Genomic DNA, 57,671 nt, shown 5'->3' on the forward strand with positions numbered 1-57,671 from the left:
GACGGTGCTTTATACATTGCTGACTGGTATGATCCAGTTGTGGGTGGTCACCAGATGAAAGATAGCAAAGGCTACGGCCGGATTTACCGGATTACGCCCAAAGGCAAAAAACTCACCGTACCAAAAATCGATTTAAGCACGACCAGAGGCCAGATTGCTGCCCTCCTAAACCCAGCCATAAACGTTAGAATGCTGGGTTTTGAAGCGCTCAAAGAACAAGGCGAGAAAGCGGTTGAACCCGTAATGGCGTTATTAACCGCCCCTAATCCGTACCACCGGGCACGGGCTATTTTTCTGCTGGCGCAGTTGGGTGCCGAAGGTCAGTTTGAAGTAGAACGATTGCTAAAGGCCGTCGATGCGCCGGTACGGGCTACGGCCCTGCGTGCGCTACGTAGCATTACACCCGAAAACTCGAAAGCTAATCCGGCCTTGACGGCTTCTCAAAAAGCGCTGCTTCCCTTATTGGGAAATCTCTCGACCGATCGCAGTCCGGCGGTACGTCGCGAAGTAGCGGTTGCTATCCGCGACGTACCGTACTACGATTGCCGGTGGTTATTACTGAATCTGGTAAAAGGGTATGATGGGCAAGATCCTTATTACCTGAATGCAATTGGTGAAGCCGCCGACGGAAAAGCAGAGTCATTATTGGCCGATTTGCTGCCTACGCTTCCTGAAGATCCTACGAAATGGGACAAGCGCACGGCCAATCTAATCTGGGAACTTCATCCCGCCAACACCGTCACTCAATTGAAGAAACGTATCGAATCGCCGGAGTTGAATGCTGACGATAAACGGCAGGCACTTACTACGTTGGGTTTCATTAGAACGACAGCTGCTGCCAAAATGATGGTCGATTTCACCAAATCGGCCGATAAAAACGTGGCTGAGCAAGCTACGTACTGGACTAATTTCCGGAGGGGAAACGACTGGGCTAAACTACTCAAGTGGGAGGACGTAATGCCTACAAAACTATCGGCCGAAGAACAGAAAATGCTGGCGAACCGACAGGTGTTGATGGATGAATACAAATCGGATTCTGAAAAGCGGAGAACGGCAATGGAAATGGCCAGCAATCCCGAAGGCGGCAAAGTGCTGGTTGGGTTGGCGGCTGATAAAAAGCTCTCCGACAATCTGATGGCTGCCGTTGCGCCGACTATTCTGAAAAACCCAGACCAAAGCGTTCGGACGATGGCCAAAGAGTATTTCAGCGTAAAACAGGAAGCCCCCGTTGCTGCTGAAACAACGGCTCGTGTTGAAATCAAACCATCAACTGCATCAACGGAGTCGGCTCCGGCCAGAGTAACTGAATCAAGTACGACGGTGAGCACCGACCCGGCCATTGCCGAAATTGCAATGTTGTCAGGGAGTCCGCAGACGGGCCGGTCAATTTTTACGAAAAGTTGTTCGAACTGCCACCGTCACGGTAAACAGGGAAATGACATTGGTCCCGAATTGACGGAGATTCACCAGAAATTTGACAAGAATGGCTTACTGGATGCCATTCTGCATCCCAGCGCGGGTATTGCATTCGGCTACGAACCCTGGCTCGTTACAACGAAAAAAGGACAGGCGTTCTACGGTTTTCTGGTGAGCGATGGCGAACAGACCGTAGTTGTGAAGGGAGTAACAGGGGTGAAGCACACTGTTCCTACCGACCAGGTTGTCTCGCGGAAACAATTCAAAAACAGCCTTATGCCCGATCCAAACGCACTGGGCCTCAGTCAGCAGCAACTAGCTGATTTGACAGCGTTCCTGCTGAAACAGTAAGGGAGAATGATTTATCGTGCTGAGGAATGAAGCCTTAAGCTGCTTCGTTCCTCAGCGTGACAAAAAACATAGTCAATACCGCTAATTAAACCCTTCTTCATAAATCAGAGTCATAGTAGCGAACGTTGTGGAATAAAAATCCTTTACGAATCTATCCCAACAGGCACTCATTGCTACGTACTATGCAACTGCATCTAACAATTTTCTTCTTACTACTTGCTATGGCGGCATCGGCGCAAAACCGTAACCAGCCCGATTATAATCGCGACTGGAAACGAGCCGACTCCCTGGCCGCGAAGGGTTTACCAAAATCGGCACTGGAAATCGCCGACCGAATTTATAAGGAAGCAAAAGCTCAGAAAAACTATCCGCAGGTCACGAAAGCCGCTATGCGTCGGTTAACGTATCGCAATTATTCGGACGAGACGGGTTATAAGGACTTGGTACGTTCGTTGCAGGTAGATATTGCCGAAATACCGGAGCCAGCTAAGTCGATTCTGCAATCGGTTTTGGGCGATACGTACTGGCAGTATTTTCAGCAGAATCGCTACAAATTCTACAACCGAACGACGATCAATACGTCGGATAAATCATCGGGTGACTTTACGACCTGGGACCCACAACAAATGGTTGGGGCAATCACCAAGGCGTATCTGGCTTCGGTACGTTCGAAAGAGTTATTGCAAAAAACGCCGATTTCGGCCTACGATGCCCTACTCGAAAAAGGTGACGCGGATGCTCGCCCGTTACGTCCCACGCTTTATGATTTGCTGGCACACCGCGCCATCGACTTTTTCCAGAATACGGAGCCGGATTTGCTAAAACCCGTTTTCCGTTTCGAGCTGGACCGGGCCGATTATTTCGCGGCACCCACTGCGTTTGTTAAACTCCCGATTCAAAGTCGCGATTCATTATCAGGGCGTTATCAGGCGTTAGCGTTATATCAGGACTTATTGACTTTGCATCTTTCCGACGCTAATCCTGATGCGTTGGCCGATGTCGATGCGTTACGGCTGGCGTTTGTGCATCGCTACAGTGTGTTGCCGGATCGGGATTCAGTTTATCAGAAAAGCCTTGAACAGCAGATCGTTCAGCATAAAAATAAGCCAACTGAAGCGGTTTACGCGTATCAACTGGCTGAGTTTCTGAGCAATTACGGTGGGCCAGTACGTCCGCTGGATGCCGATGAAGAGCAGCCGTCAGAAAAGGCTAATTCAACAAAGTGGAACCATAAAAAAGCCGCTGACTTATGCCGGGATTTGGTTAGTCGTTTCCCAAAAACGCTGGCCGGGAAGCAAGCTGCTCAGTTGTTAAATCGCCTGTTACGTTCCAGTTATTCGGTTCAGGTAGAGCGGGTGAACGTACCGCAACAGCCCTTTCGAGCATTGCTCAACTATCAGAATGTTAATAAAATAACGTATCGTATTGTCCGGTCTTCGGTAAAAGAAGCGCAATCTTACAATGATTTCTTGGACGATAATCGCCGGAAAAAGGCACTCAGTACGTGGCTGAAATGGCCGAACGTAGTGGAAAATACTGTTACGTTGCCCGACGATGGTGATTTAAATCCGCACTCGGTTGAAATTCCATTGGCGGGTTTGCCTGTGGGTCAATATCTGCTTCTGGTCACTAATGAGGCTACGTTTGGTGATAAATCCGAATCGATTCAATACGCAGTCTTTACCGTTTCGTCGTTGAGCTACCTGGCCCAAACGAACCGTAACCAGGATGAGGAATTGACATTGCTGGTAATGAATCGTTTGACGGGCGAGCCGGTGAAAAATGCACAAGTGAGTGTTGAAAGTGAAGCGACGCTGAAGCTCACCCAAAACCGTCAAGTTTTCCTAACGGACGCAGAGGGCCGGGCGAAAACCAAGCCCTATAACGGTGAAATTTATTTCCTGATTACGGCAGGTAATGATACGTTGTTATCGGAACGGCAATATAATAATGGCTATTATGGAAATCGGCAGGAACCGGAGGATGAGCCGCAAGCCCGATTGTTTACTGATCGGGCCATCTACCGGCCGGGGCAGCCGATTTATGTAAAAGGGCTGATTTACAACGGAAAAGACAATCAGTTTAGCGTATTACCCAATCGGGACGTAGAAGTTGAATTGCTGGATAATAACGATGACACAGTAACAAAACAAACCCTGAAAACCAATGAGTTTGGTACGTTCAATGGTAACTTCACTGCTCCGGTTGGCCGACTGACGGGCAATATGACGTTAAAAACGCCCTACGGCAGTACGTCAATCCGCGTAGAAGAATATAAACGACCCACCTTTGAGGTTAAGACCAAACCCATAAAGCAGGCGTTTAAACTGGGGCAGACCATTACGTTATCGGCCGAAGCCAAAACCTTTTCCGGGGCCGTTGTCGACCGGGCCGAGGTGCGGTATCGGGTCGTTCGGAAATTGCGCCAGCGTTGGTCGTGGTGGTATACGCCACGTAACACGAACCAAACTGAAATTACCAACGGAACTGCTCAGACGGATGAAAAGGGGAACGTAAAGCTGACATTCGTAGCCTCGCCCGACCGCGATCAGTCTCGCGAAAGTAATCCCGTTTTTGAGTTCGACGTAACGATTGACGTAACGGATCAGGCTGGCGAGACACGTAGTACCACGCAAACGCTACGTATCGGTTACACGGCGTTGCAGGCCGATTTGACCATTCCTGACCAAGTGGAAATTGGTGACCCCAAGCCGTTTTCACTACGTGTTACGAATCAATCGGGCGAGCGGGTTTCGGCAAAAGGTCAATTGACAATTTCTCAGTTGCAATCGCCTACACGCGTACTGCGTACCCGACTGTGGCAGCGCCCCGACCGCCAGTTATTGAGTCGAGCTGAGTTTGAAAAGATGTTTCCGAACGATTTGTTCGCCAATGAAAACGACCCGCGTTCATGGCCCAAAAGCAACGTAGTACAGCAGCAAGCTATCAATTCGGCAGATTCGTTGATCAAACCAGACATAAGCCGCTACGTTCCGGGTGAATACGTAGCGGAAGTAACGCTTACGGATTCGACGGGCGAAACTACCAAAGAGAGAACGTTCTTTTCTGTTGTCGATGATAAGCAGCCAACGGCTTCGGTACGTCCCGATGGCTGGTTGCAGGTGCGTAAAGCCAAGGCGGAACCGGGAGAAGAAGCCGTGTTTTGGGTTGGTAATAATCAACCCGCGTGGGTGCTGATGTCTGTTGAAGAAAATCGAAAAGTGATTCGGGAAGAGTGGATCAAGACAGACGGTAAGCCCCGGCGCGTTACGTTGCCGGTTACTGAAAAGCAACGCGGTGGCTTTGCCGTCCATTTTGCGATGATACAGAATGGGCGACTTTATCAGAAGACGCAGACCATTACAGTGCCATTCACCAATAAACAGCTTACTATCGACACCAAGACGTTCCGAAGCAAGCTCAAACCCGGCGACCGTGAAGAATGGACATTGACGGTTAAAGGCCTGGACAAGGCACCTGCCGAAATGGTAGCGACGATGTATGATGCGTCGCTTGATGCTTTCGGCCGCCTGGACTGGCCGACGTCATTATACAGTCCGTATTCGCCTGTTTTTTACGGCTGGCGTTCAGGCAGTTTCAGCATAAAAATGGGTGAGTTTCTTCGTTATAATTATAAGCCGGAGCCATCTGTTCCGGTGCGTCAATACGACCAGTTAGCTGTCAATGTCAATGGCTCGGCGGTACGAATTCGTGGACGAGGAGCGCCCAGAGCAATAACTGGCGGTGTTGCTAAAATGAGCCGCGCAAAAGAAGGAGTGAATTATGAGGCTCGATCTCTCGCGGCTGCGGCACCGGGGATGGCTGCAGATAATGATGGGCTTGCCGAAGTGGTGGTGACAGGGTATGGTAACACTAAAAAGCCAGCTGATGGGAATAATCCACCGGTAAATCCGCGCCGGAATTTTAACGAAACCGCGTTTTTCTTTCCACAACTTCAGACTGATGCTCAGGGAAATGTGATTCTGAAATTCACCATGCCCGAAGCGCTCACCCGCTGGCGACTGTTGACGTTCGCGCATACGAAGGACCTTAAAACCGGTACGTTGGAGCGCGAAATCATCACGCAAAAAGAACTGATGATTACGGCCAATGCGCCCCGTTTTCTACGCGAAGGCGACACTATTCGCGTAACGGCACGTATCAATAACCTGAGTGACAAAACGTTGCCGGTAACGGCTAGTCTTACGTTGCTTGATGCTTTAACCGGTGAGCCAATCAGCCAGAAATTAGGGTTGTCGGTGTTGCAAACGAACGTAACGGTTGCGGCCGGTCAGGGTCAGGCGGTAGGCTGGACGTTGATTGTCCCGGCGGGGCTGGATGCCGTTACGTGTCGGCTTACGGCGCAATCGGGCAATTTTACCGATGGTGAAGAGTTTTCGGTACCAATTCTGCCCAGCCGGATGCTCGTAACTGATTCCCAGCCGTTTTGGGTAAACGGGAAAGAAAAGAAAGAATTTCGACTGAAGCCGCTGACAAACCTTAATCCAGAGCTCCCGATCAAACACGAACGATTGACGGTTGAGGTGACGAGCAACCCGGCCTGGTATGCGCTGCAATCGCTGCCGTATCTGATGGAATACCGTTATGAATGCGCCGAACAACTTTTCAGCCGACTATATGCCAATAGTTTGGCGGCTCACATTGTCAGCAGTAAACCGGCATTCCGGGAGGTAATTGCCGAGTGGCAGAAATCGCCACCAAAAAGTCCGTTGGAAGCGAATCAGGAATTGAAAGCCGTTACGTTGGAAAACTCCCCCTGGCTGGCCGACGCCCGCTCCGAAAACGAACGTACTGCAAAACTGGGCCAGCTGCTGGATGCCAATCGAATGGAAAGGGAACAATTTGAGGCATTCGAAAAACTGAAACAGTTGCAGACCGAAACAGGGGGTTTCCGTTGGTTTGGGGGTATGCAACCGAATTTGTCGATAACGTTGCACATCCTGAGTGGTCTTGGGCATTTACAAAAACTGAAGGTGAATTTTCCAGATGCGCTGGAATCGAAAGTGGAAGAAATGCGCGTTAAGGCTGTTTTGTATGCTGATAACGAAATGAAGCAATGGGTAGAAGAACAGAAGAAAATGGACCAGCAGAAGAAAACGAAAGCCATTGGTAGTTGGTATTTCTCAGCGGTTCAATTTCTCTACGCTCGCAGTTTTTATCTCGATACGTTCATCGATAAAAGTATGCTGGCCTATCTGAAACAACGCGTAGCCGATGAATGGACGAAGCAAAGTTTGCAGGGACAGGCGCTTTCGGCAATGGCGTTGTATCGATTTGGCGATGTAAAAACGGCGGAAGGCATTCTGCGTTCGCTACGTGAGCGGGCACGGGAATCGGAAGAGTTAGGGATGTACTGGCCCGATAATACGAGTGGTTTGTACTGGTATCAGACGCCCATCGAAACGCAGTCGTACATCATTGAAGCGTTTGAGGAAATCAAACCTGACCACAAGGCGACCGACGATATGAAACGCTGGCTGCTACGTCAGAAACAAACGCAGTCGTGGTCATCAACTAAAGCGACCACTGAGGCCATTTACGCGCTTCTGCTACGTGGCAGCGACTGGCTAAACACGGGCGTTACTACGCAGGTTAGCCTAGGTGGTCAATCCATCGAAAGCCGCGTAACGAAATCGGATGCCATTACAGGCTATCAGAAAGTGACCTACGCGGCCACTGAGATTAAACCCGAAATGGGTGTGATTCAGGTTGAAAAAACGAACGACGGACCAGCCTGGGGGGCGCTATACTGGCAACATTTTGAACCGTTGGATCGGGTGATGCCGGGGAGTGCGGGATTATCCGTCCAGAAAACGCTCTACGTGCAGAAGGATTCACCGAAAGGCCCGGTCATTACGTCGGTTACGCCGAAAACGGCTTTAAAGCCCGGTGATCTGATAAAAGTGCGTTTGGTTCTGAAAACCGACCGTGTAATGGAATACGTGCATTTGAAAGACAGTCGAGCATCGGGTTTTGAGCCTGTAGCGGTGCTGTCGGGCTATAAATATCAGAACGGGTTAGGTTATTATGAATCGCCCCGCGACGCAAGTACTGATTTCTTTATGAGCTACCTGCCCGTTGGTACACACGTATTTGAATACGAGCTGCGCGTAGCGCAAACCGGCGATTTCTCCGCTGGTGTGGCCACCGTGCAATGTTTCTACGCACCCGAATTTTCGGCTCATTCCGCAGGTGAGCGGGTACGGGTAACAACGAAGTAGAGTTTTAACGAGCTATTATCAACGTAGCAATCCCCAAATGTCATTACGTTCAGCAATGGTATTTGGGGATTGCTACGTTGATAATCATTCGCTTACAAAATTTGTTGATGTGCATCACTGCTCTATAATAGCAACGGCTTCTATTTCAATGCCGAAGCCATAATGCAAAGGCGAACAGGGAACAACGGATCGGGCGGGGCGGTGTTCGCCAAAAAACTGCGCGTAAAGTCGGTTCACTTCACCCCAGTGCTCAATATCAGCAATAAATACAGATGTTTTCAGTACATTTTCCCGCTTGCTACCTGAAGCTGTTAGGATAGCGTCGAGATTGGCCAGTATCTGTTCCGTTTGCTCGGCAACGGTAGCTTCGTTCAATTTTCGTCCGTCGGGCGTGATAGGTAAAATACCAGAGATGAAGATAAGTCCATTATGAACGACGGCCTGCGAATAATGACCGCCGGGTTTTGGCGCATCAGGAGTTTCGATAAAAGTCATGGTGAAAGGGGAGGCCCCGACAGGCTCTGGCTGTCGGTTAGAGCTACGTTGTTAGCCGATACCATGACTCCGACAGCCAGAGCCTGTCGGGGCCGTAGAAGCAACAAACGCCATGTCTTACGATATGGCGTTTGAATTATTAGCGTTTACTACGTCAGACAATCGCGTCGATCAGAGCCGTGATTATAGATACCACAATACTGAACAATAGAGCCGCAATAAAGCCTGTTACGTGAAAATTCGGCACTAGATATGAGGTTAGATACACCATCAATACGTTGAGAACCAAGAGGAATAATCCTAACGTAACGATTGTAATCGGGATGGTCAACACAGTCAGTACAGGCTTAATGAACGCATTCAGAAAACCGAGTACAATGGCTACGATCAGATACGTACCAGCACCTCCGGTTACGGAGACACCCGGAATAAAATAAGCCGCGATCCAGACGGCCACGGCGCTGATTAGAATTCGAATGATTAATCCCATGTAGTGAATGATTTAGATAGTTAGCATTTCCAGAAACAAATAGCCATCGGGAGAAAGGCTCACGTTTCTAGAAATGACAAACTTACCAAAGCCCGCTATTGTTTGGCATGACGATGCTCCAATACGGCGATAATGTCATCTAAATCAATATTTTTCTGTTCAAGCAGCACGAGGAAGTGAAAAAGTAAATCAGCGGCTTCACCTTTGAACAAATCGTCGTTCGAATCTTTGGCTTCAATGACTAGCTCAACCGCTTCTTCACCGACCTTCTGCGCAATTTTATTGACGCCCCGATTGAACAACGTAGTGGTATAAGACTTTTCGGACGGATTTACTTTCCGGTCGTGAATAATTCCCTGAAGATAATTCAGAAACTGGCCTTTACCCGTTGTGCGTTGATTAACTTCATCAAAACACGTATCAGCACCCGTATGGCAAACCGGACCGGCGGGGTTGGCCTTGATTAGCAACGTATCACCATCGCAATCGACCCGGATTTCCTGAACGTGCAGAAAATTATTAGAGGTTTCGCCTTTGGTCCAGAGCCGTTGTTTGCTGCGGCTGAAAAAAGTCACTACGTTCTCAGCAACGGTTTTGTCATAAGCTTCCCGGTTCATGTACCCGAGCATCAGCACTTTGCCCGTTTGAGCATCCTGAATTACAGCGGGAATTAGACCATCAGGCGATTTATCGAAATTTAGTTCGGAATTCATGCCGCAAAGGTAATCCACTACGCCCGAATCGACTGCACAAACTCGCGAATGCTATCGGCCGACGTACCGTTTTCCTGTAAATGCCGGATGAAAGCAGTACCTATAAAGGCTCCATTCGAATACTGGCTGGCCGTATCAAACGTCTGGTGGTCTTTAATACCAAAGCCAATCAGGTGCGGGTTGCGCAGATTCATTGCCTGAATACGTTCGAAATAGTCGCGCATGGAATCGCTCACGCCCTTTGTCGAACCGGTAATACTGGCCGAAGAAACCATATAAATAAACCCATCAGACTCGTCATCAATCTTACGAATGCGGTTTTCAGAGGTTTGGGGCGTAATGAGGTTCACATTTATGATGCCATATTCCCGGAACGTAGCGGCATAGTCGGACAGATACAGATCAAGCGGTAAATCAGGGATAATGACTCCATCGATGCCAACTTCCTGACATTTCCGGCAGAAATTTTCAACCCCAAACTGAAGCACTGGATTGATATAGCCCATCAGTAGAACCGGCATTTGAACTGGAACGCCAGACTGTTCGTCGCGAAAGCCCTCCAACTGCGCAAACAACGTTTTCAGCGACATGCCGTTGTCAAGCGCCTTACCATTGCTCTGCTGAATGATTTCCCCATCGGCAACGGGGTCAGAATAAGGCATGCCTATTTCTACAAAATCTACTCCAGCAGCCTGTAAACCACGTAGTATAGGCAACGTATCGGTGAGATTAGGAAATCCAGCCGTGAAAAAAATACTTAATAACCGTTCGCTTTTCTGAGCGAATAAATCGGTAATGCGGTTTTGGGTGAGAGTCATATTGTAACGCGGACATTATATCCGCCATGTAGCTAATGGGACTGTGCGGACGTAATGTCCGCGTTACAAATGTTTCGAATACGTAGCTAAATCTTTATCACCACGTCCTGATAGACAAACCACCACTACGTTTTCTGGCTTGAGGTTCATCTTCGACAAAGCGGCCAGCGCGTGAGCTGATTCCAGCGCGGGAATAATGCCTTCGAGTTTACTTAGCTCAAAACCAGCCTGTAATGCTTCGTCGTCGGTAATGGCGTAAAAATCACCACGACCCGAATCAAACAGGTGTGCGTGAAGAGGGCCAATACCCGGATAATCCAGACCGGCTGAAATAGAGTAGGGCTCTACAACCTGCCCATCTTCGGTCTGCATCAGAATGGTGCGACTCCCATGCAGAACGCCAGGTTTGCCAAGTGCCGTTGTCGCTGCCGAATGACCCGACGTAACGCCCTGACCCGCAGCTTCAGCCGCAACCAGACGTACCGACGGCTCGTGCAGGTAATGGAAAAAAGCACCAGCCGCGTTGCTACCCCCGCCTACACAGGCCACTACGTAGTCAGGATTTTCACGACCCGTTTTGGTAAAAAGCTGTTTTTTGATTTCTTCGGAAATGACGGATTGAAACCGCGCAACCATGTCGGGGTAGGGGTGAGGTCCAACCACCGAACCGATGATGTAATGCGTATCAACGGGGTTATTAATCCAGTGACGCATGGCTTCGTTGGTAGCATCTTTCAGCGTCTGGCTCCCCGACGTAGCGGGCACAACCGTAGCGCCCAGCATCCGCATCCGGTCGACGTTGGGTTTTTGACGCTCCATGTCGATGCTACCCATGTACACAATGCATTCCAGACCCATCAGTGCACACACGGTTGCTGTAGCCACGCCATGCTGACCGGCTCCGGTTTCAGCCACGATGCGTTTCTTGCCGAGCCGCTGCGCCACCAAAATCTGACCAATCGTGTTATTGACCTTATGAGCTCCTGTATGGCACAAATCCTCGCGTTTCAGATAAACCGTCGCGCCAACCTGTTCGGAAAGCCGTTTGGCCAGAAACAAAGGTGTTGGCCGGCCAACGTAATCCTCCAGCAATTGCCAGAATTCAGCCTGAAATCCGGGGTCGGCAATGATATTGAGATAGTTCTGCCGTAGTTCCTCTACGTTCGGATACAGCATTTCGGGAATAAACGCGCCACCGAAATGGCCGTAAAATCCTCTATCAGATACCTCAAAAGAGGTTTGGGGTTCGAGCGTGGTTTGCATAATTGTTAATGCTTCACTAAGCGTAATCCTAGAGCGGAAAGATGATCGAAGTCGTTATCGGTGGTGTGGAGTTCCATATCCAGATACAAGGCCGTCGCAGCTATCCAAATATCATTTTTGCCCATGTTACGGGCTGATGATTTGAGTGGAATTGTTTTGAGTTTCCCCTGACTAAACGCATCGATTTGGGCATAGACTAGTGTTATATCTAGTTCTATATCGGCAGTCGGGTAATCACTGATAATACTGTCTTTGCGCCTTACTTTTTGAATACCCCAGTCCGATTTTAATGCAAGTGCTTCTAATTCACCAACAACTACAATTGGTACAACAAGCCGAGAAGGTACTGGTAAATCCTTACGGATGATGTCAATTAACAGATTGGTATCGTATATCATTTACGGTTTTTCTCTTCTTCTAAAATCTCATCCATCCGTTGATTCTCTTCATCCGAGAATTTAATTCCGAAACGTAATGGCTCTTTCGGAGAAACGGCGTCCAAAAACCGCTCAACTCCCCATCGTTTAATATCGCTGGGCTTGTACACGTTTGAACCCCGCTCTTTAATAGTCGGAATGTGTTCTAACTCTTCTGCTTTCGTCGTTTCCATCAGCGTTGTTGTTTAGTTAGTTAACAAGATTGGAGCGGCAAAAAGTTGATCAAACCGTTTCTTCTTCTTCAATCGGACGCACTCGGTTGATCAGCTCTTTTACTTTCGCTACGTCTTTCACGCCCGGTGCGATTTCGACCTGACTGTTTACGTCGACGCCGTACAGTTTCATGCCTTTCAACGTATCGAGTTGGCTCAGGTTATCCAGTCCGATGCCCCCACTGATGAAAAACGGCTTTTCATTATCGTAGCGACTCAGAATTGTCCAATCGAACGTAACGCCGTTGCCGCCGGGCTGATCGCCTTTAGCGTCGAACAGGAAAAAGTCGCACTGGGCTTTAAAGTTGTTCAGCATCGAAAAGTTGAACGACTCATCCACCCGAAACGCTTTGATGATATTGATACCCCGGTTACGCAGGCTGCGGCAATACTCTGGCGTTTCGTTACCGTGCAACTGAACGTATTGAAAATCGTATTTCTTAACGGTACGTAAGATGTAATCAGGGCTTGCGTTCACAAATACGCCCACCTTCCGAATCGACCGGGGAAGGGCTTTAACAACGGCTTCATCTAACTCTTCGCCAACAAAGCGCGGTGACTGGTCGTAGAAGATAAATCCCACAAAGTCAGGCCCAAGGGCGGCAATCTCTTTCAGGTTGTCAGCATCACGCAGACCGCACACTTTGATTTTCATGGCTTGTACAAGTTAAATTGACAAAGTATTGTTTAGATTAAATTGAGAAACCAAGGTCGCCAACGCCTGTGCGGGATCGTCAGTTTTCATAAAGGCTTCTCCAATCAAAAACCCATCAAAACCGGCACGAAACAAAGTGCGCATGGTTTCGGCATCGTGCAGGCCACTTTCTGTGATTTTGGCAAACGTATCGGGAATGCGCTCGACCAGACGTAACGACGTGTCAATGGACGTAGTAAAGTCCTTCAGGTTACGATTATTCACGCCTACCAGATCAAGATTGGGATTCAGGCTACGTTCCAACTCGTCTTCATCGTGTACCTCTAGCAGCACCTGCAAGCTCAAATCATGCGCCTGCATACTTAACTCGGCCACTTCTTCGGGCGTCAGGCAGGCGGCAATGAGTAGTACTACGTCGGCGCCCCAGGCTTTGGCTTCGAGAAGCTGGTAACGGTCAACTATAAAATCCTTACGTAGTATCGGCGTTTCGGGATTGGCGAGTCGGGCCGCCTGTAAATCAGCGGGTGTACCGCCAAAAAAAGGCTCATCGGTTAGCACTGACAACACAGCCGCGCCCGCCCGGACGTAGCCCTGGGTGGTTTCCGTTACGTCGGCCTTATCGTTTATAATGCCTTTGGATGGGGATTGCCGTTTAAATTCTGCAATGATACCCGTCGAGCGAAAGCTCTGAACGGCATCGCGTGCTGATAAACAATGCCGCATAAAGTGAGGCATCTGCTCCAGTGCAGTTATAGGCGTGGCTTCCCTGCGTTGGGCTACTTCAATTCGTTTCTGGGCAATAATACGGTCAAGAATTGTCATTTCAGTTGAATGAAGAATGTTTGATGTATAATGAATGATAACCTTTTAGGAGATCTTATTTCTAAAAAGTAACTGTCTCAATACACGTTATACATTATTCATTTTGCATTATTCATTATCCAATCAATTTCTTAAAACTTGCCAGTGCCCGGCCGCTTTCCAGCGATTCGCGCGCTACGTCTACGGCTTCTTCCCGCGTAGTTGCTTTCCCTGCCGCCAATAAAGCCATTGCTGAATTAGCAAGAACTGCCTGTTTCTGAGCGGACGTTGCTTCGTCGTTCAATACGTTCATGAATATCTGAGCCGATTCGTCGAGGGTATGGCCACCTGCCAACGCGTCTGCTGCCAAGGTAGTCATGCCTAATTCGCTCGGTTCCAGAATCTGCTCGGTCTGGTTGCTGATAACTTTAAACGGCCCCGTCAGCGAGATCTCGTCGTAGCCATCCAGCGTGTGCAGAATCATAAAACGTTTATCGGTTTGCTGATAAAGGTACGCATATAATCGCGCCAATTCAAGGCTGAACACCCCAACGAGCTGCTTTTGAGGCTTTGCGGGATTGATCATCGGCCCCAGCACGTTGAAGAATGTCTTTACGCCCAAGTCCTTCCGAATCGGTGCTACGTTCTTCATAGCCGGGTGAAACAGGGGGGCGTGTAGAAAACAAATGCCCGCCGTTTCCATTTTGCGCTGCAACTCGCCTACATCATTGGTGAACTTGTAACCAAGCCGTTCCATAACCGTCGATGACCCTACCAGCGACGATACGCCGTGATTGCCGTGTTTGGCCACGCGCTGACCCGCCCCGGCCACTACAAAAGACGACAGCGTAGAGATATTAAACGTGTCTTTTCCGTCGCCCCCCGTGCCGCAAAGGTCCATTGGGTCGTAGGCGGCTAAATCGACGGGCAGACAGAGTTCGAGCATGGCGTCGCGAAAGCCTTCGAGTTCTTCCAGTCGCAGGCTGCGCATCATGTAAACGGTTAAAAACGAAGCTATTTGAGCCGCATTGTATTCGCCCCGTCCAATGCCCAGCAGCACTTCACGCGCCTGTTCTTTGGTGAGGTATTTGTATTCAAAAAGATGATTTAAGATTGCTTTCATAGTTAATACAAGTCGAATGGGCTAAGGAGTTTTTCGGGTAAGACGTAGCATTTGAAAAGCGCCTTTTTGAAAATGATAATCAACATTCAGAATATCCGCCTGAATTCCATTCTGCTGACAATCAGCGAAAACGCTGGATAAATAAGGCGATGGCTGACCATTCAGTGAAATAATCGGGAAAATGCGAACGTCGTTTGCCAGGCGGGTTAATTCCCGAATAGATTCCAGATGAAACGATTCTGGTAGCTGTTCAGAATACAGAAAAAGCAGATGCGAACACAACACTACGTCGAATGAACGATCGGAAAAAGGTAACGTAGGTAACGAAACAGGCAGATACCGCTGTTCCTGTAAGCCTTGTTCATAATCGCTCAGGAACAGAGCCATTGCGTTCATCCGTTCACGGGCTACCGATTCAATATCGCGAAAGATTGTCCAGTTATACTGTTCTGAATGCGTTGCCAACTGTTCGGTAATCGTCTTGTATGTAGCATCAATACGTTGTTTTAGATCAGTCGTTGAGAAAACATAAATTGGATCGACAGATACTATATTGTACCCGGCCCCCGTCATTTCGGCATTAACACTCGCAGGTCCATCGCCTACACCCAGCATCCGTTTGGTCAAATCAGTACTCGTGAGGTCAAACATCCGTTGATACTCACTCAATGTTCGACCCCAGGGGACAACTTCCGCCAGTTTCATATCGACAACCAGTTTTCAATCATTTTCACGCCGTTTTCGGTCAGAACCGATTCTGGGTGAAACTGTAGCCCTCGCACGTCGTAACGGGTATGCGATAAGCCCATAACGCGACCGTGCTCATCGATGGCCGTGATACGTAGTTCGTCGGGCATTGAGTCGGGAACGACAGTCCAGGAATGATAGCGGCCGACGTTTAACTCATCGGGAATGTCCGTAAAAAGTTTTTCGGAACGGTCGGTGATGGCGGCTTTGTGGGCGACACCATGCAATACGTCACCGAGGTTTTCCAGGCGGGCGCCGTACACTTCACCGATGCCCTGATGACCCAGACAAATTCCCAGAATGCTTTTCGTAGGGCCGTATTCACGTACCAAATCCTGCATGATACCTGCTTCAGACGGAATACCTGGGCCCGGCGAAAGCATGATTTTGTCGTATTGCCCGACATCTTCAAGCGCAATTTTGTTGTTCCGAATGACATCTGGTTTCATGCCTAGCTCTCGCAGGATGTACACTAGATTGTAGGTGAACGAATCGTAATTATCTAGGACTAGAAGTCGCATTTTAGTGATGAGTTATAATGGATGAACGATGAGTGATTTAAAGGTTTTACCTGGCAATTCATCGTTTATCGTTCAAATAGATTTCGCTTGATCAAGTGCTGTTCGTAAGGCGGCCAGTTTGTTGTGAACTTCCTGTAATTCACTTTCTACCACCGACTTCGCTACAATACCGGCACCGGCCTGATAGTATAACGTATTGTCTTTGCTCATAAATGTCCGGATCATGATAGCGTGATTAAACTCGCCGTCGAAACCCATGTATCCAATGCTGCCGGAGTAAAAACTGCGGCTTATATTTTCGTACCGATCAATGAGTTGCATCGCCATGTGCTTGGGGGCGCCCGATAACGTACCAGCCGGGAAGGTTTCAGCCACGATTTGCAGCGGGTCGGCGTTTTCGGTCAGATCACCAACAACTTTCGAAACGAGGTGAATCACGTGCGAATAGTATTGGACTTCTTTAAACGTTTCGACGTTCACTACGTCACAGTTGCGGCTGAGGTCGTTACGTGCCAGATCAACCAGCATGACGTGCTCAGCCGATTCTTTCGGGTCGTCGTAAAGCTTCTGAGCTAGTTCGGCATCGTGAACATCGTCGCCCGTGCGCCGGAACGTACCAGCGATGGGGTAAATAGTTGCCTGTCGATTTTTGATAACAATCTGTGATTCAGGCGAGGAGCCGAATAGTTTGTAACTGCCGTAATCGAAATAAAACAGGTACGGTGAAGGATTCAGCGAACGTAGCGCTCGGTACACATTAAATTCGTCGCCCTGAAACGGCGTTGAAAACCGGCGCGATAGAACAATCTGGAAGACATCACCCCGCTGGCAGTGGTCTTTCCCTTTTTGAATAACCGCCCGAAACTCATCGTCCGTAAAGTTTGATTGCTCAGGGCCAGACGGACTGAACGAATACGTCGGATAGTTACGGCTCGTAATCAGGTCGCTGATGTAGTCGAGGCCGTCCGTTGTTTCGGCGTTTTCGGATTCCGTTACGTTATCTGGAAGATAGCTATGCTCAAAGAGATAGAGTTCGTCTTTGAAGTGGTTGATAGCCAGAACGTAGCGATACACCGTAAAAACTGCCGCCGGAATTTGATTTTCGGTCGGGACGTGAGCCTGTAACGTAATGTCTTCGAAACCCTGCACCGATGGAAAACCGAAGTAGCCGAACAAGCCATTGGTAATAAACGGAAACGGGGCTTTCTCGTGCTTGAAACTGTCTTTGAACGTCTGCAATGCATCCCGCATGGCTTGCACAGGCAGTTCCCGAGTTTGCTCAGATTGACCCGGTAATTGTGTGGTTAACCGACCTTTATCATAAGAAAACCGGGCTACTGGATCGAAAGCGATGTACGAAAAACTGTTATCGTTGCCGTGGTAATCCGAGCTTTCGAGCAGAATGCTGTTCAGAAACCGGTCGCGAATACGCAGGTAGATGCTTACGGGCGTAATGATGTCGGCCAGCATCCGCTTGTGGCGGCTGACGACGCGGTAGGTGGGGGTTTTGAGGTCGATAGTCATAAATCGTTTGTTTGGTCCCGACAGGCTCCGGCCGTCGGTGTAGTTACTGGGTTATCGCTACCGCGATGCCGACAGCCGGAGCCTGTCGGGGCCTAGCCAAAAAAATAAGGCTCACCGGGATGACGGTGAGCCTTTAGAAATTGTGCTGGTAAACAACAATAGCGGCAACCCTCATCCCAACGTAGGAGAGTGCCACCACCAAATCATGTTTACCGTATTATTCATGTCTTTCTTAGAATCTGTTTGTGCTGGTCGGGGTGGCGGGATTCGAACCCACGACCTCTACGTCCCGAACGTAGCACGCTACCAGGCTGCGCTACACCCCGCATTGAGGCCACAAAGATAAAGCGTTTGTTTTATTCCGAACAAGAGCTAAAAATTTTTTCTAAAAGAAATTACATTTCCAGCATGCTGATACGAATGCTTTTGTTCTCGGTCAACTCGAATGACGATTGGTCGAAATCAGGCGGGCCCATAAGCATCGTTACGTTCGAAAAGCCAAACGGTTCGCTGGGTATCTGACCTGAGAAATCCAGTTTGTTATTTGCATTAAGATCCTGATAGGCTCGAACAGCATATCGACCAGGGGCTAATCCTTCGAAAACAACACTAATTTCCCCCGAGGGCGTTACGTCCGCCGATTTGTTCTGTTTGGATTCGCCCCGAAAGGTTGATGCATTATCCGCTAAACCAATGTAAAGTTTTCCGGTACGATTGTTTACGTTGTGGACAACAACCGTAAGCGAATAAGTTTTAGTCGCCGTTGCCGACGTAGCGGGTGTAGTTTGCTGAGCGATGGTCAGATTTGAAAAAAATACCAATAGGCTGAGGGCGATAAGCGTTTTCATTGTCTGCATTGTTTTTGGTTCGACAGCACAAACATATAAGCCGCAACCAGTACCTGGCAACGTAGTGGGACAAATAGCACGAATTTGGGGCAAATGGTATGTTTGGGGCGATAAACAAGCTTTTTAGGGCTGTTCAGAGAAGAAACTTAACCGAGATTCAGGGTCAAATTGCCGCTTTTTGTGTACCGGATTTCTTCCTCGGCCAGCATCTGCCGCACAATTTGCGCGAGTGCGTCAGCGTCGGTTTGCGCGAAGTGATGGGCAAGCTGTTTTGGCGATACGCCGGGTCCGTTGGCGAGTGCTACGTATTCGCGCACCTGCTCCCGAAAAGCCGCCGTTACGTTCTCGGTCTTCTTTTTCTTTTTCAAACAATTGTCGCAGATGCCGCAGGCTTCACCGGGTTTTTCGCCGAAATAAGCCTGCAAAAGTCGGGTGCGGCATTGGGTAGCGTGTTCGGTGTAAATGGTGGCGGCCTGCACTTTACGTAGCGCCAACTCTTTCCGGCGATTTAGCTCTGCTACGTTCACCGGCAACGATTTTGCATCAATGCGGGGCGTCAGAAACGTGAGTTGGGGTTTGTCTTTCTGCTTTTCGTAAATCACTACGTTACGCTGGTGAAGCTGCTCCAGCATGTTCTCGATTTCGCCCTGATTCATGAGGTACGTACGGGCCAGCGTCGATTCTGAAATCGTAACGAAATCAGTGAATAACTCGCCACCATACAAACGTAGCAACAGTTTCAGAAACGAATCGAAGCGCGGATTCATTACCTGAAATTCGTATAACTGGCGGTTATCCAGCACAATAGCTAGTCGCGATGGGTGAAAGAAGTTTTCGGTTAGCTGAATAAAGCCTTCCAGTTGCAATTGCTTCAGGGCGTAGTGCGTTTCCTGCGGAGGCAAACTAAATGTAGCCGTAAACGCGCCCATGTCGAAGTCGTAGCTGCTGAATTCGCCACCACCAACGGGCAGGGCGGTATAATTGGCCAGTGCCTGATAAACCCGACGTAGCATCTCAACGGGCTGGTAAAGCTGCTCGGTTCGGAACCGTAAATTCTCTAAATCATTTGGCGTATAAAGCATTACGGCGTACGATTTCTGCCCATCGCGTCCTGCCCGACCTGCTTCCTGGTAATACGCTTCGAGCGAATCTGGTACGTCGAGGTGAACCACAGACCGCACATCAGGTTTATCGATACCCATCCCGAAAGCATTGGTCGCCACCATGACCCGCGTTTTGTCCTGAATCCAGGCATCTTGTTTGTCGGCCCGTTGTTGTGTTGTCAGGCCAGCGTGATAATAATCGGCGGAAATGCCCTGTTTTACAAGCCACTGCGCGATCTGCTGGGTTTGTTTTCGGCTACGTACATACACCACCGCGCAACCCGGTACGTTGTGCAGAATACGTAGCAACCGGGTTTCTTTTCCTTCTTCCAGAACCGCCGAATACGACAGATTTGGTCGCGCAAAAGTCTGTTTGAAAATTTGGGGTGTTCGTAATGTCAGTTTATCGACAATATCGGCCTGTACATCGGGCGTGGCCGAAGCTGTCAGCGCAATAACGGGCGTATCTGGAATAAGCTGACGAAACTCCGCGATTTGTAGGTAGGGCGGCCTGAAATCATATCCCCAGGCCGAAATACAGTGCGCTTCATCGACCGCTAACAGGTTCACCGTCATTTGTTTGACGCGCTCAATGATAATTTCAGTACGTAAACGTTCGGGCGATACGTAGAGAAATTTAAGGTTTCCGTAGATGCAGTTGTCTAGGGTTGTATCAATTTCGCGGTAGTGCATCCCGGAGTAGATCGCGGCTGCTGGAATGCCTCGTTTACGGAGTTGCTCCACCTGATCTTTCATCAGGGCGATGAGTGGCGTAACAACAATGCAGACACCCCTGGTAGCCAAAGCCGGTACCTGAAAACAGATTGATTTACCACCGCCTGTCGGCATCAGTACCAGTACGTCCTGACGTTCCAGCACGGCATTTACTACGTCCTCCTGCTGCGGCCGGAAGGTCGAGTAGCCCCAAAATTGCTGTAAAATCTGCTGGACAGTCAAGGTAAAATCAGTCGAGTGTTAATAGTTGGTACGTAGCACGGGTGACCACTCACGCTACGTGCAAATTTACAGCGTAGAAAAGACAAATCGGAAACGTAGCGGTTTACGTTTATACGGACAGACTCAACCAAGAGCACAAAAAGTTATGATTCAGAAAGTTATTAAAACAGATGAAGAGTGGCGTCAGCTACTTACGCCCGAGCAATATCGGGTAACGCGCACAAAAGGAACCGAGCGTCCTTTCACAGGCGAATACTGCGAAGCACACGACCCCGGCATTTACGCCTGCGTCTGCTGCGGCACCGAATTATTCGAGTCGACAACAAAGTTTGAGTCGGGAACGGGCTGGCCGAGTTTTACGGAACCCATTGAGGAAGAGCGCATTCGTCTGGAAAAAGATTTCAGTTACGGGATGATTCGGGTAGAAGTATTGTGCAACGTTTGCGATGCACATTTAGGACACGTTTTCAACGACGGACCGGCGCCAACCGGAATGCGCTATTGCCTGAACTCCGTAGCGTTGGTGTTGAAACGAACGGCTGATTCTCATTAAATTCTAATCTAAAAATAGGATTGAGATTGCCGAGTTAAGCGAATCGTTTGCCATATTGCCTTGCTTTTTTTGCTGTGACGCAGAGACACACGGAGTAAACACGAAGATTCGCTGAGAATTTTTCTTTGCGTATCACTGTGGCTTCTCTGGTCCTCTCTGCGTCACAATACTTTATCACTGATTTGCAGCATGAATCATTGGGTGTTGAGGGGCATTTGGGGAATCGTTGGATTCATCGTGGCGATAAACAACGTAACGGCGCAAAAAACAGGCGAAACAGCGCCGTATTCGGTAATTGGAACACCGGCCTATGGCCCTCGAATCGTATATTATAAAGACGAACATAACGCGCTTACAACGGTTCCGGCTCCCGAAAGTTTCCTGAAAAAGACCGACGCCAATGGTCGACTTGCTGCGCCTACTGCCCAATTTATCGTTACGTATACCAATTTTACAACCGAGGCAAAACAGGCTTTTCAATACGCAGTAGATATTTGGTCGAGGCTAATCAGTTCACCCGTACCCATCCGCATTCAGGCGAATTGGATTTCCGATACACCCAACGTATTAGGTTCGGCAGGGCCAGCGTCGTACCGCTATAATTTTGATGGGGGACAGCGGGCGAATGCTTTTTACCCTATTGCGCTGGCGGAAAAAATTGCCCGACGTGAACTGAATGCGCCCGAAGAAGCTGACATCATCGCCAATTTTAACCGAAATAATGACTGGTATTTCGGTACGGATAGCAAAACGCCCAAAGGTCAGACCGATATGGTGACCGCCGTGCTGCACGAACTAGCGCACGGACTCGGATTTATTGGCTTCTTCAGGGTTGTTGGCGATAATGGACTTTATACCCAGGCACTTGCGTCTATCTATGATCAATTCATCGAAACCGGGCAGGGGAAGCGGCTGGTTACGTCGACAAAGGATTTTCCAAATGATTCGGAAGAGTTAAAACTGCAATTGGCCGGACATAATCTGTTTATCAACGGCACTACGTTGAAACAGGCAACCGGCGACCGGGCGAAGGTGTATGCCCCCTATGATTTCGACCCGGCTGCCAGCGTTTACCACCTCAATGAAGATACGTATCCGCCCGGAAACGTCAATTCGCTGATGACACCCATTTTAGCACAAGCCGAAGTCATCCACTCGCCGGGGCCAATTGTCATGAATTTTCTGGCCGATATGGAATGGAAAACGACGTCGGTTCTGCACGAACCGATTATTGGTAGTGAAGATCCTACCGACCTTGTTTTCAGTTCGCGCGTTATCAGCGATACTACGTTAACAGCCGGTTCGGTACGTTTGTATTACCGGAAAACGCAGCCTACGGCGAAGGATTCCGTTTTTACGACCGTTACGCCCACGCAGGTTGGAACCACCAACGAATATCGGTTTACACTTCCAGCATCGCAGGCTACCGGCGATATCTGGTATTATTTTTCGGCAAAAGATGGTCTCGGACGCACATTCACCAATCCGGGTAAACTCGTTAGTGGCACGCAATTGCTTTACCATACACAATCGGGCCCTGACAACGTAGCACCGACGATCCAGTTTTTACCCACTAAAAATTTCATTTTTGCCACCAACGCCGTTGACAGCTTGCCAATTTATTCACGGATTAAAGACAATCGAGCAGGTATCAGCGCGGCTTACGTAGAATACAAAATCAACGGTGTAGCACAACCCAATCTGAATCTGAAGTTTACCAAACTCACGATCAATAACCTTACGTACGACAGCATGTACGTGAATCGTATCACTTTCCCGGCAAATTCGCTGAAAGCAGGAGATAAGATTACGTATCGAATTGTGGCTGTGGATATGTCGAAGGCGAAAAATCAGACTTTCAGTCCGGCCAGCGGTTTTTATGAAATTCCAGTTCTGGCTCCCCGAGCCGCTCGTGATCAATATATTACTACGTTCAGCGACGCTACGTCAGCCAGCGATTTTATTGGGTATGGTTTTAGTGTTACGACGGCTGCTGGTTTCAGCGATCCGGCCATTCATTCGGAACACCCGTACCGAAATGGGGCCGATTTTAAGGCGCAGAGTAATTATGAATACGTGCTGTTATCGCCGATACGCATCAAAGCAAATCCCGACAGCGCCGTTGTTCGTTTCGACGAAATTGTGCTGATTGAACCCAGCGAACCCGGCAGTAAGTTAGGAGACGCCAACTTCTATGACTACGTAATTGTGGAAGGTTCATCTAATAACGGACTGACCTGGAGGCCTTTAGTCGATGCGTACAGTTCGCGGGATAAAACGGAGTGGTTAAACGCTTACAAGGCGAGTATTGTGGCCGATAATTCAACCACAGTCGGCGTGCCGGCTCTGTACCGACGTCGTGAGATTCCTTTACTCAAACAAGGCAGTGCTTTTAAAGCCGGCGACCAAATTTTGATTCGATTTCGGATGTACGCCGATCAACTATCGTACGGTTGGGGCTGGGCCATTGATAATCTGCGGATTCAGGTGGCCCCTCCGGCTATTGTTCTGGCTGAAGAACCAACACGTAACGCTACGTTTTCGCTGTATCCCAACCCGGTCAATGGTGGTTCGATACGTATCGTTGCCGATTTACCGAACGTAGTATCTGAAGTACATCTTAGTCTGATGGGGTTGTCAGGACAAGCCATTCGTCAGCAGACGCTGAAAATAAGTGGTTCTCGGGTGAATGAGCTGGTTGATGTGAGTCAGTTACCAACGGGGCTTTATTTCCTGCAACTGAAAGCAAATGATCTGATACTTACTCAAAAGGTTCTGGTTGCTGATTGACGACGTATGAAGGTTCTGCTCTACCTGTTTATTCCGCTCCTGCTTATCGGCTGTTCGCCCGCCCAACGTATCGGCCGTGCGTTACGTACCCAGCCTATTTATACGGATCATTTTACGGGCGTAGCATTGTATGACCCGGTTCGGCAGAAGCGATTGATTCAGCACAATGCCGATAAACCGTTTACCCCTGCGTCTAATACCAAGCTATTCAGTTTCTACGCCGGTCTCGTGTCGTTACGTGATTCGCTGCCGGTGCTACGTTACGTTGTGAATGGTGATTCACTGATTTTCTGGGGAACCGGCAATCCGCTACTGCTCCATCCTGATCTGCCCGATACAACCGCGCTTGCGTTTCTGCGGAATCGCGCTGAAAAACTGTTTTTTTCTGCTGACAACTACAAAGGACCACGCTTTGGGGCGGGATGGGCCTGGGATGATTATAACGACGATTATTCGGCAGAACTGGCACCGATGCCCATCTACGGCAACGTGCTACGTTTCCCCAAAGGAAAATTGTTGTCGACCCAGATTAAGCCGCGTCAGTTTGCGGATAGCGTTCGTGTAATAGCTGGTGGCAAAACAGGTGGCGTACGTCGGATGGAGTTTGCGAATCAGTTTACGCGTATGACGGACGTACAAAATTCCCGTCAGGACGTACCGTTTCGCTGGTCGCCGGGGTTAGTTGCTCAGTTACTGAGCGATACGTTACGTAGACCGGTGGGTCTTGTCAATCGATCTGTTCCGGTAAACACGATCCTGCTACGTGGACCTTCTGCCGATTCACTCTATAAACGAATGCTTCATGTGAGTGATAATCAATTTGCCGAGCAGATTCTGTTCATGATTTCGGCGGAACGTAACACGTCGATGCTGGAGCCTAGTGCTGAATTGCGTCGAATTGCCGACAGCCTTCGATTAACAACGCCGGAAGGACGTAACGTGGCCAGGTGGGTCGATGGATCGGGCTTGTCGCGCTACAATGTGTTCACGCCAAACGTATTGATTGACTTACTGATCAAAATTTACGCGCTCGTTCCGCAACAGCGATTGTTTACGTTGCTTCCCGCGGCTGGTCAATCCGGTACGTTACGTAGCATGGGTACGAGCGAGAAACCCTACATATTTGCCAAATCTGGTTCGATGACAGGCGTATATAATCTCAGTGGATACGTACTGACGAAACATGATAAATTGCTCTATTTCAGTATCATGCACAACAATTTTACGCAGTCAGTAAGTGAGATGCGCCAGCGAACAGCAGCCTTACTTAAAGAAATTCACGACAAGTTTTAGCTTATGAGATTATAAGCTACTGGTAGCTACAGTGATGAATACATAGGCTGATTGCCAACTAGATTTGAATCGCCGTGTCGATTTGTTATTTTAGCTGTTTACTTACTCCACAAACCATAATGATACGTTCTTTACAAGTTATTCTGATTTCGCTACTGGTCGCTTGTAGTAGTATTGTCCAGGCTCAGAATAAAGGATTTAGTCCTGTCAGGAAAGGAACTGCGCCTGCAGGAACTGAAAGACGCCTGGCGCTGGTAGTGGGCAACAAAGATTATGTGCGGCCCGATGCACGGCTTACCAATCCGGGTAATGATGCTGACAGCATGGCCGCAGCGCTCGAAACGCTGGGTTTTACGGTCATAAAAAAGAAAAACCTCGACTACCGCAACTTAACAGCCAGTATTGATGACTTCGGACGGCAGTTGAAAGGCTATGACGTAGGGCTGTTCTATTATTCGGGTCACGGTTTGCAACAAAATGGCGAAAATTACCTCGTGCCGACTGACGCCAATATGAACAGCGCTACGGAAGTAGATTACCACTGCGTACGGTTTGGGCGCGTGTTTGGCACTATGGAAGGTTCGGGCAGCAAAGTAAATCTGGTGTTGTTGGATGCCTGCCGGAATAACCCGTTTCCGAAAAGCACCAGCCGGGCACTAGCCAGTGGACTCACTATTCCTCGCAACCCACCCGGTAGTTTTGTGGCCTACTCCACCCGTGAAGGAAATACCGCCGACGATAATCCTTCGTCGCGCAACGGGCTATTTACCGCTGAACTTCTGAAACATCTTCGGGAACCGGGGCTGGGCTTGCGGTCGATGATGGACCGAACGATTGCGGGCGTACGTAAACGGTCGGGCGGCAACCAGATTCCGGGTCGGTACGATGAGCTGGAAGGCGACTTTGTATTTGTGGTGCCAGCCTCAGCCGCTGTTGAGCAAAAGCCCGATGCCAGTGTTGCACCCGTAGCCGATAAACCGGTGTCAAAACCTATGACCAAGGAACCAGCTAAAGTGACACGAGAAGCCGCTACCGGCGATATCAATCAGCTAAAGGCAGACATGATGCGCTATCAGCGGAAAAAAAACGTGTTTCTCGGCGTAGCAGCAGCAGCCCTTATAGCTGGTGGAGCCACCTACCTGATTGCGAACGGCAAATACAACTCCTACACCAGTGAAGTAATCCAGCGCAACGCTACGTATACCAATCAATATGCAACTATTTATCCCGGTCAGGCGCCCCCGTCCGGTGATTTGCTAACTCCCCTTTCGAAAGGGTCATATATGGGCAGCTCCCTGGCTATAGCCGGTGGGGCAGTAGTAGGAAGTGCTATAATGTGGGTAGTGAGTAACAGTGCGGGGCGTCGGTATCGAAGCATTCGACAGCAGGTAGGCTCACTTTCGGCAATCAAGCCTATGTATGACCCAGCCCAGCAATGGGGTGGACTATCACTGGCGCTTACGTTCTAGGTTTCTGGCTTTAGTATTATGAAAATCAATTACCTATCACTCGTCCTGATTTGTGCAGTTGGCTTACTGACCTGTACTAAAGAGCTGGCCCCTTTAACGAACGCAGAATTCAAGATTCAGAACGGGGGCTGTGAAGCTCCCTGTGAGGTGAGTTTCACGGGTCCGTCGGGAGATGACCTGCGTTACCGCTGGGATTTTGGCGATAATACCACCAGTAGTGAACAATCGCCCAAGAAGACGTATGCTACTGCCAATAACTATATCGTGAAACTGGTTGTGACAGGTTCAGGCGGCAGCGCCATTAGCAGTCAGAGTCTGAGTATAAAACAAAATCCTAATACCCGGCAATACCTGACGGGTGTTTCATATGCTTCCATGACCCTGGTGAAGGGTGGTACTTTCCAGATGGGAGATACTAGAAATGAAGGGCTTGCTGATGAAAAGCCGGTTCATCAGGTAACAGTGAGTGATTTTTTTATGGGCCAGTATGAAGTAACGCAGCAGCAATGGAGGGCCGTTATGGGTAGTAATCCATCTTCATTTACTGGCTGTGATGATTGCCCGGTAGAACAGGTGTCCTGGGATGACGCGCAGCAATTTCTTCAGAAAATTAATCAGCAGCGCTCTTCAGGTACGCCAGCGTTTCGATTACCTACCGAAGCTGAGTGGGAATATGCTGCCGGAGGTGGGGCGATTTCCAGCCGAAGTCGCTTTGGCAATGGAAAAGACATCGCTAATCCAGCCGAAATAAACTTCGTTGGGAGTGCAGAGTTTAAACAACCTTATTCCGTTGAAGGCGTTTATCGGGCCAAAACCATAAAAGTGGGCAGTTTTGCCCCAAACGGATTGGGTTTGTATGACCTGAGCGGAAATGTTTGGGAATGGTGCTCGGATTTGTATGCGAACTACACCAGTGCTGCAGTAACAAATCCTACTGGTGCCGCTAGTGGCACAAACCGAATATTCCGGGGTGGAGGCTGGCGCAATGCATCTCAGGACAATCGGAACACGTATCGGTTCAATTATCTTCCCTCGCTCCGGTCCCATGATTTAGGTTTCCGCATCGTTTGCTCGGCTCAGTAAGCTTAAACAGTCAACCAGATTTCGGTTGATAAGCGAAGTTTTAGTTTAAACGATTTGTGTTTGGCTTCATTTTCTTTTCCAGAATCACAGTTCCCGTTTACGTTAAGTATCTTTCATCACTGGATAAGATAATTTCTGAATTGCCTAAATTCAGATACAGACGAATTGATTATAATATAAAAATATTATACAATTGCAGAATTATATAATATTTGTATTATAATCGACACATCCATGACAAGACAAAACAAGCACAAAACGCTTCGTCTGTTCGCCTTACATGAATTTATCCAGCTTTACTTTACCAAGTCTGACTGGCTTAAAATCGGCTATCTGACCGACAATCTTGAGTTAATTGAAGACCACCCGCGCCTGCTCCGTAGTCTGGACTTTAAAGATGATGACTATGAGGGGAATAGCTTCCAGGTCTTATCAAAATTGATCAGTGAGAACGTGGGAAATTTGTATGAAATAGAGCGATTCATCGAAGCCAAAAAACAAACGTTACACCAACGTTCCGCCGGAATACCTGAGTTCATATCAACCGTACATACGCGGCAACCCGAACGGGTCATTACGTTCGCGCCTGATGTTTTCCGCATTCCCGATAAAGCGGTCGAAAGCAACGTACTATCGGTGATGATGCCATTTGATGGGAAGTTTTCGGGGACGTACACGGCCATACGTAACGTTTGCCAGAAGTTACGCGTAGAATGCCGACGAGCTGATGACATTTGGGATAACAGCATACTGATTCAGGACGTATTCGACCTGATTTTTACCTCAAAAGCTGTTATTACCGACTTCACCGACCGGAATCCGAACGTATTTTACGAAACGGGCGTAGCGCATGCGCTTGGCAAACTGGTTATTCCCATTACGCAATCGGTGGCCGATATTCCATTCGATTTGCGCCATCATCGGGCATTAACGTATCTGCCCAATACGGAAGGCTTACAGAAATTGGAAAAGGATTTAGAGCGGAAACTCATGAAAGTGTTCAGCTAACGTAGCGTAATTGTTGAAGCTGGCTTAAAAAGCAACTTCCCGAAACAGGAACCTGCTCCGGGAAGTCTTTGCAAAACACTACGTTAGTCTGCTATGTTAATTCAAACCAAAAGCAGACAACGTAACGAATTCATTTACACGGGCTTGAATTTCGTCCTGCGTGAGGTTCATGATACGTTCGGCGCCGAATTTCTCTACGCAGAACGACGCCATCGCCGAACCGTAAATAATGCCTCGCTTCATGTTATCGAACGATATATCATCCGTTTTGGCCAGGTGGCCAATAAAACCGCCCGCGAACGTATCGCCAGCGCCGGTTGGGTCGAATACTTCTTCGAGGGGAAGCGCGGGCGCAAAGAAAGTACGTCCCTCGCTGAACAATAGCGCACCGTGTTCGCCTTTCTTGATAATAACCGTTTTTGGCCCCATCGACTGGATTTTCGCGGCTGCTTTCACCAGTGAATAATCGCGGGTAAGCATTCGGGCTTCCTCATCATTCAGTACCAATACGTCAACCCGCTTCAGCAAATTCAGCAGGTCGTCATTCGCAATCTCGATCCAGAGGTTCATCGTATCGAGCACGATCAGCTTTGGGCGGTTTTGCAGCCGGTCGATCACCATACTCTGAATGGCTGGTGCCGTGTTACCCAGCATCAAATATTGACAATCTTGATACGAATCGGGAATGGCTGGATTGAAGTTCTCCATTACGTTCAACTGCACTTCCACCGTATCGCGACTGTTCATGTCGTTATGGTATTTCCCCGACCAGAAAAACGTCTTCTCGCCTTTCCGAATCTCCAATCCTTCGGTATTGACACCGTGTTGTTCCAGGTCGTCAATCATCGACTGCGGGAAATCGTCGCCCACCACGGCAACCAGATTATTTTCCTTCACGAAATAGGACGCCGACAGGGTAATATACGTAGCGGCACCACCAATAATTTTGTCAGTTTTGCCAAATGGGGTTTCCAGCGCGTCGAAGGCAACGGAACCAACGGTCAATAAGCTCATTTTTTGTTTGTTTTACGTTCCTGTGAAACCTGGAACAATTTTTACTTTTTCCGCCCAATGACTGGGCAGCGTTTAAATGGTTTGGTCTGATCAAATAAATAGCGGTACGTAACGTGAGTTTTGACAATTTTCGATCCAAGCTGGCTTACGAAACGTACCATGATCGGATTAAAATCGCCAACCCAGTTCATTTCCAGCTCAGTATATTGAAAATCTGGGTTATGGTCGGCTTCGTGCGGCATACGTAACGCGATGGCCGCTTCCACACCCTTGCCCTGATGTTCGGGTGATACGCCGAAAACCACGCCAAATGCTTTATGATTGGTTCTCAATAGCATATGCCACAAAAATTTCAGCTTGCCAATCAGATTGAGTTTGCCGTTTACGTGCTTAAATACCTGATTCAATTCGGGTAAGCACACGAAAAAGGCAACGGGCTCGTCGTGGAAGTAAGCGAAATAGATAATTTTTTCGTCGAGAACGGGCTTCAGCTTCTGCATCAGCAATTGCGCCTGTTCCGCCGACATTTCTTTCACGCCACTGTGCCCGCCCCAGGCTGCATTATAAATATGCCGAAACTGCTCGGCCGCAGCGGGCAGATCTTTTTTGTCAATCGTCCGAAAGCTGTACTCTGGATTTTCGTAGATACGTTTCGCGCGATCCTTCACCGCCTGCGACATTTCCGTCAGTTTCGACCAGGTGGTTGGAATGCCGAACGTAAACTGTTTGAAATAATCTTTAAAGCCGTAATCTTCGAAAAAAGGAACGTAGTACGGCTTTGTATACGGCATGCAGTAATTCGGCTCCCGGTCGAACCCGTCAACCAGCAAACCCCACCAGCGGTCGCGGTCGCCGAAATTGATGGGGCCGTCCATCGCTTCCATGCCCTTTTGCTGAAGCCATGATTTTGCTACGTCGAAAAGGGCAAAAGCGGCTTTCTGATCATCGATACACTCGAAAAAACCGACACCTCCCGTTGGCTGATCGTTGTCCAGATTGGCGATTTCGTAATCAACAAAGGCCGCGATACGTCCGATCGTTTCGTTTTTATCATTTAGCAGCAGGTAGCGGATACACTCGCCGTTTTTGAACCGTTTGTTACGTGCCGGGTCGAACACTTCCTCTAAGTCGGCATCGAGCGGGCGTATCCAGCACGAATCTCCACGATAGAGACGTACCGGAAACTGAATAAATTCTTTCTGATGGGTGACGTTAGTGCCTACCTCAACGAGCTGCATTACAGATTAATCGATGGTCAGTGACGAAAACAAAACGCGAATATAGGCAAAAGCATCCGGCCAGTACGTCAGGCAACTGTTTTCCGCCGAACAATCCTTAACTTCGCGACCGCCTTCTGGCTTCTACTTGTTTATGCATACGGAACTGCAAACGTCCCGGCTTACGATGCGCCCCGTTCAGCAAACGGATTTTGATATCCTGCAAACCATTCTGACTGACAGGTTTGTCCGGCGTTATTTGTGCGACGACCAAATTCTACCGCCCGACGAAATTCAGGAATTTATTTCGACCAGCGAGCAAACGTTCGACGAGGGAGATTATGGTTTGTGGCTGTTGCATGAGCAATTAAAAAACATGGTAATTGGATTTGCTGGCCTGTGGTCTTTTTTTGAAGAAACCCAGCCACAATTGCTGTATGCGCTTTTGCCCGCCTTCACACGGGAAGGTTACGCCACCGAAGCCTCGAAAGCAGTCATTGATTATTGTTTCAATAAACTCTCTTTTCCCTATATCGACGCAAGTTTCGATGAACCCAATATTGCCTCGCTACGGGTTGCTGAACGTCTGGAAATGACATTTCTTAAAAAGGAGTGGATAAATGAGAGTCCTGTTTTGTTCTATCGAAAAGTAAATTCCGCTGTCGCATGACACAACCGCTTCATTTATATAATACGCTTTCCCGCAAAAAAGAACTGTTTGAACCACTGAATCCGCCCTACGTCGGTATGTACGTCTGCGGCCCGACTGTTTACAACTACGTTCATTTGGGTAATGTCCGTACGTTTCTGACGTTCGATACGCTGTATCGCTACCTGACATTTATTGGCTACAAAGTTCGCTACGTTCGCAACCTGACCGACGTTGGGCACCTCGTCGGTGATGGCGATGAGGGTGAAGACAAAATCGGGCGGATGGCCAAGCTGGAAAAAGTGGAACCGATGGAAATCGTGCAGCGCTTTACGAACGATTTTCATAACGTAATGGCGCAGTTCAATACACGGCCGCCAAGTATTGAGCCAACGGCTACGGGCCACATGGTCGAGCAGATTGAGGCTGTTCAAACGTTGTTGGGCAAAGGATTGGCTTATGAGTCGAACGGGTCGGTTTATTTTGACATCGAAACGTACAACAAGCGTGGAGGCAATTACGGCAAACTATCGGGCCGGATTCTGGACGACCTGCTGAACGAAACCCGCGAACTAGACGGTCAATCCGAAAAACGTAGTCCCCTCGACTTTGCTATCTGGAAACGCGCTTCGCCTGAGCATATCATGCGCTGGAACTCGCCCTGGGGCGAAGGATTTCCTGGCTGGCATTTGGAGTGCTCCTGCATGAGTACCAAATACTTAGGCAAGCAATTTGACATTCACGGCGGTGGTATGGATCTGAAATTTCCGCACCACGAATGCGAAATTGCGCAGGGCGACGGTTTAACTGGCGTTGATCCGGTACGTTACTGGATGCACTCGAACATGCTGACCGTCAACGGCCAGAAAATGTCAAAATCGTTGGGGAATTCGTTTTTGCCCGCCGAGTTGTTTGCGGGTAGTCATCCTCTGCTTGACCAGGCATACAGCCCCATGACAGTACGTTTCTTCATGCTTCAGTCGCACTACCGGAGTACGCTCGATTTCTCGAACGATGCGCTGAAAGCCGCCCAGAAAGGTTATCGTCGCCTGGCTAACGGACTACGTATCATCAAGGAAATGACGTATCAAGGCGGGGAAGGTGAGCCTGATGAAGCAAAACAAAACGAAATTCGACAAGCCGTTCAGCAATTCTACGAGGCAATGAACGACGACCTGAATACGGCCGTTGGCATTGCGCAATTGTTTACCATGCTGAAATACGTGAATATGCTCTACCTAAATCAGCTCCAGGCATCGACGCTGGGTGAAGAAGTCTTTACGTTGCTGAAAGAGTCGTTTGTTACATTCATGCAGGACGTACTGGGGCTACTTGAAGAAGGTACATCTAATCAGCCCGTTCTGGAAGGTTTACTGACGCTTTACCGAGAATACAAAGAGCAGCGGCAATACGACAAGGTTGATCAGATTCGTTCATATTTCAAAGCGCAGGGACTGGCAATCAAGGACATGAAACACCAGATCGACTGGGCGTATGAAGAGTAATATTCATGCCAGAATATAGTTCAATCGTAGGCAAAATGCTACGTAGCGAACATTAGTTTGCATCTAAACGAACATGACCAAATACACCATTTTCCTTTTTGCCCTCGCCCTATCGGTTGGCTCCTGCAAAGAGAAACCCAAACAAACCGACACCACAGAAACCGCTGCTACGGTATCGGCTCCGGCTTTTAATGCCGATTCGGCTTATGCTTATATCGACCGTCAGGTGAAGTTCGGGCCACGTGTGCCCAACACGCCCGCTCATGTGCAAACAGGAAATTATCTGGCCGCTAAACTCAAAGAGTATGGTTGTGAAGTAACTGAACAGCCATTCGTAGGCAATACGTGGGATGGCAAAAAATTGAACGCCCGCAACATCATTGGTAGCATTAATCCAAAAGCTACCAAACGTGTCGTGTTGGCTTCTCACTGGGATTCCCGCCCGTTTGCTGACCACGATCCGGATAAAGCGGATCAGAAGAAAGCTGTTATCGCTGCGAACGATGGGGCCAGTGGAGTAGGGGTTTTGCTCGAACTGGCACGTACCATTCAGCAAAGCAAACAGAAACCAACGGTGGGCATCGATATTGTTTTCTTCGACGCCGAAGACTGGGGCAATGGCGATAAAGCTTCCGGCGATTACGAGCAGGCGACTGGTAATCAGTTCGATTACATTGGCTTCTGTCTTGGGTCGCGCCATTGGGCGAAAAATCCACATAAGCCGGGCTATTCAGCTTATTACGGCATTTTGCTGGACATGGTTGGCGCAAAAGGCGCTACGTTCGCCAAAGAAGGACTTTCGATGCAATACGCACCAACCATTGTTGACAATGTCTGGAAAACGGCAAGCGGACTGGGTTACAGTCAGTATTTTGTCGATGCACCAGGCGGGCAGATTACTGACGACCATCTTGCACCGAATACGATAGCCAAAATTCCGATGATTGATATCATCCATACCAACATTGGCACCGGAGGCTTTTTTTCAGGCTGGCACACCGCCGAAGATGATATGAGTAACATTGACCGCGGAACGCTCAAAGCAGTAGGCCAGACGTTGTTGCAGGTACTTTATAACGAGCAATGAGCGAGCCAAAGAGTGAAAGAGTGAAAGAGCGCGGGCCGCGTTCGGCAAAAGGCGAAATGTTCGTTCGGCCTCTGATGCAATTGGTTACTGTCTGCTTTATTTGGGTAGGTCTAGTAGCATGTAGTTCGGCCCCTGATACGTTCGGCAAACTCAATCTGAAAAAATGGCGATCTGATCGAGGTGGGTGCAATGGCGTTCGTGCTACGTTGCTGGATGATTTTAAAGCGGAAAGCCAAAATTTGAAAGGTAAATCTGCCAACACGATTGGCGATCTCCTTGGTCGGCCGGATGTGAACCAGATTGAAGATCGAAATCAGAAATTCTACGTTTATTTTCTGGAAAAAGGTCCTCAATGCGACAAGCCCGGCGCTAAATCTCAAAGCCGATCCGTTGCAATTCGCATGAGCGCGATCGGTCTAGCGACGGAAATAACGTATCAGAATGGGATTCCTTAATTCACACGTAAAACTTCTTTCGCTCAATCATTTCCTCCACTACGTCGGGGACCATGTAACGTATTGAGCGATTAGCGCGAATGCTATCGCGGATGAACGTAGCGGAAATATCGAGCAGGGGCGCTTCTACCAGCTTAACGTTAGGGTGGGTTTTAAACTCGCTTTCTTTGCTTTTTGGCCGGGGGTAGACGTAGAGACCGTAGAATTCCAGAATCTTATCGTAGTTTTTCCAATTGGCGAACTGCTCCAGATTGTCTTCGCCCATAATCAGCCGAAACGTATGCTGCGGAAACTTTTCGCTCAAGCGTACCAACGTATCAATGGTATAGCTTGGTTTGGGCATCGAAAACTCGATGTTCGTGGCTTTCAGGCGACTATTATCGGCAATGGCTCGTTCGACCATATCGAGCCGGTCAAATTCGTGTAGCAGACTTTTCGTCTTCTTAAATGGGTTCTGGGGAGATACCACAAACCACACCTGTTGCAGGTCGGTGCTGGTCGCCATTGTGTTGGCGATAATCAAGTGCCCCACATGAATGGGATTGAACGATCCGAAGAATAAGCCGATGTTCATTATTGAGTTATAAAGTTTAAAGGTTGTAAAGTTATAGAGTTAGCAGACGCACGCTGAACTCTATAACTTTACAACCTTTAAACTTTATAACTTTAAATCACTGTTCCTTTCGCTGGAGTTTTGTTTTCTTGTACAAAATCATCAACCAGTTTCTGAGCCTTTTCCAGCGACGTATCAAGGTCGTCGTTCATCAGAATTACATCGAAACGATTCTGAAAACTCATTTCAAAGTGCACTTTAAAAAGCCGACGCGACAGACTTTCTTCGGTTTCGGAACCGCGTCCAATCAGCCGCTGACGTAGCGTTTCTTCGTCGGGCACTTTTACAAAGACTGCCAGCGCCTTTTCGCCGTAGAAATCTTTTAGTTTCAGGCCGCCTTGTACATCTACGTCGAACAATACGTGTTTGCCGCTGTCCCAAACCCGCTGAATTTCGGACTTAAGCGTACCGTAAAATGCGCCGGTGTAAACCTCTTCCCACTCAACGAATTCGTTGTTGTCGATTTTACTTTTGAAATCTTCGGGCGTCAGAAAATAATAGTCCTTGCCGTTTTCTTCGCTACGTCCCCGGCGATCGCGGGTACAGGCCGAAATGGAAAAGCCGAGATTGGAATTCTCGGCCAGCAGATGCTTAACGATGGTGGTTTTACCCGACCCGGAAGGGGCTGAAAAAATGATAAGTTTACCGTCCAAGGTATGATTGGTTTGTCCGTTGTAATGAGATGACAGCTACCGTAATCAACTACAACTTATTAAAATTAATTGGGGTAATTAAGGCCGCTCCCTGAAGCATTCCCTAATTACCCCAAATGGAGAAATTCCTGTTAACTAAAACTCTGAATTCGCGTTTTGATCGTTGCCACTAACTGCTCAGGGCAGCATCGTTTTTCAATACGTTTAGTCAGTAACTCTTTGACTTCCTGTTCGAGGTGATACATCTCAATACAGGGTTTACACGATTCCAGATTAGCTTTTACACGGGCCAGCTGTTGTTCATCAGCTTCTCCGTCCAGAATCAGTTGAATCATCTTCAAGCAGTCTGCCCTGTGACTGCAATGCTCTTTCATCTCAGGCCTGGCACTGGATGAAGATGACGTTGGCAACGGCGTTTGCATTGGAAAAATTTAATTTATTCCAAAAATAATAATATCGTTAAGTTATTTGCAGAACCAAAAAAGACTTAGAAAAAGTTCGGTTTATTCTTCATTTTCTTCTTTATATCCCATCGAAGATGCATAATCACGCAATTTTTCTTTCAATAGATTACGTGCGCGGTGTAATCGGGAACGTACTGTACCGATTGGAATATCCAGAATTTTTGCCATTTCCTCGTACGTAAATCCTTCAATATCGCAAAGGATAATAACGGTTCGAAAATCGACTGGTAGTGAATTTAAGGCATTTGCAACTTCATCGCCAATTAAATCCGAAACTGATTCGGCCCGGAGGTCAACCGTATGCTCCGATTCAGCATCTTCCGAGTTATAGGTCGTCTCTACGTCCTGATAATCGACTTTAGCTGGTTCTTTGCTTTTCTTACGGTAATCGTTGATGAAGCTGTTCTTCAGAATCCGAAACAGCCATGCTTTGGCGTTAGTTCCTTGCTCAAAGGACGAAATGAACCTAAACGCTTTTAAATACGTATCCTGAACGAGATCATTAGCATCATCCTCGTCCATGGTTAAGCGAAAAGCAAAATTGTACATGGAGTCGATGTGGGGCATAAACTCCTTATTGAAAACCTGATACTTCTGCTCCTCGGTGTATCGCCGGGCAGGGGTATCTTCCGAGGGTTGTTCTAAAGAATCGCCATCGGGTAAAAATTGGTCTGATCCGGCCGGTCCGCTGGTGCGGTCCCGGTCGTCGCGAGTTGGCGTGTCTGACATAACTGCTGGAATAGTCGCCATAAAAGTAAGAGTTAATTGCCGTTTCCTGATGGCAATTCTCAACGAATTCGATAATTACCCGAACCAAATCGCTGAGTTTTTTGTAAATCACCCTGCAAAAATTAAACCTTTGTGTAAAAAGAAGGTTTAAAATCATTTATTCTGACGATTTGGCAGTGAGCACATTACCTTATAACAGAAAAGCCGGTCAGGTACTCCCACAATTTGAAGCACCTAACCGGCAAATTTTAGTTAAAGGCCTACCTAAGCGACAGCCTGTTTAAAATACCGGCCTAACCACGAATCAGCCGCACGAGTCCGCCAATTTGTCAAAAATTCAGATTTTGTTTTCACTAACGTATTGAATACGAACGTATCAACCGTAAGTTGGCCACTCGCAATAGCATTTTTTATAGCTGGCAAGGAAATTGTTTGTACAACCCCATCAGCCATTTGGACAGCCGCCGACCGATCAAAGAAATCGACGCCAAGCTGTTGTCCTACGTTTCGTAGCGTACGTACCGAATCATCAATAGAGCAACCGCTGGGCAAACTATAACTCTCATCAAGCCCGATTACAACAAATCTGTTTTCGCTGATTTTAACCGAAGCTAGTAATGGCTGGCCATGTGCTGCCCATTGACTCAAGGCCGGTTTCAGCAAGTCTTCAACGGTTCTAACGTCAGCATCCGTCAGCGGTCGGTCTGCCTGATACACCCAAATTCGGGCATTATCCGGCAATTTGTCAAAATCAACGTACATAGAATTAATAAAAAATGGATAATGAAGAATATACAATGAGCGATGAATGAAACGAATCAAGCATTCCTCATTTTACATTATCCTCACAACCCTTCTGCCTGCGCGATGAGTTCCGATACATCGAAAACCCGGACGCTATCTTCTTTATTCTTGTTTTTAACCCCGTCTGACATCATGGTCATGCAAAATGGGCAAGCCACCGCAATGGTATCGGCTCCGGTGCCGAGAGCTTCTTCGACCCGCTCTACGTTCACGTCTTTTTTACCGGGTTCTGGCTCCTTGAAATACTGACCACCACCGGCTCCGCAGCAAAGTCCGTTTGCTTTACTACGTTTCATTTCGACCAAATCGGCATCTAATGCGGCCAATACGTCGCGTGGCGCTTCGTAAATCTTATTGGCCCGACCCAGATAGCATGAATCATGGAACGTAATACGTCGCCCTTTAAACGACTCGCCGTCTTTGACTTTGATACGCCCCTGATTGATTAATTCCTGCAAAAACTGTGAGTGGTGCACTACGTCGTAATTGCCCCCAAGTTCGGGATACTCATTCTTTAACGTATTAAAACAGTGCGGACAGGCTGTCACTATTTTCTTTACATTATAGCCATTCAGCACCTGAATGTTCGATACGGCCTGCATCTGAAACAGAAATTCATTTCCTGCTCTACGTGCTGGATCGCCAGTGCAGGCTTCTTCTGGCCCTAAGACGGCAAACTTGATCCCAACGTGATTCAGAATACGTACGAAAGCAATCGTTACGCGTTTGTACCGATCGTCGAAAGAACCCGCGCAGCCAACCCAGAACAGAATTTCCGGCTCTTCGCCAGAGGCTGTCATATCGGCCATTGTCGGCACTTTATAATTCGTTTCTGTTGTCATTTTGAAAAGTTGTAAGGTTGTAGAGTTATAGAGTTGTAGAGTTATACAGTTAAAAAGTTGGCTGAATTGCCAGCCAACTTTTTAACTGTATAACTCTACAACTCTATAACTACTTTTCATTCACTTGTTCGGCCCAGTTAAACCGATCGCTGGGCGAGAATTTCCAGGGGGCCATGTTATTTTCAATATTACTGAACATCGCGTTCCACGACGCCGGTGCCTGCGACTCTTCCATTACCCGATACCGACGTAGCTGGAGAATAATATCCAGCGGATTAATGTTGATCGGGCAGGCGTTCACGCAAGCCTGACACGTAGTACAGGCGTTAAGCTCTTCGGCGGTTATATAATCATTCAGCAATGATTTATCGTCTTTGTAATCAAATCCGTGGGTTTTCCAGCCCTGCTGAATTTCTTCGAGCCGGTCGCGGGTGTCCATCATGATTTTGCGGGGCGACAATTTTTTACCCGTAATATTCGCCGGGCAGGCTGCCGTACAGCGACCGCACTCCGTACAGCTATAAGCGTTCATCAGGTTAATCCATTTCAGATCTTGTACGTCCTTCGCGCCAAATCTGCCGATTTCAGCAGGCTGCTGACCATTGTCATTTTCCTGAGAACCGTCGGCAGCCGTTGTAGTCGGCAGCCCCAAAGCCAGTTGAACTTCTTTCGTAATTTCGGGCATGTTCTGCATTTCCCCTTTTGGCTGAAGATCGGAGAAATACACATTGGGGAAGCCAAGCGCAATGTGCAAATGTTTTGAATACGTTACGTAGACCGCGAAGGCCATAATCCCCAGAATATGTGCCCACCAGGCGATACGTTCATAGGCCATCAATCCTGTATCGCTAAAGCCAGCAAATAATGGCTTAAGGAATTGGCTAATGACGAAATCAGGAATGATACCCTGCAACTCCCCGTAGTGGCCAACACCCCGGTCACGTAGCACGCTATCGGAGGCATTCCAGGTCAGAAATGCAATCATCAACAGAATTTCGGCAGTCAGAATAATGGCGGCATCGGTTCGGGGCCAGCGTGTCATCTCACGGTGGCGTTCCTGTTGGAAACGACTCACTTTAGCCACAAACCGGCGTAGTAAAAACACAACACAGACGGCCAAAACGCCAAAGGCCAAAATCTCAAACGTATTAATCAAAAACGGATAAATGGACGTAATATAAGGCGCAAACAGCCGATGAGTTCCCAAAATACCATCTAGAATAATCTCAAGAATCTCAAGATTGATGATCAGAAATCCTGCGTAGATGATAAAGTGCATAAATCCGACCAGCCAGTTTGTGAACATCTTTTTCTGGCCAAATGCCACCAGAAGCATTGTTTTCAGACGTTCGTCGGCATGGTCGAAACGGTTCTCGGCCCGGCCAAGCTTAATCGCCCGGCTGATCAGTTGCACTCGTTTAGTTATATACCAGGCAGTAAGAAACAGCGCGGCAACGAATAAAATTTGTTGTACTATCTCCATTTAAGTATGGCTTTGTATGTCTGACAATCAATACTATATACCGATAGCCAAACTTTATTTTCAAAAATTTCTGATCAATGTATTGCAAAAGGGGAGAGAATCCGTACTTTTGCACCCACGTTTTTAACGGTTCGCCGTTGCGCTAGGCCGTTGTTACGGTGATGTAGCTCAGTTGGTAGAGCAAAGGACTGAAAATCCTTGTGTCGGCGGTTCGATTCCGTCCATCACCACTTCAAAATCAGGCAGTTACGACTAAATGTTGTAGCTGCCTTTTTCTTTATTACAGCAATCTTACATCATTTATTTTTTCATATAAACTTTGTAATCAACCGATTAACAAAGCTTAATGTTGATTTTGCTAGCTATTACTCACTACGAATAGCCTTAAGAGGTTATCTTCTGTTATTTTTCGTGGAGCGTGGGGCAAATATAATCATTCTACTGTGGTTGTTATGCATGCATACTAATTATTTATAAATCCTCAATTATATCGTTTGGAGACGACTAATAGATAATTCAAAACCACATAGATAAAGAATAAACCAAGACGAGATGAGGACGCGCGATACTCAAGAGGCCCACCAACATATTGTTACCGATTCAATCAAGACTCACCGTCAGAAACCTCCCTCTTTTGCCAAAATCGAGTATGATCTCAAATCTGCCTAAATGAGGTTTCCTATTGGATGTGGCAAGTCCAGTACTCAACAGGTACAGTTGCTATTGAATCTGACGCATGAAAAACTTTAATGCCTCCAGATGAACATCTATGTCATTAGGATAATCATGTTTACCACCAATGACTTTCAGCAGAACAACTTCAGGTTTTCCTTTCTCCCGATACGTATAACGCTCAATGGTTTTTCCGTCGTTCGGGTCCGTATCAGGTAACTTTTCCATCGTAGGTTTCCCCTTATAACGAGCTAGGTCAGCCCAATAAGCCAGCGTTCGATCGGTAGAACGCACTTCGCCCATAGTCATATTTTGCCCCAAAATAACAGGACCGCCCTTGTAGGGATTGGTACGATCTTCGGTACCGTTGATAATCATAATTGGCACCGCTTTGCCGGAAGGAACGCAATCCAGATTCGTCGTATCGGGCAGATTCGCAATAATGGCCGTTACGGCTTTGAACGCCCGTGGCATCGTCAGCGCCAGCTTATAAGCCATGTGCCCTCCGCCCGACGTACCAACCGCAAATACATGCTCAGGGTTGATCTGATACCGCTTTTTAAAGTATTGAATCATACCCTCAAAGAAAGCCTGCTCATTAACATCCTCCAGATTGGCTTGTGCTGGAGAAGCTTTTCGGCACTCGTTCCAATACCGTTTGTAACCGCTCGGGTAAACAATCAGCGCATTATCGGTAAGTGCCTGCTTCTCCATCTTTCCCGTGGATTTCATCATGCCTAAGCCATCGCCACCCGAACCGTGCATGACAAAAATCAGACTGGGCTGACGTAGCGATTTAGCGGGCGTGTTGTAATGAAATGTGCGGTAGTGGCCCTCAATCAGAAGAGAATCGCTGATAACCTGCGCTTTTAAAGAAAAACAGCAAAGGCTAAGCAGAAGAAGGGAAATAAATGACTTCATCATGTGAATTATGTGAAAGGCTCCGACAGGCTCTGGCTGTTGGATTCGCGCTAGCGACTGATGAGTAGCTACAACCGACAGCCAGAGCCTGTCAGTGCCTTTCACATACTATTACGCCGTAGCGCCTTCTTTTAGCCGTTCGGCGTTTTCAGCGATACGTAGTTGTTCGATAAAATCGCCAATATCACCATCCATCACGGAGGGAAGGTTATAAACCGTAAGGCCAATTCTGTGATCGGTTACGCGGCTTTGTGGATAATTGTAGGTTCGTATCTTATCCGAACGGTCGCCACTACCCACCATCGTTTTACGTTGCGACGCGATGGCTTCGTTATGTTTCTGCAACTCAATTTCGTACAAACGGGAACGTAGCACGGTTAGTGCTTTATCAAAGTTTTTCAGCTGCGAACGTTCGTCTTGACATTGCACCACCAGTCCCGTAGGAATGTGTGTAAGGCGTACCGCCGAATACGTAGTGTTAACTGACTGACCACCAGCGCCCGATGAACAGAACGTATCTTTTCGAATGTCGTTCATGTTTAGCTCTACGTCTACTTCTTCGGCCTCAGGTAATACGGCTACGCTGGCGGCTGAGGTGTGAATACGTCCCTGCGTTTCAGTAGCGGGCACTCGTTGCACGCGGTGCACACCCGATTCAAATTTCAGTTTGCCATACACATCTTCGCCTTCGATTTCGGTTACAATTTCCTTATAGCCGCCCGATGTTCCTTCGGTATAATCGACCAGCGACATGCGCCAGCCCATTTTCTCGCAGAAACGCTGATACATCCGGAATAAATCGCCGGCAAAAATGGCGGCTTCATCGCCACCTGTACCGCCCCTGATCTCAAGAATGACGTTCTTGCTATCGTTCGGATCTTTCGGAATCAGCATCTCTTTGAGCACCTCTTCCATCGTTTCCCGACGGGGCAATAGTTCGTCCAGTTCAGCTTTGGCCATTTCCCGAAAATCTTCATCTTTTTCGGTCGAAATGATTTGCTTCGCATTCTCAATTTCTTCGAGTAACTGCGTATAAGCCTGATACTGAGTGACTATTTTTTCTAAATCTTTATATTCTTTGCTCAGCTTCATAAACCGCTTCTGGTCGGCCACGACCTCCGGCTGGACAATCTGCTGAGATACTTCGTTGAAGCGTTCACGGATGGCTTCTAACTGATCAAGCATGTTTTATGATTTTTAGTCCTATTTCGGTAAGCGGAATAAGACGCGAAGGAAATTCTTTAAAAAGACAAAATTACGAAAATCCAGCCAGTTCGACTCTATATGCAACCAAGCTCCTGTGGTTCCTGTTTTCCAACAAATGATGTATTTTAAGTCGATGAAGTTCCTGTTTATGAGCCGCCTTTTGTTTAGTTGTGTTTTAGTCTCCTATTTTTTAATCGGCTGCGGACCCGACCGCGTTAAATATACCAGTGAATTAAAGCAGGAGATGGCCGACTCGAAGATTAAACGTATCACCGACGTCGACGTAGTAGAAACTGTGGATAATCTGGGCGGAAAAGTCACTGCTGTTATCCAGAAAGAATTGACAGAACAACTCCAGAAAACGAACGATCCGGCCAAACGCGCTCAACTCTGTCAATTGCAAAATCTGCCACGTACCAAAGCCATCGCCAACCGTTACGTTCTGGATATTCGCCTACTTGGCCCTACCGATATACGCAACGTAGCACTAAATCAGAAGGAACGTGAAATTCTGGACGCCTACCTCTATAGCGCTAAACAGAAGCAGATGGCCCCGTCGAATATCCAAAAAATAAACGATACGTTGTTTGTTTATAACGTACCGATTGCTCCAGAAAGTCCTATTTGTGAGGCCTGTTTTGGTAGACAGGACGTACCGTTTGCTGTCTGGCATTTAGGTTTCCAAAAGCGCGAAGTGATACGTCGGATGAATGCGACCAAAAAGAAATAAGCTTTACGAGCAAAATTCAGCTAACCCTAACTTGGCTTAATTCTAGCGACCAGCGTCCTGGTTCAAACAGCGCAAATACATTTGAATCGTGTTATCGAGTCCGTAATACAGCGCATCGCAGATAAGCGCGTGACCAATTGAAACCTCTTTCAGATCAGGTACTTGCTCATCGAAAAAACGTAGATTTTCCAGGCTCAAATCGTGACCGGCATTTAGCTCGAGACCCAGTGAATTGGCCAGTTTAGCCGCCCGAACAAACGGGGCTACAGCAGCGTCCCGGTCGGCAACGTAGTGAGAAGCGTATGGTTCTGTATATAACTCAATGCGGTCAGTACCAACGGCTTTAGCACCTTCAACCATTTTCTCGTCAGCATCTACGAATATAGATACGCGAATCCCGTCGGCCTTGAACGTATCGACAAGCTGGCGTAAATGATCGGCGTTACGTATCGTATCCCATCCCGCATTCGACGTAATGGCATCGACGGCATCAGGTACTAACGTAACCTGCTCAGGCTTAACCCGTTTGACGAGTTCAATAAAACGCTCGTCCGGATTTCCTTCAATGTTGAACTCAGTCGTCACTACGTCCTTTAAATCCAGTACGTCCTGATAGCGAATATGCCGTTCGTCGGGGCGGGGATGCACAGTAATTCCTTGTGCACCAAATCGTTCACAGTCGAGCGCTACCTGAATCAGATTCGGGTTATTACCGCCACGTGCGTTACGTAACGTAGCGATTTTGTTGATATTGACAGATAAGCGAGTCATATTTTTAAAGAGTGAATGTGCGAAAGAGTGAAAGATCGGACTGGCGCACCAGCGAAATACGTTCTACAGATTTGTAACTTTGCCGAAATAGTGAAGGTTCACGTTTATAATTACACTTTCAATCATTCACTCCGCTTCGGCGGTCCGATTTCGCTCTTTACTTATGTCTCTAAAGCAACAAATTGACGGCGATATTAAGCAGGCCATGCTGGCTAAAGATCAGGACAAATTGCGGGCGTTACGTGCCGTGAAGTCGATGATTCTGCTCGAAGAAACCAAAGAAGGTCAACACGGCGACCTGAAACCCGAAGACGAAACCCGCATTCTGACCAAAGCTGTAAAACAGCGGAAAGACTCTGCCGACATTTATCGTCAGCAAAACCGGGCTGATTTATTGGCCGTTGAGGAAGCGGAAATTGCGGTTATTGAACACTATCTGCCGAAGCAACTATCTGAAAGCGAACTCAAGGAAAAATTGCAGGCCATTCTTACCCGCGTAGGCGCGTCGTCTCCCTCGGACATGGGCAAAGTGATGGGCGCAGCCACAAAAGAACTCGCTGGCCAGGCTGATGGGAAAGCCATTTCGGCGATGGTGAAGCAACTTTTACAATGAGTGAACGAGCGAACGAGTGAAAGAGCGGTAAAGCTGGATCACACGTTCGCTCGTTCACACTTTCGCTCTTTAAAACTTGAACTCCTTAGATTTATTCATGCTCATTCCCCTCGCCTGGGGCGCTTTTAATGGATACCGGAAAGGTCTTCTGGTAGAAATCGTGGCCATTATTGCGTTTGTAGTGGCTATGATAGTCGGGTTTAAGTTTTTGGCGTTCGGCATTGATTTATTAAGTCCGTACATCAGTCGCGAATTGGCTCGGAAAATATTACCCATCCTTGGCTTTTCGGTTATTTTCTTCCCGACCGTATTGATGGTCAATCAATTAGGGTTGGCATTGCGACGGTCGCTAAAATACACACTGCTCGGAACCTTTGACAGTATCGCCGGAGCAGCCGTCGGGCTTTTTACCTGGATTTTTGGAATTAGTGTACTCCTTTGGTTGTTCAGTTATTTGAACGTAATAATCCCTCCCCGCTACGCCGACAACGCGTTTCTTTATCCTTACATCCGGCCCATTGCGCCGAAAGTAATGGACAAAGCCGCCGTTTGGGTGCCCAAAGGACTCGAAGCTGGTAAAAAGTGGCGGGCGGAAAACATAAAGAGCGAAAGCGCGAAAGAGTGAAAGAGTGGTTATACTACTCCGCTCTTTCACTCTTTCGCACTTTCACTCATTGAAAAATGCAGGACATCCGCAAACTAAATACTCCTCAGTTAAAAGACTGGCTTACGCAGCACGGCGAGCAGGGCTTTCGGGCAAAACAGATCCAGGAATGGCTCTGGAAAAAATCAGTTTTGTCGTTCGATCAGATGACGAATCTGTCGGTGCCGACGCGTGAGCTATTGAAAACCAACTTCGAAATCCGGCCATTAACCGTTAATCAGGAACAACGTAGCAGCGATGGTACGATCAAATCATCGTTTCGGCTTTTTGATGGTAATCTGGTGGAAGGTGTGCTGATTCCGGCGCTACGTAACGATGACACAGATCGCATGACAGCCTGTGTGTCGAGTCAGGTAGGCTGCTCGCTGACTTGTAAGTTCTGCGCGACGGGCTATATGGATCGCAAGCGTAATCTGGATGCGGCTGAAATTTATGATCAAGTTGTTGCGATTGATCGGCAGGCGAAGGAAAATTACGACGTACCGCTTTCCAACATCGTTTACATGGGCATGGGCGAGCCCTTACTGAACTACAAGAACGTACTGGAATCCGTTGATCGCATTACGTCGCCGGATGGGCTGGGCATGTCGCCGAAACGTATTACGGTTTCGACGGCGGGTATTGCCAAAATGATACGTCAGCTTGGCGATGATGCGGTGAAATTTAATCTGGCGTTATCGTTACATGCGGCCAACGACGTAAAACGTGACCAGATCATGCCCATCAACGAAAGCAATACGTTGCAGGCACTGGGCGATGCGCTGAATTATTTTTATAAGAAGACCGGCACCCGTGTTACGTTCGAGTACATCCTTTTCTACAACTTCAACGATACGTTGCAGGACGCGCAGGAACTCTGGAAATTTACGAAGCGCGTACCGGCCAAGATCAACATCATCGAATACAATCCGATTGCCGAAGCCAACTTTAAAAATACCGATCCTCAAACGCTGGATAAATTCGCTGGCTTCTTAGATAGCAAGGGCGTAACGGTCAATGTGCGCCGGAGCCGGGGCAAAGATATCGACGCTGCCTGTGGGCAATTAGCAGGAAAAAAGTAGAGACAAAGCATGCCCTATCTCATGACCGGATGGTATTACTGACGCATAGGAGACAAGACATGCCTTGCCTCTACTTAACAATTTGATAATACTGCTCTGGTTAGTTTGACGTACTTTTGTGGCAATCATGGGCTTACAGACCTACTGTTCGCCTTTTTACAGAAGATACTCCCTTTATGTTTGGATTAGAAACGGATGTTTTTATCCTCCTCTTCATCAGCCTTTTTGCGGCCTGTGCCTTCGAATTCGTTAATGGTTTCCACGATACGGCCAATGCGGTTGCTACCGTTATCTACACCAATTCATTAAAACCGACCGTCGCCGTTGTCTGGTCGGGCATTTGCAATTTTACGGGCGTTTTACTCGGTGGAATTGGCGTAGCGATGGGTATTGTGAATCTCTTGCCCGTTGAATTACTCGTCGACCAGAATGTGTATCACAGCGTAGCGATGGTGCTGGCGCTGCTCCTTAGCGCTATTATCTGGAACCTTGGTACGTGGTATTTCGGGATTCCGAGTTCAAGCTCGCATACGCTGATTGGCTCAATTCTGGGTGTTGGACTGGCTTTCTCTACGTTACCGGAAAACACAACCGGAGCGGCCGTTAACTGGGATAAGGCCATCGAAACCGGTGAGGCACTTCTTCTATCACCCCTGCTTGGTTTTAGTCTGGCAATTGTGCTGATGTTCATACTACGTCGGTCGGTGCCAAATGACGTAAAAGACCAACTTTTCAAAGAGCCGAAGAAAAATAGTGAGCCACCTTCCTGGATACGAGCCGTTCTGATTGCTACGTGTTCGCTGGTGAGTTTTTTTCATGGCAGCAACGACGGACAAAAAGGTGTAGGCCTGATTATGCTGATCCTGATCGGCATTGTACCGTACCATTTTGCCGTTAAATCAGACCTCGACCCGCGCCTGATGCAGGCAAATATTGTGGGTATCGAACAGACAATTGCTACGTTAGATTCGAATCAACTTTCGCCGGTCAACCGGGAACGGCTCGTTCAGACACGTAGCGAACTGAATGACTTGAAAACGCTCATCAACGGGCCGTTGGTTGATAATAGAATTCCGAATGAAAAACGTCTCGATGTACGGAAGGATTTGCTGCTGATTGGCAGTAATATGAAAAAAATTACGTCGGATGAAGGTGCCAACGTCAGCCCGAATCAGATGGCGGTACTGAACAAGAGTTTGAGTGAAGAAAGTGGTCTGCGTCGGTTTACGGATTACGCCCCTTTCTGGGTTATCCTGATGATTGCGCTATCACTGGGACTGGGTACCATGATTGGCTGGCGTCGGATCGTTGTAACGGTCGGTGAAAAAATTGGTAAACAGCATCTTACCTATGCGCAGGGTGCCTCAGCCGAGTTGGTTGCTGCCAGTATGATTGGTTTTGCATCGTGGTTGAAATTGCCGGTTAGTACCACGCACGTACTGTCGTCGGGTATTGCCGGAAGTATGGTGGCCAGCAAGGGTGTTAAAAACCTACAAGCTTCAACGATACGTAACATAGCGCTGGCCTGGGTACTCACGTTGCCCGTTTCGATTCTGCTCTCGTTTACGCTTTATATTTTCTTTCGCTGGTTGTTGTAAATAGATAAATTACAATAGTCCAGCTTATTAAGCCCTAAATCCTCTGAAGGAAACTTTGCTCGTAGAAAAACAAAGTTTCCTTCAGAGGATTTAGGGCTTAATCTAAACACGTTTTATTGATCTTCACCTCTACAAGGCTGACCGGAAAAATAGCCCGCCAGGCACAGTTCATCCGCCAAGTCGCGCCATCCCCGAAAATCGCTTGGTTTCTGGATGATCTGATAAACATCCAATTCCTGTGCTTTTGTAGCAATATCCAGTTTCATCGTCTGACTAAACAAAATCATTTTCATGGAACTGGTCGTTGGGTTGTCTTTCAGCCGCTTAATCAATTGCAGCCCATCTGTATCGGGTAGGAAATAGTCGACAATCAGCAAGTTGGGGAGCGTTGTAGATCGATCAAGCGCTTCCTGTAGAGCAGCGTCGTTGGTAAAGCTAACAATCTGACAAGTCAGTCGCTCCATTTTGAACGCCCGTTCGATGATTTCAATAAGCTGAATGTCATCATCGACAAGCCAGATAGTAGCATTTTGGTGCATGAGCCGAAAAATGAGGTAACGGTCTAATAGGCTAGTAGGTAGAGCAGATTATTGATTTACATGCTATTACACAAAACTAACCAAGATGTTTGTATATACGAATTTCCTTGCAATAAGGATGACCTCAACCCTTTTCTGGGATCACCTTTTTATCTAAATCGCCAAATATTACATTTGTTTCTTTACAATAAACCATACGATGGCATACAGTACCGCGCAATTACTGAAGAGTAATAAGACCCAGTTGTTCAATACCTGGATTGAAAAGCAGTTACAGAGCGAAAGTCTTCGGGAAGACCTGATGACCGACGATGAGTTACGGGCTCAGTCTCAGGAGTTAGTAGACGTACTGGCCAAGGTCATCACGGACGATAATATCAGTCAGACTGAGTCAACGGATTTTGATGAAGTCTTCGAACTGTTATCGTCTATTTCTATGTCGCGGGCCCGCCAGGGGTTTTCGCCCCGCGAAACCGGATTGTATATTTTCAGTCTGAAAGAAGCTGTTTTTGAGCTACTCCAAGAGAAATTAAGCGACGATCCTGCTACGTTAGTTACTGAAAGTATGAAAGTTAATCGTCTCCTGGATAGTTTCGGCGTACTTACGTTCGAAACCTTTATCAAAGGACGCGAAGAAGTTATTTACCGCCAGACTGAAGAAATTTCCGACATTTCGACGCCGGTTATTCAGGTGTGGGACGGCATTCTGGCGCTACCCATCATCGGTACGCTCGACAGCGCCCGCACACAGGTGGTCATGGAAAGTCTGCTTCAGAAAATTGTGGATACGGGTAGCGGTATCGCGATTCTGGATATATCGGGCGTGCCGGCTGTCGATTCGCTGGTAGCTCAGCACCTCATCAAAACCGTCAGCGCTACGCGACTAATGGGTGCCGATTGTATTATCAGTGGAATTCGGCCCGAGATTGCCCAGACAGTTGTTCACCTTGGCATCGACTTATCCAATATTATTACCAAGGCTTCGCTGGCCAGTGCGCTCAAACATGCGTTCAGTATGAATCGATTAATTGTGAAACGTAGCGACAGCGAGAAGAAAGTAATCTGACGTAGCATGGATAAAATACCTATTCTGCGAATGGGCCATTTTCTGTTGGTTACCATTCAGATAGATCTTTATGATCGACTGGCCCTCAACCTGGAAACCGATTTAGTTAACATGGTTCATAAAACGGGCGCTCGTGGGGTTCTGATCGATATTTCGGCGGTATCAATCGTCGATTCGTTTATGGGCCGCATTCTGGGTAATATTGCCAGTATGACCCGCGTGCTGGATGCCGAAACCGTGGTGGTGGGTATGCAGCCTGCCGTGGCCATTACGTTGATTGAGCTTGGTTTGTCATTGACAGGCGTGCATACCGCGCTCGATGTGGAACGGGGAATGACGCTTTTACAAACAAGATTAGGACCGGATGATAGCTCGGACGATGATGATTACGACGCTGAGTAAGGACACTATGTCTATTACGCGCGAGCAGGATGTCGTTCCGTTCCGAAATCGTGTGAAAGAAATGGCGGTAAAGATCGGTATGGGTCTCGTGAATCAGACAAAACTCATTACGGCTGCCAGCGAACTGGTCCGTAACCTACTTCGCTACGCCGGCACGGGTGAAGTACGGATCGAGGTCGTCAGCAGAGGACGTGAGTCGGGAGTTCGGCTCACTTTCTCCGATAAAGGGCCCGGTATTCCCGACATTGGTCTGGCAATGCAGGACGGCTACTCAACAGGCAAAAGTTTAGGCTTAGGTTTACCTGGCACCCGGCGTTTAGTGAATGAATTCGATATTAAGAGTACGGTTGGCCAGGGAACAACCGTGACGATTTTGAAATGGAAGAATGGATAATTCCACACATGTGCGGTTTCTGGCAGCGGATCGGAGTTATCTGGCAAGTATAAAAAAAGGAATCAATCAGCTGGGAATTCAGGCTGGTTTTCAGCCGCAACGCCTGAGCGAAATCGATTTGATTGCTGCTGAAATAGCCACTAATCTGGTAAAACACGCCGGAGGGGGCGAAATCTTAGTCCGCTGTTTTCAGACTTCGGATAATGCTGGCCTTGAATTGATTAGCATTGATAATGGGCCGGGAATGACTGATCCTGCTAAAATGATGCAGGACGGTATTTCAACAACCAATACGTTGGGCCACGGGCTTGGTTCGATTCATCGACTGGCCGACCAAGCTCAACTATATTCGCTGAAAGGCTGGGGCACTATTCTGCTGGCCCGAATCTATAAAAAGCCATTAGTCAAATTCCCGACTGCAAAAACCAGTTTCGAATATCGGTCAGTGCTGGTGGCCAAACCGGGTGAGGCCGTCTGTGGTGACGGTTGCTACGTTAAACAGACGGGTACTCATATCAAACTATTTCTTGGCGATGGGCTAGGGCATGGGCCCGACGCTTATCAGGTTGTTCAGGCCGCTATCAATGCATTTCGGTATTGCCCTGACCAACTGCCCGCCGATATTGTTCGGCACATCCACCGATCGGTAAATAAAACGCGCGGTCTGGTCGGTTCGGTTGTTGTGTATGACACCCAGAGCAGGCATTGGAACTGGTGCGGTGTGGGTAATATTGCTACCCGAATCAGTAGTGCTACGTTCAGTAAAAATTTTCTTTCGTATAATGGCATTATCGGTATGAACTTGCCGGGTGCCATGAATAACCATCTATTGCCAATAGAGCGCGGACAACTGCTGATAATGTGTTCGGATGGGATACAATCGCGCTGGGATATTTCTCGGTATACGTCGATTTCTCGGTATGATTTGTCGATTCTGGCGGCTGCCATTTATAAAGATTATTCCCGGCAAACAGACGATACGTCTGTCTTCGTCGGACGGGTTCAGAGTTAGACCATGGAGGAACTACTTAAAATAGCGCTCGACAACGAAATGGACCTGATTGTGGCCCATAAACGGGCTATGAAACTAGCCGAAATGGCTGGTCTGTCGCTTGCTCAACAAACTACGTTTGCTACCGCCGTATCGGAAGTGGCTCGGTTTGCTATGGAACAGGGGTCTAGTCCCGCGCTTTCTTTTGGCGTCGACCGTTCGCTACGTAGCCAGTCGCTCATTGCTGTCATTGACGATAAAAATCTTCTGATTACTAACCCAATACATCAGGGGTTGATGTATGCCCAGCGACTGGTAGAAAAACTGGACATAACAAACGACGGAAAAACTAACCGGATTACGCTTTATTTCTCATTACCTAACTCCCGGCGAATAAGTACAGAGCGGTTTGAAAACTGGCGAACTCAGTTTCGGGTCGATCAGCCGCTTTCATCGTATGACGAAATCAAGCAGAAAAATGAGCAGTTAAAAGAACTGGCCATTCGTTTGCAGGATAGTGAGCAGCATTATAAGCGGGTAACTAATTCATTGCCGCTGATGATTTTTACGGCGAATCAGGCGGGGCAACTTCTTTACGCCAACGACTGGACTTCCGAATTTACAGGGTCATCTATTCAGGCGCTCAACCAGACAAAATGGGCCGTAGTGTTACATCCTGACGATCAGGACATTGTCTGGCAGATTTGGAACGAACAATCGGTGCACGGAATTGCGTTTCAGTACGAATGCCGTTTGAAAGAAGAATCAACCCAAACATACTACTGGCATCTGCTTTCGGTGCAACCGGTAAAAAGTGAATCCGAAAAAGTAACACTCTGGACGGGGTTTGCGGTCAATATCGACGCCCAGAAAATCGTTGGTCAGACGTTACGTGAAAACGAGGAACTGGCGCAGGCTAAATATCGGCTGGAACAATCGCAGCAGGAACTTGAAGCAACTGTTAACGAACTCAATGAGAGTAATGATCGGCTGAGCCAGTTTGCGTATATCGCCAGCCACGATCTACAGGAACCGCTACGTAAAATTCAACAGTTTGGCGATTTACTTCGCACGCGGAATGGGCATTTACCGGACCAGGATTTAACGTATCTGGAACGGATGCAGGCGGCCGCCAATCGGATGTCTGTGCTGATCAAAGATCTGCTTACGTATTCGCGTTTATCGACGCGCAAGCAATCTGCCGTGCCTGTATCCCTGAGTCAGGCGCTGGCCAGCGCTCTGGAAAATCTGTCCGTAATCATTGACGAAACAAACGCGCAGATTCATGTCGAAAACCTGCCTATCATCCAGGGCGATCCTTCGCAATTAGGCCAGTTATTTCAAAACTTGGTAAGCAACTCGCTGAAGTTTCGGGAAACCGAGATTCCGCCCATTATTGACATTACCTCAGAGCTGGTCGCAGCCTCCAATTTGCCCGCCACACTCCGATTTCAGAATGCTACCCGAGATTATTACCGGATAGACGTAGCAGACAATGGTATTGGCTTCGACGAAAAATACCTGGATCGGATTTTTCAGGTCTTTCAGCGTCTGCATACAAAACGAGAATATAGCGGAACGGGCGTTGGACTGGCGATTTGTGAGAAAGTTGTGTCGAGTCATGGCGGAACAATTACGGCTAGCAGTCATCCTGGTAAAGGCTCTACGTTCAGTATTTATCTGCCTGTCTAATCACTACGTTGCAACGTAGCGTTTTACAATTCTTTAATGGCAATATTGCGAAATCGGTGAGCAGCATCGGGTTTCCAGGAGCCTGACATTTCGAACGCTTCGGCTGCTTTGGAATAGACCGCCGACCAATGCGCCTGTAAGCCAATCATTCCCGACGTAGCACCCGCAATAAAATCGTTAACGGGTTCCGTTACGTCCCACATCAACTCATCGTTGACCCACAGGCGAATGCGTGGAATATCGCCTTCCATGCGAATGCGAAACGCGTTCCAATCGCCGGCTTTCCAGACCTTAGCGATGTTTGTGGCTTTCGCGCCCTTACTTACGTTCATGCGCTCGCCAAGCAAGTCGCCAAGGCTGCCGGGAGTGGCCAGTTCAACCTGATATGCCATTCCGCTTTCGGTAGATCGCAGGAAAATGCCGCCGTTACAAAATGAATCAATTTTGGCTTCGAGGTACAGTTCGAAATTGCCGTATTTCTTATCGGTTAGTAAAACACCACCCTGGCCATACGGACGCTGTTTTAACGTAATGACGCCTTTTTCTACGTAAAAATTACCCGTCGTTCCCTGGTGCGACGTCCGGCTAGTGTGCCAGCCTTTCAGATCTTTACCATTAAAAATCGGCGTAAAACCTGCCGGAAATTTTCCAGTCTGAGCGATGGAAAGATTGGCAATAAAGGTTAGCAGGAGAAGAATACGTAGTGACTGAATAAACATTTTTTTAAGTATCAATTGACTCCTTTTATCAATCACTTCGCTTCCATAACTATCCGAAAACCAACGTCCCAGCCATTACCCGGGCCGGCGGCATGAGCCATATACGTAGCGTTTTTAACATCGCCCACAAACGAAGCACCTTTCAGTACGTGCTGTCTGCCCGAACGGGGAGGAGTGGGGTCGGCGAAAAGTTTCTCGTTGTAAAAATCCTGTACCCATTCCCAAACGTTGCCTAACGTATCGTAAAGCCCCCAGGCGTTCGGTGTTTTCTGGCCAACTTTGGCGGTTGTGGTCGAGCCCATCTGTGCCGACGCCCAAATAGCTTTCCAGGAAATATCGTCGTCAGCACCGGCGCGGGCGGCATATTCCCATTCAAATTCGGTGGGTAATCGGTAATGGTGGGTTTTATCCAGCGCGTTCAGTTTGGCCAGAAATTTCTGCGTATCCTGCCACGTAACCTGTTCTACTGGGTGCAGGTCGGCTTCATCTTTCACCTTGTCGCCCTGGAACGTAGCGGGGTTTGCTCCCATTACTTTTTTCCATTGGTCTTGCGTTACTTCAAATTTGCCGATGTAGTAAGGTCGGGTAATAGTCACCGTAAAGCCAGACGTAGCATCCTGCCTGACCAGCTTTTCGGCCAATTCATAGTCTTTTGAACTCCACTGAACTCCAGATTTTTTAGACGCTACGTCCTCTTTGTGTGGTTTAGGATAGGGGGGCTGAAAACGACCTACTATCATGCTACCGGGTTTGATAAGCACAAAATCCATCCCAATCGAATTCCTATACGTAGTGGCCTGCGCGTAAGTGTTTGCTACGTATAGGGCAAGTGAGCAGGCCAGCAAGTATTTTTTGAGCGATGAATTCATAACGTCAAGTTGCTACGTATCAGCGAGGTTTGTTCCAATTAGTACGTTCGGCGCGGCCCAGCTTGAAAATCTCCAGTTCCTGCTGCGTCATCCCGCCCGGCATAACCGGCGTACTGGCCCGTACTTCAGCCACTTCCTGCGACGTAACAACCGACGATTTGTTGCCCAGTTCGCTGCTGTTCCGGATGTAGCTCAATACCGACGCAATCCATTTATCATCGTTGCTACCCATAGCTGGCATTAAATCGGGGTACGTTTTGCCATCAATGGGGCCTTTCATACCATTCAGCAGTAGCTGAATCACCAGCGTTTTGTCGCCCCGAACCCGTGGCGAACCGACTAGCGGTGGCGCGGGCATTTGAGTATTGCCAGCTACTTTAACGCCTTTCCCGTCGGGGCCGTGACACGTAGCACACAACTGTTTGAAAATCGTGGCGCCATGTGTAACCAGTGCGCGGTCGGCGGGGCTCAGGTTTCGGGTACGTTCGCGTTCGGCGGCCAGCATCTTCTGCGACTCAGTGAATGTAGTAAACGAAAACTGCATCAGTTCGTTTTTGGGATTGTTCGCCAACAGCGTTTGTACCAGTTCAGCTGTTCGAGGGGTTTTGTTGCTACGTAGCGATAACGCCAACTGAATACGTACATCTGGACTTGGGTCATTCATCAACGTAGCGAGCTTCTCAATAACCTCTGAATCGTTTTTCTTCAGATAAATTTCACTGATCCAGATGGCGGATTTGCGAACTTCAGCGTCCTTGTCAGTGAAAGCTTTGAAAAGCGTCGGTTTGTCGATAGCGTCCATGCCTTCCAGCGTCCAGAGCGCGTGGATACGTGCCAACGGGCTGAGCGCTTTTGCTAGAGATGCTTTTTCGCCAGCCGCAATTTGTTTTAACGTAGCAATAACAGACTGATCGTTACGTACCACGAGCAGCAATTGTGCATTATCTCGCCACCAGCCGTTGGGATGATCGAGATACGTAACGAGCTGGCCGCTGGACTCGTTGAGCAGATTTGGCTTTTTGTTGTCGCGTTTGAAATCGTCGTGAACAACGCGGTAGATACGTCCCATGCCCCGGTTTTGATACAAGCCTTTCTGCTGAATGACTTTACCCAGATAAGAGCCCGGCTTCGTCCATTCGCTCTCCTGAATGATGCCGTGGTACATATCGACGATGTAAAAACAACCATCTGGCCCCGTATACGTATTAATGGGTCGGAAATTCATATCGGCCGATGCCAGCCAGTCCTTTTGCTTATACGCATCTTCGACGAAAATTTTCCCATCGCGGTTAATCACTTTTCCGCGTTTGATGATACGTCCGACGGGTTCGGGGATGAAGTAATCACCCTGCATATCAGCCGGTAACCGGTCGCCCCGGAAGATGGATTGCCCACAGCCCGACGTATATTTTTTTAACGTATTGTCTTCCGGCCGTAAATCTTCGCGACCTCCCTGCGCATCGACGTTGCCAATAATTGGCCAGGGTTGAGCAAATTCAGGAGGATACTGATCGGCGAAGTTCAACGCTCCATACTTCGGATTTTGCTGAATCTGTACGGCGGGAAGTCCCGGCCCCGCTTCGGAATAAAACAGACGACCGTAGTTATCGGTAGTCATGCCCCATTGGCCAATCATGTTATCGACCAACGTATCGGCGATCAACTTTCCATTTTTGTACTTATAACGCAGGTTGTCGCGAGTCGGGTAAATCCAGTTGTCCAGATTCCAGATCATGCCACCGTTCTGGTGTTCCAGATTGCGCGAGTCGATGACATCGTTCTGAAACGCGATTTTCTTTTCGTCGGCTTTTCCATCGCCGTTGGTATCGCGGTAACTCCAGATGTGCTGGATGTTGGTAACCGTCACCAGCAATTGATCGCCGACGGGCAAAATGGTACGTGGCAGAATCAGGCTATCAATAAAAACAGTCGATTTGTCCATTTTGCCATCGCCGTCGGTATCCTCCAGCCGTTTGATTCGACTGGTCGGCGCGTATTCGCCCGTAGCGTTGGCGTCTTTCATGTACGTATTCATCTCCGCTACGTACAAGCGACCATTTCCGTCCCAGGCCATGGCCACGGGTTCCTGCACCATTGGTTCGCTGGCCACCAGTTCGACGTGATATCCAGGGGGCAATTGGATTTTTGCGATACTTGCCTCCGGCGATAGGGGTTCTATTGGTGGATTCGTATCCAGAACAACCCTAGTGAAATCCTTCTCCGTGACGCTTTTAGCCGTTTTGCTGCAACTGGCTGCGAGAGTAATAAGCGAAAAAAAATAGATGGAGAACAGGGTGATTTTCATATCGTAACGCGGACTTGTAGTCCGCATAGTT

53 protein-coding genes and 2 tRNA genes (1 of these 55 only partly in view) are annotated in these 57,671 nt (G+C 48.1%); 23 read left to right on the forward strand and 32 right to left on the reverse strand.

Translation table 11 applies throughout. From position 1 onward, the window contains the following. Positions 1–1,767: the 3' portion of a PVC-type heme-binding CxxCH protein gene (locus ACYVF1_RS20760; RefSeq protein ID WP_461082417.1), read on the forward strand. It extends 1,296 nt beyond the left edge of the window; only the last 1,767 of its 3,063 coding nucleotides appear in the window; its start codon lies off the left edge, out of view; the stop codon is at positions 1,765–1,767. 182 nt (positions 1,768–1,949) lie between these two features. Further along, positions 1,950–8,009 (forward strand): alpha-2-macroglobulin family protein, encoded by a 6,060-nt coding sequence (locus ACYVF1_RS20765; protein WP_461082419.1) that lies wholly within the window; start codon positions 1,950–1,952, stop codon positions 8,007–8,009. A gap of 114 nt (positions 8,010–8,123) precedes the next feature. Here ACYVF1_RS20765 and ACYVF1_RS20770 read toward each other — a convergent pair whose 3' ends face one another. From ACYVF1_RS20770 to ACYVF1_RS20845, 16 genes are all read right to left on the reverse strand, one after another. Continuing rightward, complete coding sequence (locus ACYVF1_RS20770) at positions 8,124–8,504, reverse strand: Rid family detoxifying hydrolase (protein ID WP_461082421.1); 381 nt, start codon at positions 8,502–8,504, stop codon at positions 8,124–8,126. 154 nt (positions 8,505–8,658) lie between these two features. Next, complete coding sequence (locus ACYVF1_RS20775) at positions 8,659–8,994, reverse strand: phage holin family protein (RefSeq protein WP_461082423.1); 336 nt, start codon at positions 8,992–8,994, stop codon at positions 8,659–8,661. A gap of 95 nt (positions 8,995–9,089) precedes the next feature. Next, the gene (hisIE, locus tag ACYVF1_RS20780) at positions 9,090–9,707 is read right to left on the reverse strand and encodes a bifunctional phosphoribosyl-AMP cyclohydrolase/phosphoribosyl-ATP diphosphatase HisIE (RefSeq protein ID WP_461082425.1); all 618 of its coding nucleotides are present in this window, start codon (positions 9,705–9,707) and stop codon (positions 9,090–9,092) included. 17 nt (positions 9,708–9,724) lie between these two features. Beyond that, positions 9,725–10,525, reverse strand: a complete 801-nt coding sequence (gene trpA, locus ACYVF1_RS20785) for a tryptophan synthase subunit alpha (protein ID WP_461082427.1) — start codon at positions 10,523–10,525, stop codon at positions 9,725–9,727. A gap of 63 nt (positions 10,526–10,588) precedes the next feature. Beyond that, positions 10,589–11,788: a tryptophan synthase subunit beta gene (gene trpB / locus ACYVF1_RS20790; protein WP_461082429.1), complete on the reverse strand. Its 1,200-nt coding sequence runs from the start codon at positions 11,786–11,788 to the stop codon at positions 10,589–10,591. A 5-nt stretch (positions 11,789–11,793) separates the two neighbouring features. Beyond that, positions 11,794–12,186, reverse strand: a complete 393-nt coding sequence (locus ACYVF1_RS20795; RefSeq protein ID WP_461082431.1) for a PIN domain-containing protein — start codon at positions 12,184–12,186, stop codon at positions 11,794–11,796. Further along, a complete protein-coding gene (locus ACYVF1_RS20800) occupies positions 12,183–12,398 on the reverse strand; it encodes a hypothetical protein (RefSeq protein WP_461082433.1) in 216 nt (71 codons plus the stop codon). Before ACYVF1_RS20800 ends, ACYVF1_RS20795 begins: the two co-directional genes overlap by 4 nt. Before the next feature lie 49 nt (positions 12,399–12,447). Next, the gene (locus ACYVF1_RS20805) at positions 12,448–13,092 is read right to left on the reverse strand and encodes a phosphoribosylanthranilate isomerase (protein WP_461082435.1); all 645 of its coding nucleotides are present in this window, start codon (positions 13,090–13,092) and stop codon (positions 12,448–12,450) included. Positions 13,093–13,104: 12 nt separating this feature from the next. Beyond that, positions 13,105–13,914, reverse strand: a complete 810-nt coding sequence (gene trpC / locus ACYVF1_RS20810) for an indole-3-glycerol phosphate synthase TrpC (RefSeq protein ID WP_461082437.1) — start codon at positions 13,912–13,914, stop codon at positions 13,105–13,107. Positions 13,915–14,029: 115 nt separating this feature from the next. Continuing rightward, positions 14,030–15,016 (reverse strand): anthranilate phosphoribosyltransferase, encoded by a 987-nt coding sequence (gene trpD, locus ACYVF1_RS20815; protein WP_461082439.1) that lies wholly within the window; start codon positions 15,014–15,016, stop codon positions 14,030–14,032. Positions 15,017–15,037: 21 nt separating this feature from the next. Continuing rightward, entirely contained in the window at positions 15,038–15,721 is a 684-nt protein-coding gene (locus ACYVF1_RS20820) for an SAM-dependent methyltransferase (protein ID WP_461082441.1), read from the reverse strand. Continuing rightward, positions 15,718–16,284, reverse strand: coding sequence for an anthranilate synthase component II (locus ACYVF1_RS20825; protein ID WP_461082443.1), 567 nt, complete (start codon positions 16,282–16,284; stop codon positions 15,718–15,720). The genes ACYVF1_RS20820 and ACYVF1_RS20825 overlap by 4 nt, the downstream gene beginning before the upstream one ends. Positions 16,285–16,356: 72 nt before the next feature. Beyond that, complete coding sequence (locus tag ACYVF1_RS20830) at positions 16,357–17,808, reverse strand: anthranilate synthase component I family protein (RefSeq protein WP_461082445.1); 1,452 nt, start codon at positions 17,806–17,808, stop codon at positions 16,357–16,359. A 249-nt stretch (positions 17,809–18,057) separates the two neighbouring features. After that, positions 18,058–18,134 (reverse strand) — tRNA-Pro (locus tag ACYVF1_RS20835). A gap of 69 nt (positions 18,135–18,203) precedes the next feature. Then, entirely contained in the window at positions 18,204–18,656 is a 453-nt protein-coding gene (locus tag ACYVF1_RS20840; protein WP_461082447.1) for a DUF2141 domain-containing protein, read from the reverse strand. A gap of 146 nt (positions 18,657–18,802) precedes the next feature. Beyond that, a complete protein-coding gene (locus ACYVF1_RS20845; RefSeq protein WP_461082449.1) occupies positions 18,803–20,716 on the reverse strand; it encodes a RecQ family ATP-dependent DNA helicase in 1,914 nt (637 codons plus the stop codon). Between the two features lie 145 nt (positions 20,717–20,861). Here ACYVF1_RS20845 and msrB point away from each other — a divergent pair, with 145 nt between their 5' ends. From msrB to ACYVF1_RS20875, 6 genes are all read left to right on the forward strand, one after another. Next, on the forward strand, positions 20,862–21,269 hold the full coding sequence (gene msrB, locus ACYVF1_RS20850; protein ID WP_461082451.1) for a peptide-methionine (R)-S-oxide reductase MsrB: 408 nt from the start codon (positions 20,862–20,864) through the stop codon (positions 21,267–21,269). A gap of 189 nt (positions 21,270–21,458) precedes the next feature. Next, entirely contained in the window at positions 21,459–24,059 is a 2,601-nt protein-coding gene (locus tag ACYVF1_RS20855) for a T9SS type A sorting domain-containing protein (protein WP_461082453.1), read from the forward strand. Positions 24,060–24,065: 6 nt separating this feature from the next. After that, positions 24,066–25,352 (forward strand): D-alanyl-D-alanine carboxypeptidase, encoded by a 1,287-nt coding sequence (locus tag ACYVF1_RS20860; RefSeq protein ID WP_461082455.1) that lies wholly within the window; start codon positions 24,066–24,068, stop codon positions 25,350–25,352. 119 nt (positions 25,353–25,471) lie between these two features. After that, on the forward strand, positions 25,472–26,821 hold the full coding sequence (locus tag ACYVF1_RS20865) for a caspase family protein (protein ID WP_461082457.1): 1,350 nt from the start codon (positions 25,472–25,474) through the stop codon (positions 26,819–26,821). An 18-nt stretch (positions 26,822–26,839) separates the two neighbouring features. Beyond that, positions 26,840–27,904: an SUMF1/EgtB/PvdO family nonheme iron enzyme gene (locus ACYVF1_RS20870; RefSeq protein WP_461082459.1), complete on the forward strand. Its 1,065-nt coding sequence runs from the start codon at positions 26,840–26,842 to the stop codon at positions 27,902–27,904. Positions 27,905–28,138: 234 nt separating this feature from the next. Further along, positions 28,139–28,912: a hypothetical protein gene (locus ACYVF1_RS20875; RefSeq protein ID WP_461082461.1), complete on the forward strand. Its 774-nt coding sequence runs from the start codon at positions 28,139–28,141 to the stop codon at positions 28,910–28,912. Between the two features lie 96 nt (positions 28,913–29,008). Here the strand turns inward: ACYVF1_RS20875 and ACYVF1_RS20880 are convergent, their stop codons facing one another. Next, complete coding sequence (locus ACYVF1_RS20880) at positions 29,009–29,926, reverse strand: PfkB family carbohydrate kinase (protein WP_461082463.1); 918 nt, start codon at positions 29,924–29,926, stop codon at positions 29,009–29,011. A 41-nt stretch (positions 29,927–29,967) separates the two neighbouring features. Continuing rightward, positions 29,968–31,164: a hypothetical protein gene (locus tag ACYVF1_RS20885; protein ID WP_461082465.1), complete on the reverse strand. Its 1,197-nt coding sequence runs from the start codon at positions 31,162–31,164 to the stop codon at positions 29,968–29,970. A gap of 133 nt (positions 31,165–31,297) precedes the next feature. Between ACYVF1_RS20885 and ACYVF1_RS20890 the strand changes: the two genes are divergently transcribed. The 4 genes from ACYVF1_RS20890 (at position 31,298) to ACYVF1_RS20905 (ending at position 34,839) form a co-directional block, all read left to right on the forward strand. Beyond that, the gene (locus tag ACYVF1_RS20890) at positions 31,298–31,813 is read left to right on the forward strand and encodes a GNAT family N-acetyltransferase (RefSeq protein WP_461082467.1); all 516 of its coding nucleotides are present in this window, start codon (positions 31,298–31,300) and stop codon (positions 31,811–31,813) included. Next, positions 31,810–33,297 (forward strand): cysteine--tRNA ligase, encoded by a 1,488-nt coding sequence (cysS, locus tag ACYVF1_RS20895; protein WP_461082469.1) that lies wholly within the window; start codon positions 31,810–31,812, stop codon positions 33,295–33,297. Before ACYVF1_RS20890 ends, cysS begins: the two co-directional genes overlap by 4 nt. A 73-nt stretch (positions 33,298–33,370) precedes the next feature. Next, positions 33,371–34,384: a M28 family peptidase gene (locus ACYVF1_RS20900; protein WP_461082471.1), complete on the forward strand. Its 1,014-nt coding sequence runs from the start codon at positions 33,371–33,373 to the stop codon at positions 34,382–34,384. 74 nt (positions 34,385–34,458) lie between these two features. After that, complete coding sequence (locus ACYVF1_RS20905) at positions 34,459–34,839, forward strand: hypothetical protein (RefSeq protein ID WP_461083565.1); 381 nt, start codon at positions 34,459–34,461, stop codon at positions 34,837–34,839. Between the two features lies 1 nt (position 34,840). On the opposite strand, the gene nadD is transcribed toward ACYVF1_RS20905, so the two are convergent. From nadD to ACYVF1_RS20940, 7 genes are all read right to left on the reverse strand, one after another. Continuing rightward, positions 34,841–35,413 (reverse strand): nicotinate (nicotinamide) nucleotide adenylyltransferase, encoded by a 573-nt coding sequence (gene nadD / locus ACYVF1_RS20910; protein WP_461082473.1) that lies wholly within the window; start codon positions 35,411–35,413, stop codon positions 34,841–34,843. 92 nt (positions 35,414–35,505) lie between these two features. Next, positions 35,506–36,105: a guanylate kinase gene (gmk, locus tag ACYVF1_RS20915; protein ID WP_461082475.1), complete on the reverse strand. Its 600-nt coding sequence runs from the start codon at positions 36,103–36,105 to the stop codon at positions 35,506–35,508. A 131-nt stretch (positions 36,106–36,236) separates the two neighbouring features. Next, a complete protein-coding gene (locus ACYVF1_RS20920) occupies positions 36,237–36,440 on the reverse strand; it encodes a hypothetical protein (RefSeq protein WP_461082477.1) in 204 nt (67 codons plus the stop codon). Positions 36,441–36,608: 168 nt separating this feature from the next. Next, the gene (locus ACYVF1_RS20925; protein WP_461083567.1) at positions 36,609–37,298 is read right to left on the reverse strand and encodes a sigma-70 family RNA polymerase sigma factor; all 690 of its coding nucleotides are present in this window, start codon (positions 37,296–37,298) and stop codon (positions 36,609–36,611) included. Positions 37,299–37,562: 264 nt separating this feature from the next. Then, positions 37,563–38,060: a hypothetical protein gene (locus ACYVF1_RS20930; RefSeq protein WP_461082479.1), complete on the reverse strand. Its 498-nt coding sequence runs from the start codon at positions 38,058–38,060 to the stop codon at positions 37,563–37,565. Positions 38,061–38,143: 83 nt separating this feature from the next. Next, a complete protein-coding gene (locus tag ACYVF1_RS20935; protein WP_461082481.1) occupies positions 38,144–38,944 on the reverse strand; it encodes a (Fe-S)-binding protein in 801 nt (266 codons plus the stop codon). Positions 38,945–39,053: 109 nt separating this feature from the next. Then, positions 39,054–40,427, reverse strand: coding sequence for a 4Fe-4S dicluster domain-containing protein (locus tag ACYVF1_RS20940; protein WP_461082483.1), 1,374 nt, complete (start codon positions 40,425–40,427; stop codon positions 39,054–39,056). A 157-nt stretch (positions 40,428–40,584) separates the two neighbouring features. Between ACYVF1_RS20940 and ACYVF1_RS20945 the strand changes: the two genes are divergently transcribed. Further along, a tRNA-Phe gene (locus ACYVF1_RS20945) sits at positions 40,585–40,657 on the forward strand. Positions 40,658–41,147: 490 nt separating this feature from the next. Here the strand turns inward: ACYVF1_RS20945 and ACYVF1_RS20950 are convergent. Next, entirely contained in the window at positions 41,148–42,023 is an 876-nt protein-coding gene (locus ACYVF1_RS20950) for a CE1 family esterase (protein WP_461082486.1), read from the reverse strand. Between the two features lie 108 nt (positions 42,024–42,131). Then, a complete protein-coding gene (prfA, locus tag ACYVF1_RS20955; RefSeq protein WP_461082488.1) occupies positions 42,132–43,205 on the reverse strand; it encodes a peptide chain release factor 1 in 1,074 nt (357 codons plus the stop codon). Between the two features lie 154 nt (positions 43,206–43,359). Between prfA and ACYVF1_RS20960 the strand changes: the two genes are divergently transcribed. Next, entirely contained in the window at positions 43,360–43,956 is a 597-nt protein-coding gene (locus ACYVF1_RS20960) for a hypothetical protein (protein WP_461082490.1), read from the forward strand. 42 nt (positions 43,957–43,998) lie between these two features. Here the strand turns inward: ACYVF1_RS20960 and ACYVF1_RS20965 are convergent, their stop codons facing one another. Continuing rightward, positions 43,999–44,727 (reverse strand): pyridoxine 5'-phosphate synthase, encoded by a 729-nt coding sequence (locus ACYVF1_RS20965; RefSeq protein WP_461082492.1) that lies wholly within the window; start codon positions 44,725–44,727, stop codon positions 43,999–44,001. 163 nt (positions 44,728–44,890) lie between these two features. Between ACYVF1_RS20965 and ACYVF1_RS20970 the strand changes: the two genes are divergently transcribed. The 4 genes from ACYVF1_RS20970 (at position 44,891) to ACYVF1_RS20985 (ending at position 48,663) form a co-directional block, all read left to right on the forward strand. Then, the gene (locus tag ACYVF1_RS20970; protein ID WP_461082494.1) at positions 44,891–45,340 is read left to right on the forward strand and encodes a GatB/YqeY domain-containing protein; all 450 of its coding nucleotides are present in this window, start codon (positions 44,891–44,893) and stop codon (positions 45,338–45,340) included. A 97-nt stretch (positions 45,341–45,437) separates the two neighbouring features. Continuing rightward, on the forward strand, positions 45,438–45,965 hold the full coding sequence (locus ACYVF1_RS20975; protein WP_461082496.1) for a CvpA family protein: 528 nt from the start codon (positions 45,438–45,440) through the stop codon (positions 45,963–45,965). A gap of 56 nt (positions 45,966–46,021) precedes the next feature. Then, positions 46,022–47,065, forward strand: coding sequence for a dual-specificity RNA methyltransferase RlmN (rlmN, locus tag ACYVF1_RS20980; protein ID WP_461082498.1), 1,044 nt, complete (start codon positions 46,022–46,024; stop codon positions 47,063–47,065). 176 nt (positions 47,066–47,241) lie between these two features. Then, positions 47,242–48,663: an inorganic phosphate transporter gene (locus ACYVF1_RS20985; RefSeq protein WP_461082500.1), complete on the forward strand. Its 1,422-nt coding sequence runs from the start codon at positions 47,242–47,244 to the stop codon at positions 48,661–48,663. 113 nt (positions 48,664–48,776) lie between these two features. Here ACYVF1_RS20985 and ACYVF1_RS20990 read toward each other — a convergent pair whose 3' ends face one another. Then, complete coding sequence (locus tag ACYVF1_RS20990) at positions 48,777–49,202, reverse strand: response regulator (protein WP_461082502.1); 426 nt, start codon at positions 49,200–49,202, stop codon at positions 48,777–48,779. 199 nt (positions 49,203–49,401) lie between these two features. On the opposite strand from ACYVF1_RS20990, the gene ACYVF1_RS20995 reads away from it, so the two are divergent. Genes ACYVF1_RS20995 through ACYVF1_RS21015 form a run of 5 tightly spaced genes read left to right on the forward strand, consistent with a single transcriptional unit; the run spans position 49,402 to position 53,747 of the window. Beyond that, the gene (locus ACYVF1_RS20995; RefSeq protein ID WP_461082504.1) at positions 49,402–50,268 is read left to right on the forward strand and encodes an STAS domain-containing protein; all 867 of its coding nucleotides are present in this window, start codon (positions 49,402–49,404) and stop codon (positions 50,266–50,268) included. Positions 50,269–50,274: 6 nt separating this feature from the next. Continuing rightward, on the forward strand, positions 50,275–50,670 hold the full coding sequence (locus tag ACYVF1_RS21000) for an STAS domain-containing protein (protein ID WP_461082506.1): 396 nt from the start codon (positions 50,275–50,277) through the stop codon (positions 50,668–50,670). A 7-nt stretch (positions 50,671–50,677) separates the two neighbouring features. Beyond that, positions 50,678–51,064, forward strand: coding sequence for an anti-sigma regulatory factor (locus ACYVF1_RS21005; protein WP_461082508.1), 387 nt, complete (start codon positions 50,678–50,680; stop codon positions 51,062–51,064). Next, positions 51,057–52,076 (forward strand): ATP-binding protein, encoded by a 1,020-nt coding sequence (locus ACYVF1_RS21010; RefSeq protein WP_461082510.1) that lies wholly within the window; start codon positions 51,057–51,059, stop codon positions 52,074–52,076. The genes ACYVF1_RS21005 and ACYVF1_RS21010 overlap by 8 nt, the downstream gene beginning before the upstream one ends. Positions 52,077–52,079: 3 nt before the next feature. Next, positions 52,080–53,747: a sensor histidine kinase gene (locus ACYVF1_RS21015; RefSeq protein WP_461082512.1), complete on the forward strand. Its 1,668-nt coding sequence runs from the start codon at positions 52,080–52,082 to the stop codon at positions 53,745–53,747. A 23-nt stretch (positions 53,748–53,770) separates the two neighbouring features. Here the strand turns inward: ACYVF1_RS21015 and ACYVF1_RS21020 are convergent, their stop codons facing one another. From ACYVF1_RS21020 to ACYVF1_RS21030, 3 genes are read right to left on the reverse strand one after another with little or no spacing between them, the layout of a single operon-like run. Beyond that, complete coding sequence (locus ACYVF1_RS21020) at positions 53,771–54,466, reverse strand: 3-keto-disaccharide hydrolase (protein WP_461082515.1); 696 nt, start codon at positions 54,464–54,466, stop codon at positions 53,771–53,773. Between the two features lie 32 nt (positions 54,467–54,498). Next, on the reverse strand, positions 54,499–55,335 hold the full coding sequence (locus ACYVF1_RS21025) for a formylglycine-generating enzyme family protein (RefSeq protein WP_461082517.1): 837 nt from the start codon (positions 55,333–55,335) through the stop codon (positions 54,499–54,501). 19 nt (positions 55,336–55,354) lie between these two features. Beyond that, a complete protein-coding gene (locus tag ACYVF1_RS21030; protein ID WP_461082519.1) occupies positions 55,355–57,667 on the reverse strand; it encodes a DUF7133 domain-containing protein in 2,313 nt (770 codons plus the stop codon). Positions 57,668–57,671 lie beyond the last annotated feature (4 nt).

The sequence above is a fragment of the Spirosoma flavus genome, assembly GCF_054778555.1.

Excerpts from the sequence above, each read along its gene's own strand:
- ACYVF1_RS20765 (WP_461082419.1), top strand. The coding sequence starts at position 1,950 with ATGCAACTGCATCTAACAATTTTCTTCTTACTACTTGCTATGGCGGCA.
- ACYVF1_RS20770 (WP_461082421.1), bottom strand. The coding sequence starts at position 8,504 with ATGACTTTTATCGAAACTCCTGATGCGCCAAAACCCGGCGGTCATTAT.
- ACYVF1_RS20775 (WP_461082423.1), bottom strand. The coding sequence starts at position 8,994 with ATGGGATTAATCATTCGAATTCTAATCAGCGCCGTGGCCGTCTGGATC.
- hisIE (WP_461082425.1), bottom strand. The coding sequence starts at position 9,707 with ATGAATTCCGAACTAAATTTCGATAAATCGCCTGATGGTCTAATTCCC.
- trpA (WP_461082427.1), bottom strand. The coding sequence starts at position 10,525 with ATGACTCTCACCCAAAACCGCATTACCGATTTATTCGCTCAGAAAAGC.
- trpB (WP_461082429.1), bottom strand. The coding sequence starts at position 11,788 with ATGCAAACCACGCTCGAACCCCAAACCTCTTTTGAGGTATCTGATAGA.
- ACYVF1_RS20795 (WP_461082431.1), bottom strand. The coding sequence starts at position 12,186 with ATGATATACGATACCAATCTGTTAATTGACATCATCCGTAAGGATTTA.
- ACYVF1_RS20800 (WP_461082433.1), bottom strand. The coding sequence starts at position 12,398 with ATGGAAACGACGAAAGCAGAAGAGTTAGAACACATTCCGACTATTAAA.
- ACYVF1_RS20805 (WP_461082435.1), bottom strand. The coding sequence starts at position 13,092 with ATGAAAATCAAAGTGTGCGGTCTGCGTGATGCTGACAACCTGAAAGAG.
- trpC (WP_461082437.1), bottom strand. The coding sequence starts at position 13,914 with ATGACAATTCTTGACCGTATTATTGCCCAGAAACGAATTGAAGTAGCC.
- trpD (WP_461082439.1), bottom strand. The coding sequence starts at position 15,016 with ATGAAAGCAATCTTAAATCATCTTTTTGAATACAAATACCTCACCAAA.
- ACYVF1_RS20820 (WP_461082441.1), bottom strand. The coding sequence starts at position 15,721 with ATGAAACTGGCGGAAGTTGTCCCCTGGGGTCGAACATTGAGTGAGTAT.
- ACYVF1_RS20825 (WP_461082443.1), bottom strand. The coding sequence starts at position 16,284 with ATGCGACTTCTAGTCCTAGATAATTACGATTCGTTCACCTACAATCTA.
- ACYVF1_RS20830 (WP_461082445.1), bottom strand. The coding sequence starts at position 17,808 with ATGACTATCGACCTCAAAACCCCCACCTACCGCGTCGTCAGCCGCCAC.
- ACYVF1_RS20840 (WP_461082447.1), bottom strand. The coding sequence starts at position 18,656 with ATGAAAACGCTTATCGCCCTCAGCCTATTGGTATTTTTTTCAAATCTG.
- msrB (WP_461082451.1), top strand. The coding sequence starts at position 20,862 with ATGATTCAGAAAGTTATTAAAACAGATGAAGAGTGGCGTCAGCTACTT.
- ACYVF1_RS20855 (WP_461082453.1), top strand. The coding sequence starts at position 21,459 with ATGAATCATTGGGTGTTGAGGGGCATTTGGGGAATCGTTGGATTCATC.
- ACYVF1_RS20860 (WP_461082455.1), top strand. The coding sequence starts at position 24,066 with ATGAAGGTTCTGCTCTACCTGTTTATTCCGCTCCTGCTTATCGGCTGT.
- ACYVF1_RS20865 (WP_461082457.1), top strand. The coding sequence starts at position 25,472 with ATGATACGTTCTTTACAAGTTATTCTGATTTCGCTACTGGTCGCTTGT.
- ACYVF1_RS20870 (WP_461082459.1), top strand. The coding sequence starts at position 26,840 with ATGAAAATCAATTACCTATCACTCGTCCTGATTTGTGCAGTTGGCTTA.
- ACYVF1_RS20875 (WP_461082461.1), top strand. The coding sequence starts at position 28,139 with ATGACAAGACAAAACAAGCACAAAACGCTTCGTCTGTTCGCCTTACAT.
- ACYVF1_RS20880 (WP_461082463.1), bottom strand. The coding sequence starts at position 29,926 with ATGAGCTTATTGACCGTTGGTTCCGTTGCCTTCGACGCGCTGGAAACC.
- ACYVF1_RS20885 (WP_461082465.1), bottom strand. The coding sequence starts at position 31,164 with ATGCAGCTCGTTGAGGTAGGCACTAACGTCACCCATCAGAAAGAATTT.
- ACYVF1_RS20890 (WP_461082467.1), top strand. The coding sequence starts at position 31,298 with ATGCATACGGAACTGCAAACGTCCCGGCTTACGATGCGCCCCGTTCAG.
- cysS (WP_461082469.1), top strand. The coding sequence starts at position 31,810 with ATGACACAACCGCTTCATTTATATAATACGCTTTCCCGCAAAAAAGAA.
- ACYVF1_RS20900 (WP_461082471.1), top strand. The coding sequence starts at position 33,371 with ATGACCAAATACACCATTTTCCTTTTTGCCCTCGCCCTATCGGTTGGC.
- ACYVF1_RS20905 (WP_461083565.1), top strand. The coding sequence starts at position 34,459 with ATGCAATTGGTTACTGTCTGCTTTATTTGGGTAGGTCTAGTAGCATGT.
- nadD (WP_461082473.1), bottom strand. The coding sequence starts at position 35,413 with ATGAACATCGGCTTATTCTTCGGATCGTTCAATCCCATTCATGTGGGG.
- ACYVF1_RS20920 (WP_461082477.1), bottom strand. The coding sequence starts at position 36,440 with ATGATTCAACTGATTCTGGACGGAGAAGCTGATGAACAACAGCTGGCC.
- ACYVF1_RS20925 (WP_461083567.1), bottom strand. The coding sequence starts at position 37,298 with ATGTCAGACACGCCAACTCGCGACGACCGGGACCGCACCAGCGGACCG.
- ACYVF1_RS20930 (WP_461082479.1), bottom strand. The coding sequence starts at position 38,060 with ATGTACGTTGATTTTGACAAATTGCCGGATAATGCCCGAATTTGGGTG.
- ACYVF1_RS20935 (WP_461082481.1), bottom strand. The coding sequence starts at position 38,944 with ATGACAACAGAAACGAATTATAAAGTGCCGACAATGGCCGATATGACA.
- ACYVF1_RS20940 (WP_461082483.1), bottom strand. The coding sequence starts at position 40,427 with ATGGAGATAGTACAACAAATTTTATTCGTTGCCGCGCTGTTTCTTACT.
- ACYVF1_RS20950 (WP_461082486.1), bottom strand. The coding sequence starts at position 42,023 with ATGATGAAGTCATTTATTTCCCTTCTTCTGCTTAGCCTTTGCTGTTTT.
- prfA (WP_461082488.1), bottom strand. The coding sequence starts at position 43,205 with ATGCTTGATCAGTTAGAAGCCATCCGTGAACGCTTCAACGAAGTATCT.
- ACYVF1_RS20960 (WP_461082490.1), top strand. The coding sequence starts at position 43,360 with ATGAAGTTCCTGTTTATGAGCCGCCTTTTGTTTAGTTGTGTTTTAGTC.
- ACYVF1_RS20965 (WP_461082492.1), bottom strand. The coding sequence starts at position 44,727 with ATGACTCGCTTATCTGTCAATATCAACAAAATCGCTACGTTACGTAAC.
- ACYVF1_RS20970 (WP_461082494.1), top strand. The coding sequence starts at position 44,891 with ATGTCTCTAAAGCAACAAATTGACGGCGATATTAAGCAGGCCATGCTG.
- ACYVF1_RS20975 (WP_461082496.1), top strand. The coding sequence starts at position 45,438 with ATGCTCATTCCCCTCGCCTGGGGCGCTTTTAATGGATACCGGAAAGGT.
- rlmN (WP_461082498.1), top strand. The coding sequence starts at position 46,022 with ATGCAGGACATCCGCAAACTAAATACTCCTCAGTTAAAAGACTGGCTT.
- ACYVF1_RS20985 (WP_461082500.1), top strand. The coding sequence starts at position 47,242 with ATGTTTGGATTAGAAACGGATGTTTTTATCCTCCTCTTCATCAGCCTT.
- ACYVF1_RS20990 (WP_461082502.1), bottom strand. The coding sequence starts at position 49,202 with ATGCACCAAAATGCTACTATCTGGCTTGTCGATGATGACATTCAGCTT.
- ACYVF1_RS20995 (WP_461082504.1), top strand. The coding sequence starts at position 49,402 with ATGGCATACAGTACCGCGCAATTACTGAAGAGTAATAAGACCCAGTTG.
- ACYVF1_RS21000 (WP_461082506.1), top strand. The coding sequence starts at position 50,275 with ATGGATAAAATACCTATTCTGCGAATGGGCCATTTTCTGTTGGTTACC.
- ACYVF1_RS21005 (WP_461082508.1), top strand. The coding sequence starts at position 50,678 with ATGTCTATTACGCGCGAGCAGGATGTCGTTCCGTTCCGAAATCGTGTG.
- ACYVF1_RS21010 (WP_461082510.1), top strand. The coding sequence starts at position 51,057 with ATGGATAATTCCACACATGTGCGGTTTCTGGCAGCGGATCGGAGTTAT.
- ACYVF1_RS21015 (WP_461082512.1), top strand. The coding sequence starts at position 52,080 with ATGGAGGAACTACTTAAAATAGCGCTCGACAACGAAATGGACCTGATT.
- ACYVF1_RS21020 (WP_461082515.1), bottom strand. The coding sequence starts at position 54,466 with ATGTTTATTCAGTCACTACGTATTCTTCTCCTGCTAACCTTTATTGCC.
- ACYVF1_RS21025 (WP_461082517.1), bottom strand. The coding sequence starts at position 55,335 with ATGAATTCATCGCTCAAAAAATACTTGCTGGCCTGCTCACTTGCCCTA.
- ACYVF1_RS21030 (WP_461082519.1), bottom strand. The coding sequence starts at position 57,667 with ATGCGGACTACAAGTCCGCGTTACGATATGAAAATCACCCTGTTCTCC.